Here is a 42,589-nt window from a genome sequence, read left to right on the forward strand (position 1 = left end):
GCCGCCGGCCTGGCCGCCGCCGCCCTGGCCGCCCCCGGACTCGCCACCCTCGGATCCTCCGGCCCATTTCTGATTGCTCTTGTAGACCGCGTCGACCCGCTTGTACACCTGTTCCAAGGCGTCGGCGATCTGCATCATGAGCTTGGTTTCCTGCGGGGCTTTCAGCTTGCCCTTGCCGACCGCCTTCAGTTTCGTTTGGAGCTCGGCGACGATCTGCTTGATCGCGCGCAGCGTCTCGTCCTTCTCGGCCGCCACCTCGACGGCGGTCTTCGCGACCTGGTTGTCGAATTCCAGCAGCGATGTCTGGCGCGTCTGCACCGCGGCGAGGGCTTCCCGGTAGTTCTCGGTGGCTTTGCCCTTGCCGAGCGTCTTGACCACCACGGGCTTCAGCAGATCATCGACCGGTGGGGGCGGTACGGGCACACCGCGGCCCAGCAGATCCACGGCCGTCTGTATTGCCGTGTCGGCCATGTTGACGAAGGATCGCAGCGCGGGCGAGGCGCCCGGCGGCGGTTCCAGCGGCACGTCCCAGTAGTGCTTGGGTTTCGTGGGAGCGGGCTCACCGGGCGCTATCTTTATCTTTCGCCTGGGGCCCGATTGCTCTTCCGCGGAGGGATAGGTGTCGTCGCGTCGGCCCGGTTCGGGGCGGCCACCGCCGTTCCGTTCCCCGCTGCCCGGCTGGGGCTGACCCGCACCACCGGCGGGGTCCGCCGGTCGCAGTGGCCCGATCCCCCCGGCGCCGCCGTCCGGGCCGTGCTGTCCGCCAGCGGGTCCGCCGTCCGGGCCGCGCTGGCCATCGGCGGGCCGCTGGTCCTGGCCGGGCGGCTGCTCTCCGGGATGCTCGGGCCGCTTCTCGTCGCGCGGGCGTTCCGGCCCCTCGCCGCCGGCTTCGGCGGAATGCTGTTCGGCCGCACGGTTCTCGCCGTTGGGTGCGCTGGAAAAAGGCAGCACCGCAAGGCTCGCGCGAGTATTCTCCGCTGCGTCCTCCGCCATTCTCCGGCACCGCCTCCCTCGAGTTCTTCCTCATTGTCGAGCCTTCCCGGGATTGGGAAGCGGAACCGTTTCGCCCCGCGGAGTTGTTGCCGCATAGTCGTCTTCACTCCCGAATCCCAGGAACTCGGGACAGGCGCGCCGGCGTGCGAATGTCCGGGCCGATCGAGAGGCAGTCGATGAACAGCGATGGCGGGCCCCATGTCACCGCAACTGACTGCTGACCTCGACGGGGTCCTGAACTCGTTGCTCGGGCTCTATGGCAACGGGCAACCGGCCCCGGGCGCCGCGGCCTCGGTGGCGTCGTCGATCTCGGCCGACATCAGTAAGCACGTCGGCGCCAAGACAGACGCCTATTCGAATGCCCGCGGTATGCAGGTCGCTACGGCCGAAGCCCACGCGGGCAGGGATTCCGTTGTGCACCAGGCTGTTTCGGCCGCGGGCGACGGGACCGTGAACGGTCGTGGCCGGGTGAGTAACCAGATTGCCGATCTGCAGACCCGGATGCAGGCGATCGCGTCGGTCGGCGACACCCGCTTCAGTGGACCGGCGCTGCTCGATTCCGCGCAGAGCACGCTCTCGAACGTCACCAAACAGGTGAATTCCGATGTCGCGGCGGCACATCAGCAGGCGGCACGGATCATGCCGCCGAGAACACCACAGCGCACCCGCGGCCGGGTCACGCCGGTATCGCGGCGCAAACGCAAGGCCCGCTCGGCATCGGTTCGCTCGCGTAGCGGTCGGCCGCGTCGCCCGGTGCCGTCGGACGGGACCGCCGGTGGCAAGGCGGTCAGCGCGGCCAGCGCCCACCTCGGCGCGCCCTACATCTGGGGCGGAGGCGGGGCCGGCGGGCCGACCGGCGGTGGCTTCGACTGCTCCGGGCTGACCCAGTACGCGGTGGCCCAGGCGACCGACGGGCAGGTGGTGCTGCCCCGCACCACCTACGACCAGATCTACAGCGGTGAGCGGGTGCATCCGAGCGACGTGCGTCCGGGCGATCTGGTGTTCCCCGCCAGTTCGTTCAGTTCCCGTGGGCCGGAACATGTCCAGCTCGCGGCGGGTAACGGCATGGTGATCGAGGCGCCCTACTCCGGCTCGCACGTGAAATGGTCCAGCATGCCCCCCGACGCCGTCGTGGTGCGAGTGATGTGAGCGCCGAGCGCGCTGGAATCCGATGTGCTGGACGGCGACGTCCGCGTCGGAAGATCTGATCCAGGCAGCGACCGATGGGGCTGCCGGGCCACCGCCGGTCGCCGCCTGGGGAGTCGCCGGGGTGAGGTTACCGGTGAGGGGGCCGGTGCATCCCGCACGACTCGGGGGGTTCGGAAAGGAACCGTCCTCTCGCGGCGGCCGACGGCCGGATCACGGTCGCCGACCGCCGCTCCAAGGTGTTGGTTCGGCGGGATGAGGAACCGCCGAACCGATACCAACTATACCGCTAAACGACGGCACATTCAATAGTGGGCCGATAATTTTTGGTTTGAAGTCGATCGGCCCAGGTGGGTGGTGGATTCCGGCTTGGAGTGCGCTGAAAATGACGGGGGTGGGGGCTGGAAATGGGAGGAGAGTGCGTGATGGCCGGTGATGGGCCTCGGGGAAGGCGGCCGGTCGGCGAGGGGGGCTGCCGACCGGCCGCCGCAACGGGCGCCTGCAGGTGTGGGATAGGGAAGCGCCCGGAAGCGAAGAGTATCGCCAGAAACCGGCGCGATCAATATCGGACACTTGGACAGCGTCGTATGCTGCGGCGTCATCGCGTCCACCTTCCCAATGGTGGGAATCGACCCGATTCACCGCTTCTCCCGACTGTCTATGGTTCGGGCAGGCGAGAGCGGCGGAAGGGAAGTCGGTGTCAGCGGCCGAGGACGCGTTCTATACAGGTGTTCAATCTTTGGGGTTGGTCGCGGGCGGTGTGCGCAATGCGGAGCATGCGCTCGCTGCCTTCCGGGCCGCCACCGATCTCGATCCGGATATGTGCGATGCCTGGCTGGGCCGCGCCATGGCGGGCGAGATCACCTCAGAAGTGATCTACGGGGCCTATCGGTCCGTGCACAATCTCTACCGCGACCAGCAGCGGGCCGGTCTGTCCGACCGCGCGCTGTGGTGTCAGGTCGAGATCGGGATGTACGGGTTGCGGGTGGCGATGGCCGATCGCGATCAGATCGCGATCGCGCAGGCGTGCTCGTATGCCGAGGGCGGCGAGTGGCAGGAGGCCGCCGCGATTCTCGCGCAGGTCTCCGCCGACGATGTGGCGGACTTCGTCCGAATGTCGTTGTACTACAGGACGAAACGGTGGGTCGACGTGATCGACTCCCGGACCGCCAAGCCGACGCTGGAGGACGGGCTGCTCGATATCGCGGCCGAACTGATGACCGCCCAGTCGCTGGCCCACCTGGGCCGGCTCGGCGAGGCTTTGCCGCGCGCCCAGCGCATCGTCGAGGACAGTTCCTCGGGCAACACCTCTTACATCTGGGCCGACGCGCACTTCCTGCTGGGAATGCTGCTGCGGCACAACGGCGATCACGACAATGCCGACCGAATCCTCAAGGGGCTGCAGGGTTCGGGCCTGTGGCCGGAACGCGAGGAGTGGCAGCGCGCGGTCAAGGACAAGACCTATCGGCTCGAGATCACCACGCCGGATCTGCTCGCCTCTCGCACCGATCTGTGGGATCCGAAGACCGGCGACGATCCGGCCGAGGCGGCGGCCTCGGCCGCCCGCGAGGAGCGGGAGACCCTGCTCACCGAGGCGTCGGAGCTGCTGCAGGCCCAGATCGGCATGGATTCGGTCAAGGAGCAGGTCGACCGCCTCAAGTCCGGGGTGCTGATGGACCAGGTGCGCGCCAAGCGCGGACTGGCCGTGGAGTCCAAGTCGCAGCATCTGATCTTCTCGGGTCCGCCCGGCACCGGCAAGACGACCATCGCGCGGGTGATCGCCAAGATCTTCGCCGGTCTCGGCGTCGTCGAGAACTCCGAAGTCATCGAGGTCTCGCGAAATGACATGGTGGGCACGCACCTTGGGCATACCGCGCCGAAAACCAATGCGCTGATCGACTCCGCGCTCGGCGGTGTGCTGTTCATCGACGAGGCGTACACGCTGATCCAGGAGGGGCTGTCCGGCGGTGACGCCTTCGGCAAGGAGGCCGTCGACACGCTGCTGGCACGAATGGAGAACGACCGCGACAAACTGGTCGTGATCATCGCCGGTTACGAGGACCAGATCGACCGCTTCCTCGCCTCCAACGACGGCCTGGCCTCCCGCTTCACCAAGCGGATCCGGTTCTCCAGCTACGGCGCCGAGGAACTGGTGCGAATCGCGGATCACATTGCGCACAAGAAGGATTCGGTGCTGTCCGAGCAGGCTCGCGAGGTTCTGCACGACCGGTGTGAGCAGCTGGCCGAGCAGACGCGCAACGGACGCAGGCTGATCGATCTGGCCGGTAACGGCCGCTTCGTCCGCAATGTCGTCGAGGCCGCGGAGGCCGAACGCGACTACCGCTTCACCCGGGAGAACGTCGATGTCGCAGCGATGACCAACGAGGAACTGATGACCGTCGACGCCTTCGACATCTCCGCCGCACTGGCGGGGCTGGCGCCCGCCTCGACGAGCTGACGCCTGTGGCCCGTTTCCGGGTGGTGACCAAACACCAGATTTCGGGGTGGCGGTTCCTCCTACGCCGGATCGAGCATGCGCTGGTGCGGCGCGATGCCTCGATGATCGACGACCCGCAGCGCGGACGCTCCACGGCGTTGTCGATCGGTATCGCGCTGGCGTGCGTGATCATCGCGGGCGCCGCGATCCTGTCGTTCTTCAAGCCCGCCAAGAAGGTCGGCAATTCGAATATCGTCGCCGAGAAGGACACCGGCGCGCTGTTCGTGCGTCTGGAGAACCGGATGTACCCGGCGCTGAATCTGACTTCGGCGCGACTGATCGCGGGCAGTCCCGGCAATCCGGTGCCGGTCTCGCGTGATGAGCTCGCGAAGTTCCCACGCGGGCCGTGGGTCGGCATTCCGGGAGCGCCGGGCAGCATCACCGACAGCGGCGGCCGCGACTCGTCCTGGGCGGTGTGCGATACGACGAGAACCGGCGCCGCAGCGCCGGTGAACCAGGCGACGGGACTGCCGACGACCGCCGGATCCGCGGTGCGCACCACCGCCATCGGTGGTCCGCTGACCGTCGACGGGGACGCCATCGCGCCGCTCGGCGAGAATGCGGCACGACTGCTGCGCGCCGACTCCACCACGTGGCTTGTCTACCGCGACAAGGACAAGGGCATCGTGCGCGCCAGAATCAACCTCTCCGACTCGGCGGTGACCCTGGCGCTGGGTATCGATGCGACCGCGCCGGTGACGACCGCTTCCAAGGGCCTGATCGATGCGCTTCCGGAAACCCCGCCGCTGCGGGTGCCCGAGATACCCGGTGCGGGCAACACCGCGACACTGAGTTCGGGGATGTCGGTGACGGTCGGTTCCGTACTGACGGTGTCCGCACCGGATCGGGCGGTGTCGTACTACCTCGTTGCGGAATCGGGGCTGGTACAGATCAGCCCCGTGCTGGCGGCCATGGTCCGTAATGCCGACACCCGCGGCAGCGTGGGGACGACGACGGTCGGTCCGAACGTGGTCGCGGCCAATCTGCAACCCGGCGCGTGGCCGGGAACGGCGGACTATCCGACCCAGCGAGTGGAACTCGTGGATCCGGAGCGCTCCGGCGTGACCTGCTACCACTGGTCCCGGGGCGGCGGCGATCCGAATGCGGCCACCGAACTGCTGGTCGGGCGCCAGCTGCCGCTGCCTCCCGATCAGCAGAACCGGGCCGTCGGTCTGGTGACGGCCGCGACGTCCCGCGGCGCCACCGCCGACGCGGCCCAACTGTCCGCCGGCCGCTTCGTGCAGGTGACCGGGGAAGATCCGGGGTCGCCGCGTCGGGAGGCGCTGTTCTGGATCTCCGACAGCGGGGTGCGCTACGGCATCGATGTCGCATCCGGTGATACCTCGGACCGGACGTTGGCGGCCCTGGGATTGCGCGCCCCGATTCCGGCGCCGTGGAGTGTGGTGTCGCTGTTCGCGACCGGGCCGACGCTCTCGCAGCGCGATGCCCGCCTCCAGCACGACGGCATTCCGACCAACAAGGGTTCCATCGGATTGCCGACGAAGGACGGGGCGCCGTGACCACGACTCGTCGATTCGTCCGTCCGGCGCGCACGGTGCGCGGACCGAAGGCGCCCGCGGTCACCGAACTGCGCCTGCAACCGCCGACGGAATTGCCCAACCCCGTACCGGTTTCGCGGCTGAAGATGATCCTGCCCGTGGTCATGGTGGCCGGCATGGGCGGGATGATGGTGATGATGTTCCGCAACGGCGGCGGAGCAGTGAACCCGATGATGCTGATGTTCCCGGCGATGATGCTGTTCTCGATGTTCGGCATGATGGGCGGGGCGATGAGCGGCAACAACTCCGGCGGCGCCGCGAGCCTGAACGAGGAGCGCAAGGACTATCTGCGCTCGATCGCCGACAACCGCAAGACCGTACACACGGCCGAGACGGAACTGCACGCCTTCCTGCGGTACACCCACCCCGGCCCGGCCGAGATCGCACGGCTGGTCGGCGGCAAGCGGATGTGGGAGGTGCAGGTCGCCAGCCCGCAGTTCCTGCGGGTGCGGATCGGGCGCGGCCGCATCGCCAACCAGGTGCGTGTGATCGTGCCCGAGGCGGCGCCGACGTCGGATCTGGATCCGGTCGGCGTGGTCGAGGTGACGCGATTCGCGAAGGCCTATTCGACGGTCGGCGGCATGCCGGTCGCCATCAACCTGCTCTCCGCGCCGCAGGTCGGCCTCGACGGCGACCCGGCCGCCGTCGCCGGACTGGTGCGGGCGATGATCGCCGAGATCGTGGTGTTGCACGGGCCGGATCAGGTCGCGGTCGCCGCGGTGCTGTCGGATCCCGATGCGCCGCAGTGGTCCTGGCTGAAATGGCTGCCACACACCCAGCACCCCAATGACACCGATGCCATTGGTTCGGGCCGGATGGTCTACCGCACCGTAGCCGAGTTGCGGGCGAAGGTGCTGGCCGGGCTCAACCGCGGGCCGTTCTCGGCCAACAGCCAGCCCACCCTGGACCGCACCCACTACCTGCTGATCGTCGATGTCCCCGGTCAGGCCAGCGAGCGCGATATCTCGGGCATCGACGGCTGCACCTGGCTGCGCCTGGGCACCGCCGAGCAGAACCTTCCACGCGCGCTGACCTTCACGGTGTCCGAGGACCGGCACCTGCACGAGGTGGCCTCGCGCGGTCCGCGGCTGGTCGGCACGGCCGACTCCATGTCGGTGCCGGCGATGACGTCGCTGGCGCGCAGTGTTTCGCCGTATCGCCTGTCGACGGTGGTGGAGGCGGTCGCGGCCGAACAGGCCAGCGGCGGCACGTCCTGGGAGGACATGGTCTCGATCCCGGACCCCGGCAATATCCGGGTCGAGCAGTACTGGCCTCGTCGCAGCGACAGCGACCGGGCCCGGCTGAACATCCCGTTCGGGCACGACCCGACCGGTCAATTCGTCTACCTGGATATCAAGGAGTCCGCCGAGGAGGGTATGGGCCCGCACGGCATGTGCATCGGCGCGACGGGTTCGGGTAAGTCGGAATTCCTCCGGACCCTGGTGCTTTCGGCCGTCGCGACGCACTCGCCGGACACCTTGAACCTGCTGCTGGTGGACTTCAAGGGTGGTGCGACGTTTCTCGGGTTCGACCGGTTGCATCACGTCACCGCCGTGGTCACCAACATGGAGGAGGAGGCCGATCTCGTCACCCGTATGGAAGACGTGATCAACGGCGAAATGGCCCGGCGGCAACGCATCCTGCGCGATGCGGGCAACTTCGCCAGCGTCGCCGACTACGAGCGGGCACGCGAACAAGGCGCCCGGTTGGCTCCACTGCCCACGCTGCTGATCATCCTCGACGAGTTCGCCGAACTACTCGAACAGCACCCGAGCTTCTCGAAACTGTTCGTGGCCATCGGCCGACTGGGTCGCTCGCTGCGCATCCACCTGCTGCTGGCGTCGCAGAAGGTGCCCGCCAACCGCATGGGTGAGCTCGAGGCCCACCTGTCGTATCGAATCGCGTTGCGCACCAACCAGACCAGTGACTCCCGCGACGCCATCGGCACCGCCGACGCCTACCACCTGCCGAAGAAGCCGGGCTCCGGATACCTGCGCGTCGGCGCCGGAGACCTGCAGCGATTCCAGGCGGCCTATGTCGGTGCTCCGTACCTGCCGCCGGTGCAGACCTCCGCCGCCTCGGCGCAACGCGCCCGGCGGGCGGGCGGCGGTTATCGTCCGCCACAGCAGTTCACCGTCGGGTACATCGCCGACGTGCGGCCGCAACCCATCATCGAGCCCGAACACGTTGCGCCCGAACCGGATACCCCGGACGGTGAGCCGGTGACGGTCATGGAAACGGTCCTGCAGCAGCTGGGCGGCAACGGCCGCCGTGCACACAGGATGTGGCTGCCACCGCTGAATGTGCCCGCCACACTGGATCGGTTGATCTCCGCGGTGCAGCCGGGCAGTCTGCAGGTACCGGTAGCTCTCATCGACAAGCCGCGGCAGCAGCGGCAGGACGTGTGGGCGCTGGACATGTCCGGCGCCGGCGGGCATATGGCCGTGGTCGGCGGGCCGCAGTCCGGGAAATCGACTGCCCTGCAGACATTGGTCCTGTCCGCCGCACTGACCCATACTCCGGAGCAGGTGCAGTTCTACGGCCTGGACTTCTCCGGCGGTCTGTCCGGGCTGCGGGGTGTGCCGCATGTCGGCTCGATCGCCTCCTCCCGGGAGGGCGATCGGATCCGACGCACCTTCGCCCTGATCACGAGCCTGATGGCGAATCGGCAAGCGCTCTTCACCGAGCTGGGGATCGACGGCATGCGCGAGTTCCGTCGGCGTCGCAACTCGCCTGCGGAATCGGCCGAGCTCATGGCGCGTGGCGACCTGCACGGCGATGTGTTTCTCGTGATCGATGGCTGGGATATCGGTTTCAGCGTCACCGGGCCGTACTACGACGAGTACATGCCGGTGATGGAGTCGATCGCCGTGCAGGGCCTCAACTACGGCATCCACCTGGTGGCCAGCAGCTCCCGGTGGGCCGCGATCCGCGGCGCCGTCAAGGACATGCTGCAGACCCGGGTGGAAATGCGCCTGGGTGATCTCACCGATACCGCGTTCGGCAACAACCGCCATGTGGTCGCGGCGATCCCACCGAACCGCCCTGGCCGATGCATCTCGAACGACGGCCTGCACATGTTGACCGCCCTGCCGCGGGCGGACGGTGTGGGTGATCCCGAGACGGTGGGCGCGGGACTGGCGGCCGCGGCGGAGCAGTTGCAGCAGACCTATGCCGGGCGCCGGGCGCCGGAGGTGAAGCTTCTGCCCGCGCAGATCGGCCTGGATCAGGTTCACGAGCGTTGGCCGGAGCCGAGCAGTCCGGCCCAGCGCATGGTGGTGCCGTTCGGTATCCGCGAATCCGATCTCAGCGTTGCCACAGTCGATTTCAACGTCTCCACTCACCTGGTGGTGTTGGGCTCGCCCGGTTGCGGCAAGTCCACGGTCCTGGAGGCGCTGCTGAAGTCGATCAATCGGCAGTTCACCCGGGACCAGGCGCGCGTGCTGCTGATCGACTACCGGCGCCGGCACATGGATACGATTCCGGACGATCAGATGATCGGATACCTCACCAGCGAACGGGACCTCGACGAGGGGCTGCCCGGATTCGCCGAGAAGATCCGCGCTCGCCGCCCACCGGACAGCGTCACCTCGCAGCAGCTCAAGGAGCGTTCATGGTGGAGCGGCCCGGAGATCTTCGTGGTGATCGACGACTATCACATGGTCGCTCAGCGCGGCATGTTGAATCCGCTGGATCCCTTGAAGGGCCTCATCGTCGACGGTCGCGACACCGGTATGCACGTGATCATCGCGCGCAATATCGCGCAGGCCGATTCCGCCATGTACGACAACGTCCTCGGTCAGATCAAGAACCTCAATTCGTCCGGGATCATCATGGACGGCACGAAGATGGACGGCATGCTCATCGGCGACGTGAAGGCGATGAAACAGCCTGTGGGCCGCGGGATTTTCGTCGAGCCGCTGCACTCCCGCAGGGATCTCGTGCAGGCGGCGTGGACCCCACCGCAGGACTGATCGGACCCGTATCCCCAGAGTTGGGGATGCCTTAGCGTTCTTCCTGTACGGCTCCAAGGAGCTGACATCCGGTCGTTAGGAGACTGCCATGACAGGGCCTCTCGAAGCCATAACCGAGAACTTTGCGGGTATCGGTGCCCGAATCGGTACCACCGCGGAAGACGTGATGGGGACGCTGGTGGCGGGCGCTCTGCCCGCGGTTCCGTTTCCACCGGGGCTGGATCCTGTGAGTGCGATGCTCCCGGCGGTGCTCGGGCCCTACTACGCATCGGTGGCCGGCTGTACGGCCGATGGCGTGGTGAAGGGCATGGAAGGAGCAACGACCGTGCCTTCCTGCGGGGTCTCATATTCCGGCCGCGATATTCTGAACGGTGAGCATGTGACCACCGTCGGGACCGTGGCCCAGATTTAGCCGAAAGATATTCCGCGCGAGGGTGAGATCATGCCGCTGCCTTTCGTTTTCGCTGCATTGCCGCCGGAGATCACCATCCGTATGTTGCTCGGCGGTCCCGGTGCCAGTTCCACACGGTTGACATCGGAAACCTACTCGGTCTTGGCCGACCGATTCGCTATTGCTGCGGCGAATATCGACGGCGCGGTGTCGGATATCTCCGCATCATGGGTCGGGTCGTCTTCGAACAATGCGCAAGGGGCGTTCCGAAATTACGCCATGTGGCTGCGTAAACAGGCCGACGTGGCGAAAATGGCTGCGGAGCGGGTAGATCGGGCATCCGATGCCTTCGACGCGGCAGCTCAGCAGATGAGGGTGGTGGAGGCAGCGCTCATCGCGCACCGCGCGAAGGTGGCCGCGGCCGCCGTCGCCGCGTCCTCGACCGGGGTCGGGGTGCTGACGCTGGCGGCGCTGCAGGCCGAGTATGCGGCCATCGCAGTGGCGGCGGGCACCGTGATGACGTCGTACGGCGCCGGGATGGAAGCCGCATTGGCGGGACTGCCGGCGCCGCTGACCGCACCTCCCATCGTGGGCGGGGGCGGGGGGCCCGATCTCCCGGGCACTTCCGGCTATTCGGCACCCGATGGTGGGCCTCCGGGTGGTCCGCCCTCGGGAGGAGGAGGGTCGGGGCCGCCGTCTCCACCGTCCGGTGGCTCCGATGGGCCTTCCCATGGGTCGCAAGGGCCTTCCGACGGATCCTCCAACGGATCCTCCGACGGTCCCGGCCAGGGTGGTGATCGGATGCCCACCGATCCGGCCCAGCCAGCCGACCCGAGCACACCGGCGGGAGAGGCCGACCGCCTGCTGCCCGATATGGATCCCGGCGCTTCGAACCTCGATCCGACGGGCATGCCGGACGGTGCTTCGGACCAGCAGGGCTTCTATGGAACCTCGCCTTATTCGACGACTCTGGCGGGCCTGAACGGAGGCGTCGGCAGTCTCGTCGCGCTCGGGATGACCGGTGGCGGAGTCGGGTCGATGTCGGGGTCGGCGACCGGATTCCGGATGCCGTCCACCTGGTCTCGCATGCCCGGAGGGACATTCGGGGCCGTGCCCAATACCGGACCGACCACGGCGCCGGTCCGCAATGCTCCGCCGCGCGGGGCGACGGCACCCAAGGCGCGGATGCGGCGGCGTCGTGACGACGAGGAGGAGCGCAAGAACGCGAGGGTGTTCGTACCGGGCGAGCCGGAAGAGGTGCCGGTGCTCGAGAAGCCCCCCGTGATCGGAGTCATCGAATCCAGCGATGGTGACCGCGGCGAAGAACTCGACTTCGGTGTGCCGGTGTTGGCCGGTGTTATCGAGCACGTCGATGGCGATTTGCCGGAAGCAATCGAAGAGCGTCCCCGGTGAAGTGCACCGAGGCGAGTGTAGTTCAAACCGGAAAGGAACGTGTAAATGGCCAGCCCAATGGAAGCTGATCCGCAGGTCTTGATCCCCACGACCAAGAAGGGGATCGGTCTGCAGGGTAATCACGAGGGCTATCTGAAGGCCCTGATGGGTGTCAAGGATGAATTGGAGGCGGCGGTCAAGAGCCCGGGCGCGGGCCAGGCCATCCAATCGACCATGCAGAATGCCTGGACCAAGGGCAACGCCCTCGCGGTGTCGCTGCAGGGGCTCCTGGACATCATGATGGACACCGCCAACAAGATCGATTCCAAGGATATGGACAACTTCCTCCAGCTGATGCGGACGGAGGGGGCCGAGACGGGAGCCGCGGCTCTCGGTGCGGACGGCCGGGCAATGGACAATCCGGGAAAGATCAGCCCCGACTGGTCCTAGCAGTGACGTCAGGGCGCGACATCAACTTCGGAAAGGTAATTGAACAATGGCTATGAAGTACGATTTCCATGGTGTGGAAACGGCCGGATTGAGTTTCGGAACGATCTGCAAGAATATCGAGGAGAACAACCTCGCGCTGGAAAATCTGAAGAAGTCGCTCGAGGGCTGCTTCACCGGTCAGGCGGCCGAGCAGGGCTGGCAGCCGAAGATCAACGAGTTCTTGACGAAGATCAATGAGTACCAGGGGTCGCTCGCGACTCTGAAGACCACCGTCGAACGAGTTGTCGGCGACATGAAAATAACGGACGGCGACCAAGGGAGCAAGTTCCTGGCGTTCAACATCTAGGGTGTCCGACGATCCGGTCGCAGTCGACCTGAATGTCGATGCCGCCCTGCTCCTGAAGGATCTGGTCGGCATCGACTCCTACCCCGCGGTGTTGGGCTTGATGCCCAACATCTATCGCCTCGAGGATCGCGATCGAGTGCACGCTGTCGTCGCCGAGGAGCTCGCCGAGGCGGGAATTCTCGGCGATGACGGTGTACATCCGGCTGTCGCGCAGTGGTTGCAGTGCCTGTACCGGCCGGATATGGAACTGGTAGCGCACATTCTCGACGTCGGTGAGGACGGGGTGCCGGGGACGATGTTGCTGATGTCGTTCGTACGGTCCGGTGACGTCCACGTGCTCGCGGTGCGCTGTGGCGACCACGTCGTGATTCAACCGGTCTTCCAGGAGGGAGAACAGCTCGACACCGTCGCCGCCGCCGTGACCGCGGCGCTGGGACCGGCGCCCGCCCTGCGATTCGATCCGGTGGCCGCACCGCTCGAGCAGATCCACGAGCTGGCGTCCGAATCGGACGAGCGGCGGCGAGACCTGCTGGAACTGGGAGCCCAGCCGCACACCGCAGGCATGCTGACCCGCGTGCTGAACGAGGTGGTGCGGCGGGCTGAGGTGGTCCTCGTGGAACACCGCGACGGCGGGTCGGCGCAGACCGAGGTGTGCCTGAACGTGCTCGACACCCCGTCGGGCCGGATCGTGGTCACTCCCAGCATGGCGATGGACGGTCAGGTGTGGTCGACCTATGCGCCCGGCGACGAGGCGGCCATTCGCGGCGGCATCGCCGCGCTGCTGGAGCTGTTACCCGGTCGCAGCTGGTTCGAAACCAGCCGCACGGGCTGAGTTTTCGCTGGGTTCGTCGAGAGGATGAGGGAAATGAACCGAGCACCGAGTACGAACGGTCATACCGCCGAGTCTGTCCGGGCTCGGGGTGGATACGACGCGTTCTTCTCACCCGCCGCCGAGCAGACGGAGTCGGCCGGGGCCGGCGGGCAGGCCGCGTCCGCGGGATCGGCTGCCGCACAACCCGGCCCGCGCTACGACCACAGCGAGCCCGTGATCGGCGCGCCGTCGCAGCCGCCCGAGGCGGGCGGGTCCGACAGACCCGCCACGACGGCGAGCAGTGTGAGTCCGCCGTCGGCGGCTCCGCAGGCGCCGCGTCCGGCACAGACCACCTCGGACACCGGGTCCACCACGGCGGCACGACAAGACCAGGCGCAGACCTACGCTCAGTCTCAGGCGTCCCGATCCCAGTCGGCCGCGCAATCTCAACAGTCCGCCTACGCGCAGTCGTCCGGCCAGCCTCACACCTCGCAAACGCAGTCCGGCCAGTCTCAGGCTGCCCAGCCCCAGGCCGCGCAGCCCCAAGCCGCCCAGCCTCAGACTGCCCAACCTCAGGCCCAGCAGAGCGCGTCGAACGAAACCTCCGGCGCAACATGGCAATCCGCCGAGGGGCAGTCCGAAACCACCTCGGCGACATGGCGTTCCGCCGACGGCGGTTCCGAAACGTCCAGAACCGCGGCACAACCCAGCACCTCCTGGGTTCCCGACCGCATCGAGCGCACCTCTTACGAGCACGCCCGCGTGGAAGTCCTGCCCGCCGCGCTCACGTCCTCGGACCTGCTGGCCGATATCGCGGCCGCCCGTCGCGCGCAGCTGAAGTCGCAGAGCGGTATGCGCGGCGCCCTCAACAAGGTCGGCTTCAATCTGGGGCTGTCGCCTGCCGAGCAGCGCGTCGAGAATCGGCGCGGCCGCATCCGCCGCCAGCTCACCTCGACATATCAGATCGCGGTCGTCAGCGTGAAGGGCGGCGTCGGCCGCACCACCGTCACGGCCGCCCTCGGCTCGACGTTCGCGAGCCTGCGACCCGACCGCGTGGTCGCCATCGACGGCAATCCGGACTTCGGCGACCTGCCCTCCCGCACCAGCCCCCACCCGTACGGCCTGACCCTGCGCGATCTGGCGCAGTCGCAGAATCTCGACGCGTTCTCGGCGGTGCATTCGTTCACCTCGATCAACGATTCCGACCTCGCCGTGCTCGCCTCCCCGTGGAATACCGAAGCCACCGCGGCGATGTCGGGCCACGAGTACGCCGCGGCGGTGGAAATCCTGCGGCGCCACTACAACCTCGTGATGGTCGACTGCGGCACCGGTGTCCTGGATTCGGTGACGGGTGCCGTGCTGCACACCAGCGACGCGGTCGTGGTGGTCACCCCGGCCACCGTCGGCGGCGTGAAAGGTGCTGTCGCGACGCTGAATTGGCTGAACTCGCACGGCCTGCAGCATCTGATCGCCAAGTCGATCGTCGCCATCGTGCACCATCAGCCGGCCAAGCCCACCGTGGAGGTCGACCAGATCGAGAAGCTGTTCGCGAGCGCGCAGCGACCCACCATCGAGCTGCCCTACGACCCCCACCTGGCCGAGGGCGGCGAGATCGATCTGCGGCTGCTCGACAAGGACACGCTGCTGGCATTCGAGGAACTCGCCGCCTCACTGGCCGACGGGATACCGAGTCATCCGGGCGGTGGCGTGCCCGGGGATCGCGGAGGGTGGCGATGAGCACTGCGTTCGCCCCGGCCCCACCGCCCGCGGCTCCGACGCAGCAGCCGTCCGCCGAGGTGGCGCGGGCGCGGATCGCCGTCATGGTCGGCAACTACCAGGTGGACGTCGTGGTGCCCACCAAGTTCACGATCGAGACCTTCATCGACGATCTGCTCGGCGTGCTGTCGCGCGCGATCGACGACGAGACGGTGGATTTCGTACCGCCGGCCGGGCAGTGGAGCCTGGCCCGGCCGGGGGAGCCGCCGATCCCGCGCTGGCGCAGCCTGGCCGATCACGACGTCGTCGACGGCACCGTGCTGATGCTGTCGGTGATCGAATCGGCCGAGGTGTTCACGCCGGTGGTGGAGGACATCACCGATGCGCTGGCGGGGATCAACGAGCGCGAGTTCGCCGAATTCGACAGCGGCACAGCCGTTATCGTCGGACTCGCGGTCCTGGGTTTCGGTGCGACCGCGACGGCCGCGCTGCTGTCGCTGTCGTGGACGGAGACCGGCTCGCTGCTGTGGTGCGGGCTGCCGGCGCTGCTGCTGGGCGCGATCGGCTGGGCCGCCGCACTGTCCGCGGGACGCAAGCGGGCCGCGCCGCGCATCTGCCTCGGTTTGGCCCTGACCGCCCTGCCGCTGCTGTTCGCGGGCGGTGCGATGCTGGTGCCTCCGGCCTACGGTGAGCCCGGCCCGTTCGCCGCGGCGAATGTGGCGGCCGGTTCGGTCGTGGCCGCCGTCGCCGCGGCAACCATGTTGCGGCTCACCAGGCTCGGCATCGCCACTCTGATGGCGGTGACCGTGCTCGGCGTGGTCGTCTGCGCCGTGGTGCTGCCGCTGACCTATCTCGACATCTCGTTGGAGCAGGTGGCGGGTGGCGCCGTATTCGTCGGCATCATCCTGCTGACCGCCGCGCCGCGGCTGGCTGTGATCTCGGCCCGGATTCGCCCGCCCGACCTGCCGGATCCGGGCACCGAGGTCGCTCCGGCCACCCTGGCCGATATCTTCGATGCCGAATCCGCCCGGGAGGCGGATCCGGAGCAGGCCGAGACCCAGGAGTCCGAGAAGCGGCGCGCACAGGCCGAATCCAGTATCGAGCACCGGGCCCGGCTGGCGGTGACCAGCCTGCGCGGGTTGATCGCCGCGGTGTCGGTGCTGCTGTCGGTATCGGTGATCATCTCGGCGGCGACCGCTCCCGGCGGCATTCGCGAAATCGTGATGGGCGCGGCCGTGGCGGGCATCCTGGCGATGCGGTCGCGCTGGTATCCCGATCTGGTGCAGGCGATCTCGCTGATCTCCGCGGCGGCGGTCACGGTCGCAGGCATCGGGTTCGTTCTGGTGGGCGCGTACGGCACCGGATATGCGCGGCTCGTGGTCGCGCTGGTCGTCGCCCTGGCGGCGGGCGCGGGATGTGTTGCGGCGCTGCGGTTGCCGGGCAAGCGGCTGTCGCCGGTGACGCGCCGGGTCATCGACCTCATCGAGTTCGCGCTCATCCTCATCGTGCCGATCATCGCGTGCTGGGTCATGGGCATCTACACGGCGATGCGAGCGCTGTGATGGGTTTCGGCAGGGGCGTGGCCGTCGCGTTGACCACGCTGGTGCTGGCAACCGGCGCGGCACCGGCCATGGCGCTGGAGCCCCCGCAGGTCGCCGTCGGTGCGGCGCCGCCGGACGGTGCGCCCGGCCCGGAGGTTCCGACCAAACAGGACAAGGGCTGCCTGGCGGTGGGCGTGCTCCCCGACAGTGATCTGTCGCAGGCGCCGCCGCCGGAGCGGGCATTGGGCCTGGCGCGGGCGCGGGCGCTGAGCCGCGGCGCCGGGGTGACCGTTGCGGTGATCGATACCGGAGTCTCGCCCAGCGCCCGGCTGCCCAACCTCACCGGCGGCGGAGACTACGTGTCCACCGGCGGCGACGGCCTGTCCGACTGCGACGCGCACGGCACGCTGGTGGCGGGAATCATCGGCGCGGCCCCGGACCAGGGCGACGGATTCTCCGGTGTCGCACCGGATTCCCAGATTCTGTCCATCCGGTACCGTTCGGGCGCGTTCGGTCCCGAGCGACCGAGCAGCGATCAGACACAGCAGATGGCGATCGAGATCCGGACCCTGGCCCGGGCGATCACCCACGCGGCCAACCTCGGTGCCCAGGTGATCACGGTGGCGCTGCCGGTCTGCGTGCCGGCGGGTGCCGGTCTGGATCAGTCGATACTGTCGGCGGCCATCGGACACGCCGTGCATGTCCGCGGTGCATTGATCGTGGCGGGGGCGGGGAACACCGGCAGCACGGGCTGCGAGCAGAATCCGCCCATCGATCCGAGTCAGTCGCGCGATTCGCGCAATTGGAGTGAGGTCAAGACGATTTCGGCACCGGGGTGGTTCGCGCCCGAGGTGCTGACCGTCGGATTCACCACGCCCAACGGTGCGCCGATGCCGGATTCGCTGTCGGGGCCGTGGGTTTCGGTGGCAGCGCCCGGCACCGGCATCGAATCGGTGGGTCCGGGCGGCGGCGGCCTGATCAACGGCATCGGCGAACCCGGAAAGCTGGTGCCGGTCGGCGGTGCGTCGTTCGCCGCGGCCTATGTCAGCGGTGTGGCCGCGCTGCTGCGTTCGCGGTTTCCGAACGAAACCCCGACCGAGATCGGCGCGCGCCTGCAGGCGGCCGCCCACGCCCCGGCCCGGGGGATCGATAATGCCGTCGGGGCGGGCGTGATCGATCCGGCGGCCGCCTTGAGTTATCGGACTCCGCCGCAGCCTCCGGTCGGGCTGTTCCGGGCGTCGGAGCTGATCATGCCGGTTCCCGATCGCCCTCGGGACCAGCGCCCGGCGATCATTGCGACCGCCGTGATCCTGGCGGCTGTGGTACTGGGTGTAGGTGCCAGTCGTGCGAAATCTGTTACCGGGAGACGTGGGTGAGCTTTCCCAGCATTCGAGTCGGCAGTCTCGAGCGCGGTCCGGTCGCCGCCGTGGTGATCGGCAGCAGCTTCGTGGTGGCCGGGGTGTGGGCACGCGCCCCGATCTGGGTCGGCCCGGCGATCGTCGGCCTGCTGCTGATCACCGTGACCGTCCGGTTCGGCGGCCGCACCACGGTCCGCTGGTTGCTGGACTGGGGCGAGTTCCGGTTCGGTCGCGAGGCACGGGCGCAGGCGCGCGCGGTGGTCCCGGAGGTTCGGGATGTGGCGGTCGCCGCCGGGGTCTGCGGTATCCACGAGGCCGGATCGACGCTGGTGGCGATGATCCAGCTCGCTCCGGATCTGGGGCTACCCACCGTTATCGCCGAGCAGACGGTCTACACCGAGGACATCGTTCCGGTCGACGACCTGCTGCCGATGCTCGACCAATACGGACTCGCGGTCGATATCGACATCGTCACCACCGGCCAGCGGGTCCGGCCGAGCACCGGGTACAGCATGCTCTACGACCAGCTGATCGGGTCGCATCCCGTGGTCGGTGACCGGTCGACCTGGCTGGTACTTCGGCTGGACCAGGAGCGCAATCTGTCGGCGCTGGCGCGACGGGGCCCGGCCGAGGTGTCGGGACCCAAAGCGCTCGCGACGGCGGCACATCGGATCGCCGGAAGGTTGCGCGAACGCGGTATCGCCGCACAGGCGTTGCCCGCCGAGGCTTTTCACGGTGCGGTCAGGCTCCTGCACGCCGGTGTGGAACTGCCGGACCTGCGGGAGAAGTGGGGCCACCTGGAGCCCTCGGTGCCCGGCCGCTTCGTGACCAGCTTCGCGATCGACTGGACCCGCCTGGACGGCGCCGGGCTCGACGACTGCTGGACCTGGAACCGCGGCCGCACCACGGTGGTCGTGAGTCTGGCTGGTGGTGCACTCGGCCCCCGGGGCCTGGTGCGCTACGTCGGTCCGGCACTGATGACCGAACCGCCCGGCTATCTGCGCCGACTGGGTGGCAAACAATCGACCGCGCTGCTCGCGACGCTGCCGACGGGGACGTCGGTGCAGGCCGTACCCCCCGACGACACCGGCAACGATGTCGCCCCGGCGGATCTGCTCGCCGACCTGCCCATCGCCATCGGTCCCAACGGGCAGATTCTCGGCACCATCAGCGGGCAGCCGCGACATACGCTGGCGCTGCCGCTGTTCGATCCGGCGCGCTACAACCCGCGCCGTCGCACGATCGACGTGCACGCGGAGTTGCCTGTGGCGCAGCAGATCGTGCTGCGGGCCATGGTCGTGGGCGCCGATGTCGAGGTGCACTCGGCACGGCCGCACCGGTGGTCGCAGCTGGTGTCGGCGGTGGGCGACACCGAGTCGCTGCGACTGGCCACCGACCCGGACGGCGCGCCTCCGGCCGGTCCGCCGTTGGGCCACGCGACGATCGCCGTCTTCGACCAGGTGCCGCCGCAGGGATCGACCGCGCATACGACGGTCACCATCAGCGATCCCGGGTCGCCGCGGCGCCGATCCGCCGACCTCGCCATCAATCAGGTCAGCGCGACATCCGTCGACGTCAACATCCCGATGCGCACGGTCCGGGTGGATCTGATCGAGCCGCGCGGCGAGACCCGCTACTACGATTCGCCCGCCCAGCCTCCGGTAGTCGCGTCGGCGCCGTACGAGTCCGTGGGGACGACCGTGCCCCTACCACCTGGTGACCGTCGAGTCGGTTAGGAGATCGGAGACGGTAATGTTGGTCAACGTGGTAGCGGATTCCCAGTCGGAGGGCGGCGACTTCCAGCATCAGGACGGTGAGGATGCGCTGACTCCTCGGCAGTCCGCGGCGGCGATCTTCTCGAGTCGCCTGTCCGGCTTGATCGCGGAGTCGGTCGTATCCACCGAGGACGGATCCACGCGGGGCCTGACGCTGTATTCGCTTGCGCAGCACCTGGAATTGGCCTACCCGGACGTCCCGGTATCGCAGTCGGGGCTCTACCGGCTCATCCACGGCGAGGCCATTCCCCGGCTGGATCTGATCATCGCCCTCGCCCGGGTCTTCGATGTGCCGCCCGAGTATTTCGTCACCGCCGAGAGCAGCCGCTGATCGCACCGTCCTGCGGTTTTCTCAACACCGGGAATAGCGGCGCCGCGCCGCCCGGACCTGGACGGATACCATCCCGGTCATGCCGGACGAGGATCCCGGAGACGTATTTCTCCGCCACCGCGGCGCTGTTCTCGACGCTCTGCTGTCCGATCCCGCGTTCGGGCAATCGACCCCGGCACCTGCCGCCCCGGCACCGGACGTCGAGCCGGATATCGGTGTCGGTGCCGAGACCGGCGCGGCCCTGACCGGCTCACAGCCGAGTGAGCCCGGGACCGGCGGTACGTACTCCGAGCCGGTGTCGGCCCCGCGCCGTCCCAGCGGCGGACCGAAGGCCAGCGACCGCATCATGGCGCTGCTGAACGGGCAGTCGCCCGACAGCCAGTCCAGCGGAATCGAATTCACCTCGGACTACGCCGAGACGGCCGGTAACCGGCTGGCCGCCCCGCCGAAGGAAGCGGAGAAGTCCGCCGAACCGGAGCGGGCGAAACCCTCCGAGCCGCAGCGCCCGGCCGGAGCGGCGGGTGTCGCCAATGACGTCCTGATCCAACTGCGTAAGCCGAAGGTGGCGCTGATCGCGGGCGGCGTGCTGGCCGTGCTGCTGGTGCTGGTTCTGATGACCACCGGGGGCAAGGAGAAGGGGTCCGACCAGGTGGTGGTCGTGACTCCGGTGGCGGCCGCCCCGGCGTCACCGCAGCCCTCGGCGAGCGGTAAGGCCGCTGCGCCCGGCCAGGCGATCCAGGTGAGATCCGCCAAGGCACACTGCCCGTCGGGCAGCACCGACCCGATGGATGCCTTCGGCGGGCAGACCGGAAAGGCATGGTCGTGCGTGCGGGCCTACAAGCTCGACGGCCAGGTGCTGACCATCGACCTCGGCAAGAACTACAAGGTGGATTCGATCGGCATCGTGCCCGGCTGGGACAGCGTCGGCTCCGACGGCTCCGATCAGTGGAACAAGTACCGGACGGTCAGTCGGGTGTCCTACCAGTTCAACGATTCCAATGCGAGCACCTACACCCAGCAGACCCTGGATCAGCGCAGCCTGGTGGTCACCAACCTCGAACCGGCGGTGAGCGCCTCCAAGATCACTCTGACCGTGCTCGAGTCGAAGGGTGACCCGTCCACCAACACCACCGCCATCTCCTCGATTGTGATCACCGGACAGTGACTCTCACCCATCTGATCTGCCAGTACTGCTCGCACCGCAACAGCGGCGCGGATTCGCAGTGCGCACACTGCGGTGCCCCGCTTCCTGCGGCGAGCCCGCATCCGGCGAGCAGCCCACACTCGGAACATCCGGCCCATACGACGCTCGAGGCGATGGAGCAGTCGGCCGGGCGGGCCGCGAAGAGGACGGAGAAGGCGGCCGGGCGGGCCGCCAAGAAGACGCTGACCGGCGCCGAGCACGCGGTGAAGGATGTGGGTCATGTCGCGAAGGACGTGGAGCGCACGGCTTTCGGCGCCGAACATCTCGCCGAGCGACTCGACTCGATGTCCTGGAAGACGGCGTCGATCATCCTGGGCGTGCTGCTGGTGCTGGCGATCTTCATATTCCGATCGTGCGACTTCTCTCCGCCCTCCTTCGACGGCTTCGCCGATGCCGGGACCGGCATGTCCGGCGGCGACCCGAAGTCGCTCCCGGAGTCGCTGCGGACCGCCTCGACCTGTCGTTCCGGCGGCGCCCCGCAGGCCGCGGATACCTGTGTCATCGAGGCGAATTCGCCACTGCTGACGGGCGGGATCACCGGCGGCCGCGCATTGTCGCTGACGGTGCAGTCCGAACCGGCCGTGCGGATCGCGGACACGATCACCCGCTGGCGTTCGGCGGGAACCACATCCCTGGCCGATACGCCCGTATTCGTAGGGGTGGGGCCATCGTCGACGATGCTCTACGCCGACCGCCGCAGCGGACTGCGCATCGAAACCGGTGCCTTCACCGATCGAACCGCCGTGCGCACCTTCGCCCAACGCGCGGGCCTCGTCCACTGAACCGCCAGCGCCCCTCGTACTTCCGGCACGCTCTCGGCCGCAAGCCCCCACTACTGGGGAGAGTGGCCTTTACCACGCGAATTACCATCAGATTGTACCGCTGAACAACGGCACGGTAATCGGGTCTCTCCGGGTCGGGCGGCAGGGAGTGCATGCACGAGACACGGAGGAACGGTGGCGGCAACCCAGCAGACGATTTCATGGAAGCGATTCCGTGACGATCCGACCGACCTGGAAGCGATCTACTTCCGTTGGATTCAGCCGGGTGCCGCGGCGCCCGCGATCACCGGCCGCGCCGAGTTGATCTATCGGCAGCACCTCGAGCTGGCCGCGGTCCGGCGGCCGGGTAAGGCGTTGACGCGCGTCTACCGGGCCGGGGACGGCTTCGGCCCCGCGATCCAGATCGTCAATGACGATATGCCCCTGCTGGTCGATTCGGTGACGGCCGCGCTGCGGCGGCTGGGGGCAGTGGTCACCGAGGTGGTGCATCCCGTCTTCGACGTGCTGCGCGACAATCACGGCCGGTTGCGCGCCATCGCCCCCGCGGAGGGCGAGGGCCGATCGGGCCCGAAGACCCGGCCGGGCGCGGGCACCGCGGTCCGCGAGTCCTGGATGCACGTGCAACTCGCGCTCGACACCGACGACGAACTGATCCAGAACATCGAGCAGGCGCTGCGGCCGGTGCTCGGGGTGATCCGGCAGGTCGCCGACGACACCACACCCATGACCCGCGCGATCCGGGCGCTGGCGAACCGGCTCGACCACACCGCGGAATGGGTGCGCGACGCCGAGGTCCCCGAATGCGCGCGGCTGCTGCGCTGGTTGGCCGACGGACACTTCACGCTGCTGGGCTACGGCTACTACGACAGCCCGAATCTCGTTGCGGCGGAACATGGTCCGGTCGCGCCCATCCCGGTGTCCGGCACCGGCCTCGGTGTGCTCCGCGGCGAATCCGGCAGCGAGATCGCGGTCCCCGCCTTCGACGGCGACGACTCGGTGCTGCGGATGGCCAACGGCTCGGCCGATGCCATGATGCCGGGCTCGCCGGACGTCTACTTCATCAGCGTGGCCGACTACGGCGACGCGGATCCCAAGCAGTTCCTGCCCGCCGGAGGCCCGATCGAACCGCGCGGCGTGCACGTGTTCGTCGGCATGTTCACCGTGGCGGGCGCGCACGAGAACATTCTCGATATCCCGGTGATCTCGCGGCGGGTGCTGCAGGTGATCGACTGGGCGGGCTTCGCGCTGAACTCGTTCTCCGGCCAGGGCCTGCTCGAGATGCTGCAGACCTTCCCGCGGGTGGAGCTGTTCTCCACCGACGCGCGCCGGTTGTTCGAAACCGTCTCGGCCGTCATGAATTTGGGTTTGCGGCGACAGGTGCGGCTGTTCATCCGCCGCGACGCCGGCAGCGGCGCCGTCTACTGCCTGGTCTACATTCCGCGCGACCGCTACTCGACCGAGGTGCGGCTGCGGATGCAGGACGTGCTGCAGGCGGAGTTCGACGGTGAGCAGGTCGCGTACTCGGCCCGCGCCACCGAATCCGAGCTCGCCGTCGTCTATTTCACGGTGCACCGCCGCCAGGATGCGCCGCTGGCCGACATCACCGAGTCCAACCGCGAACGCATCCAGGAGCTGCTGTTCGCCACCACCCGGACGTGGTCGGATCGGCTGCTGGCCGAGGCGGGGGGAAATCCCGAACTGTCCACCGCGGCACAGGATTACGCCGCCGCCTTCCCGGCCGGATATCAGGAGGAGTACTCCCCGGCGCAGGCGCTGGAGGATCTGCGCCGGCTGCGGCGGCTGTCCGACGGCGCGATCGAGACGAATCTGTACCGCAGCGACGAATCCGCCTCGGGGGAGTGGCGATTCACGCTGTATGTGGCCGGTACCGAGGTGTCGCTGAGCCGGGTGCTGCCGGTCCTGCACAGCTTCGGCGTCGAGGTGGTTTACGAGCGGCCGTATCGGCTGGATCTGGCCGACGGTTCGCGCCAGTGGATCTACGACTTCGGCCTGCGCGTGCCCGCGGCCCTGCTGCGCGGCACGACCGATCCCGACATCGAGGCGGACCTGTCCCGCTCGGTGGATCCGGAGTCGTTGCCCGACAGCAGCATTCGGCGCCGCCTGCCGGAGGCCGTCGCGGCCATGTGGCACGGCCGCACCGAGGTCGACGGGATGAACGAGCTGGTGCTGCGCACCGGGCTGCACTGGCGTCAGGTCGCCATGCTGCGGGCCTATGCGAAATACCTGCAGCAGGCCGGATTCGCCTACACCTTCGGCAATATCACCCGCGCGCTCGTCACCCATCCGACGACGGCGCGCGCGTTCGCCGAATTGTTCGACGCCTACTTCGATCCCGACGGTGTCGGCTCGGTCGCCTCGGTGCGCGCCGCCGCCATCGCGGAGCGGCTGCAGGCCGAGATCGAGGCGGTCGTCAGCCTGGATACCGACCGGATCCTGCGGGCCATGCTGGGCCTGATCACGGCGACGTTGCGCACCAACTACTTCCGCCGCGGCGCCGACGGGCAGCCCACGGAGTACCTGTCCTTCAAGTTCGATCCGCACTCGATCAACGAATTGCCCCGGCCGCGGCCGCAATTCGAGATCTTCGTGTACTCGCCTCGGGTGGAGGGCGTCCATCTGCGGTTCGGTGCGGTGGCGCGCGGCGGGTTGCGGTGGTCGGACCGTCTCGAGGACTTCCGCACCGAAGTGCTGGGTCTGGTGAAGGCGCAGGCCGTCAAGAACGCCGTGATCGTGCCCGTGGGAGCCAAGGGCGGGTTCGTGGTCAAGCGGCCACCGGAGAGCACGGACGACCCTACGGTGGACCGTCAGGCGCTGCAGGCGGAGGGAGTGGCGTGCTACCGCACCTTCATCTCCGGCCTGCTGGATGTCACCGACAACGTGGACCACGCGACCGGGCAGGTAGTGCCGCCCGCGCGGGTGGTGCGCCGCGACAGCGACGACACCTATCTCGTCGTCGCCGCCGACAAGGGCACCGCGACGTTCTCCGATATCGCCAATGATGTCGCCCAGTCCTACGGTTTCTGGCTCGGTGATGCGTTCGCCTCCGGTGGATCGGTCGGCTACGACCACAAGGCCATGGGGATCACCGCCAAGGGCGCGTGGGAGTCGGTGAAGCGGCACTTCGCCGAGATGGACATCGACACGCAGTCACAGGAATTCACCGTGGTGGGTGTCGGTGACATGTCCGGTGATGTGTTCGGCAACGGCATGCTGCTGTCGGAGCACATCCGCCTGGTTGCCGCGTTCGATCACCGGCACATCTTCCTGGACCCGAATCCCGATGCGGCACAGTCGTTCCAGGAACGCAAGCGCATGTTCGCCCTGCCCCGCTCGTCCTGGCGTGACTATGACACGTCGCTGATCAGCGCGGGCGGCGGCGTCTACGACCGCACCGCCAAGGCGATTCCGATCACCCCGCAGATCCGCGAGGCCCTGGATTTGGACCCGAGCGTGATCACCCTGTCGCCGCCGGAACTGATCCGCGCCATTCTGCTCGCCCCCGTCGACCTGCTGTGGAACGGCGGCATCGGCACCTACGTGAAGGCGTCGTCCGAGACCCACCCCGATGTCGGCGACAAGTCCAACGACGCGGTGCGGGTCGACGCGAACAGCCTGCGGGTCAAGGTGATCGGCGAGGGCGGCAACCTCGGCCTCACGGCCCTGGGGCGAATCGAGTTCTGCCGGGGCGGCGGCCGGATGAACACCGACGCCCTGGACAACTCGGCGGGTGTGGACTGCTCCGACCACGAGGTCAATATCAAGGTGCTGCTGGACGGCGTGGTCTCCGGCGGAGATCTCGTCGTCGACGAACGCAACGCGCTGCTCGCCGCGATGACCGACGAGGTGTCCGAACTCGTGTTGCGCGACAACATCTCGCAGAACGTTCAGATGGGGTTGTCGCGCGCGGAGGCGGAGCCGCTGGCGGTGGTCCATCGCCGCCTGATCTCCGAACTGGAGAACCGCCGCGGCCTCAACCGTCGACTCGAGGCACTGCCGTCGGATGCGGAGCTGGAGCGACGCATCGCCGACGGCCAGGGGCTCACCTCTCCGGAGTTGGCGAATCTCCTTGCGCACGTGAAGCTTTCGCTGAAGGCGGATCTGCTGGCCGGGGACCTGCTGGACAGCACCGCCTTCGAATCCGTGCTGCCCACCTACTTCCCGGTGCCGCTGCGCGAACGGTTCGGCGCCGCCATCGGCCGTCACCCGCTGCGCCGCGAGATCCTGGCGACCATGGTGGTCAACGACGTCGTCGACTACGGCGGCATCACCTACGCCTTCCGGCTGAGCGAGGAGACCGGCGCCACCGCCGAGGACGCCGTGCGGGCCTTCACCGCCACGGTGGAGATCTTCGACCTGCGCGACCTGTGGCAGCGCATCCGGACCACCCCGATGCCGACCGCGGTGCGCAACGAATTGGAGCTGGAGACCAAGCGCACCCTCGACCGCGCGTCCCGGTGGCTGCTGGCCAACCGCCCCCAGCCGCTGGCGATCGGGGCCGGAATCACCCGCTACCGCAAGGGAGTTCAGGCTCTCGCCGACAAGGTGCCGTCCTGGCGCCCCGGCCCGCTCGCCGACGACGTGCTGCAGCGCTCCGGCGGACCGATCGAGCGCGGCGCGCCGCGGGAACTGGCGGAGGAGGTGGCGCTGCTCGTGCACCGCTTCCCGCTGCTGGACGTGCTCGATATCGCCGACATCTGCGAACGGGACGCCGACGAGGTGGCCGCGCTCTACTACGCGCTGGACCTGCACTTCGAGATCCAGCGCCTGCTCACGGCCGTTGCCGGGCTCGACCGCGGCGACCGCTGGCGCACCCTGGCCCGCCTCGCCGTCCGCGACGACCTGTACGACTCGCTGCGGTCGCTGACGGTGGACGTGCTCGCCGCGACCGATCCGGCCGAGAGCCCGGACGAGAAGATCGCCTACTGGGAGTCCACCAACCGCTCCCGCCTGGCCCGCGCCCGCGCGGCACTCGGCGAGATCTACGCGGTCGGCTCCTACGATCTGGCGACCCTCTCGGTCGCCGCCCGCCAGGTCCGCAGCATGGTCTCCAGCGGCGAGACCACCGCCACGGTGGCGACGGGCGCGGTCGGCTGACCGGAACGGAAATCGTGCGTGGCACCGCGGGCGAACCGAAGCGTGTTGACCTCGAGTAAGGTTTAGATCTTAGGCTCCACGACCGAACCTGAAAACGGAATCGGAACGAGGAGACATGAACACACCGGCCGACCCCTCCTACCGTTGGGGCAGTGAAGATCTGGACCTGGACGCCTACCTGGAGCGCATCGGCTTCACGGGCGACCGCACGCCGACCGTCGCGACGCTGCGCCGCCTGGTGTACCTGCACACCACGACGATTCCGTTCGAGAACCTGGAAATCCTGCTCGGCCGGCCGATCCTGCTGGACGTGAAGTCCTTGCAGGACAAGATGGTCCGGCACCGCCGGGGCGGCTACTGCTTCGAGAACGCGACGCTGTTCGCGGCCGTGCTGGAACGGCTCGGCTTCGGTGTCACCGGGCTGTCCGGCCGCATATTCCTGGGCGAGGACGACCGCCTGCTACCGGCCACCCACGCCGGGCTGCGCGTGACCGCCGCCGACGACGACCGGGCCTGGCTGTGCGATGTCGGCTTCGGCTCCGGCCCGCTCGAGCCGATCGCGCTGACCCCGAGCGCCGACGAATTCACCATCGGCGCTTGGCGATTCCTGCTGGAACGCGATACGGACGAGCTCGGCGGCGCACTGTGGACCCTGCACAGCTTCTCCCACAACGGCTGGACCCGGCGCACATTCTCGATGAACCCGCAGTACCGAATCGACTACGTGGTCGGTAACCACTACACCTCGACCTCGTCGCATTCCCCGTTCCTCACCCGCCCCGTCCTGCAGCGGATCCACCCGGAGGTCCACCACATGCTCGACGGCACCACACTGATCACCGACTACCCGGACGGCACCGGCGAATCCCGCGACCTGGAGCGCAGCGAAGTATCGAAGGTCCTCACCGAAATCTTCGACATCGAACTCGACGAGGCGGACAACGACCGGCTGGATCGGGTGACGGTCGGTTCGTGAGCTTCGCGGTACGTCCCGCCACTTCGTTCGCCGATGTGTCGACGGTGCTCGGTCTCGAGAATCCGCAATCCTCGGTGTGCTGGTGCCCCGAGTGGCTTGAGCCCGTCAGGGGATGTGCGAACCGTCCGGCGAGAAGGCCGGACGGACCGTCCGCTCAGATGCGTGCGACCGGGGTGCCGCAGGAGTTGCAGAATTTGGCGCCCGGGGCGAGTTCGGCGCCGCAGTCGGTGCAGTGGGCCGGGGACGAATTCGCCAGTCGGGTACCGCAGTTCATGCAGAACTTCGCGCCCGCCGGGTTGGCGGTGCCGCAGCCGGTGCAGGTCGGCCCACCGGTGGGCAGGGCGGGCTGGTGGGGTGGGGGAGGGCTGCCGACGTGCTGCTGGATCGCGTTGACTCCCAATGCCGCGCCCAGGAATCCGCCCTCGACGCGCCCGCCGCCCTCGGCGAGGCCTTGGCCCGCGCCGAGCGCCATTTCGCCTGCGGCGTAGCGCTGGAAGTCACCGGTCAGCCGAATGTAGGTGACGTCCTTGGCAAGTCGCTTGAGTCGTTGCGAATCCTCGGGGGCCAGTGAGATGTCGAAGTTGCCCAGGCGGGGGATGCGCAGGCCGTATTCGTAGAGCGCGAGATTGGTCTGGTGCAGCACCGCGGTCTCGACCGGCTGCAGCTGGGCGGACAACCCCAGGACCGGCCATTCCCCGGCCGAGATCCCCTGGGCGACGGTGACCTTCATGGATTTCAGCAGCAGGTCGGCGCACCAGCCGGGGACCGCGCCCGGATCGGCCGGATCGACGGTGCCCGCCAGCGTGGTGATCAGATCCGCAGGATCGCGCACCGAGAGCGAGAATTCGCCGAACACCCGCAGCGTCACCACCTGCTCGGTGGCCGGATCGACGATATCGGTCAGCCGCCCGCCGAACTTCAGGCCGGAGAACTCCCGGGTGGAGACGAAATACAGCTCGGCGCGATAGTAGTTGCCGCCGCTGAGGGTGTCGACGAGGGCGCCGAGCACGGGCAACTCGTCCGCGTCGACCCGATGCCGCCCGGGCCCCATCGCGCCGACGACCTTGCCGGACTTGACGAACAGGGCGATCTCGTCGGCGTTGACGTGGGCGCGGGTGTAGCGCCGGATGTTGAGGTCCGGCCACTTGTAGAGGAGCTGGTTCTTGCGTTCCTCGGGGACCGCGATGAATTCCCGTTCCAGCCAGGCCATATGTGCTCCATCGTCAGCATGCGTGCGGGTGGCGAAGGGTCGCCGCCACCCCAACATCAGACGAACCACTATTGAACGCGCCGTTAAACAACGGTACATTAAGTAGATGTTCGTCCATTTCATTCTGTGGCTCGCGGGGTATGGGAAGTATTCCCATACCGGGGAAGCGGGCATAAGCATTGCGACGATCGGCCAACCACAATGAGAGCCCGATTCATCCGCGGGCTCGAGAGGTTTCTCATGGCGGAGCCATCCGGCGCATCCGAACAGCCGCTGCCGCACCCCTGGGCGAATCGGCGGATGCGCGGAACCGAGGTGCCGAGCCGGGCACCGCGTCCCTGGGCCACCCGGCGTGCCGCCAAATCGGAGCTCTCGCAGCGATTCCGGCATCCGTGGTCGCAACCCAGCGCGCCGGAAGGCGAACCCGCCCAGTCGTTCTCACCGGATCCGAGCCCCTCCGGCGGCGAGCCGGAGGTATCCGACCACACCCTCCGTGAGGCGCCGGAACTCTCCGAGCTGTCGGAGGCCTCCGAGCTGGAGATGCTGGGCCTGTCCGGCTCGGATGCCGGATCGGGCCGCAGTTCCCGAACCCGGCCCAGCCCACGGCGATTGGGCGGCGGCCTGGTCGAGATGCCGCAGGTCGCGCCGGTGGACCCGCGCGCGGCCATGCTGGCGAATCCCGAAGTGGCGGAACACAAACGGTTCTGCTGGCAGTGCAACGCGCCGGTCGGCCGCGCCACCGATACCGAGCCCGCCGTGGTGAGCGGCACCTGCGCGAAATGCAACTCGCCCTTCAATTTCCGCCCCGCCCTGCAACCCGGCGAACTGGTGGCCGAGCAGTACGAGGTGCAGGGCTGCCTGGCACACGGCGGGCTGGGCTGGATCTATCTGGCCGTGGACCGCAATGTCAGCGATCGCTGGGTGGTGCTGAAAGGACTGCAGAATCCGCAGGACTTCGAGGCGCATGTGGTCGCCCTGGCCGAGCGACAATTCTTGTCAGAAGTAGCGCACCCGGGAATCGTCAAGATTTACAACTTCGTCAAGCACCGGTCGGCGCGCGATATACCCGACGGCTATATCGTCATGGAATATGTCGGCGGCCGGTCGCTGAAGAAGGTCCTGGATCAGCGGGCACCGAATCGCATTCCGGTCGCGGAAACCATTGCCTACATGATGGAAATCCTGCCGTCGCTGGACTATTTGCATTCCTTCGGGCTGTGCTACAACGACCTCAAACCGGACAACATCATGGTCAGCGAGGACGAGGTCAAGCTCATCGACCTGGGTGCGGTCGCCGCCATGGAGTCCTACGGCAGCATCTACGGCACCCCCGGATACCAGGCTCCCGAAATCACCGAGACCGGGCCGACGGTGATGTCGGATATCTATACCGTCGGCCGGACGCTGGCCGCGCTGGCACTCGAAATGCCCTGCGACGATGCCGGTCACTATCTGCACGGGATACCCTCGCCCGAACAGCAGCCGCTGCTGCGGCGCTACCCGGCCCTGCACCGCCTGCTGTGCCGCGCCACGGACCGGGACCCACAGCGCCGCTTCCCGTCCACCTACGCCATGTATCTGCAGCTCGCCGGCGTGCTGCGGACGGTGCTCGCGACCGATACCGGACGCGAATATCCCCAGGCATCGGTCGAATTCAGTTCGATGCGGGGCGATTTCGGCATCGATACGCTGATCGGCCAGACCGACGGAATCGTCGACGGCCGCACGCGCATGCCCATCCTCGATGCGCGCAGCGTGGCCTCCGCGCTGCCGGTGCCGCTGATCGACAGCGAGGACCCCAGCGCGGAACTGTTGTCGACGATGCTGCACGCCGATCCGCGGCACGCCCTGGATGCGTTGCGCCGCACCAGCGATCGCATCGCCGCGGGCACCATCGCCGAACCGGAGTCGTTCGAACTCGAGGGCTCGCTCACCGCGATCCGGGCCCATCTCGATCTGGAGGAGATCGAGATGGCCACACGGTTGCTGGCCGAGTTGCAGCCGAGCTACGGCGCGGACTGGCGGCTGGAGTGGTACCACGGCATCGCGGCGCTGCTCGGCGGTCGGCACGAAAGCGCCTACCGGCATTTCGATCTGGTGCACTCGATGGTGCCCGGCGAGATCGCACCGATGACGGCGCTGGCGGCGACGGCGGAGCTGGTGCTGCAGTCGCTGGACGATCCCGCCGATCCCGAGTACTGGCATCGCGCCGCCGTGGACTTCTACGGGGCGGTGTGGCGCACCAATCACGGCGTCGTGAGCGCGGCCTTCGGCTTGGCGCGCCGGCTGGCCGCCGACGGTGAGCTGCTCGACGCGGTCGCCGTTCTCGATCAGGTGCCCGCCGCGTCCCGGCACTACGCGGTGGCGCACATGACCGGCTGCCTGCTGCTGGTCTCGCGGCCGGTCTCCGAGGTCACCGACGGCGATATCGTGACGGCGGCGGCGCGGTTGCAGGCGCTGCCCGACGAGCCCCGGGCGCTGCAGTTGCGGGTCGTGGTGGTCGGCGCGGCGCTGGAATGGTTGCGGGCGGGTGGCTGGGCCCGGGATCCGGGCGCGACCCTGCTGGATTTCCCGCTGGACGAGCCGGGTCTGTCGCGCGGCCTGGAATCGTGCCTGCGCGACCTGGCGCGCGCCGCCCCCGACCGGCTGCACCGCTACCGGCTGGTCGATCTGGCCAATCAGGTGCGCCCGCGCACGCGGTGGTGATCAGCCCAGATACTTGCGGGCGACGACCACGGCCGGTGCGGCCGCGAGCACCGACAGCCACAGCCAGTTGCCCGTGACCAGCACGGCCGCCGCCGCGAAAACCACACTCGCCGTGGCGAGCACGGCGAGCCGGAGGAGTGGATTCGGGGCGATCGGGGCGGGCTCGGGGGCCTCGGCGCCCGGCAGATCGGTGAACAGCTCCGCCAGTTGCGCCTTGGTGGTGGCGGCGTGCGCCCGCGCGCTGCGCTCCTCGAACTCGGTCAGCGTCAGCCTCCCGGAGGCCAGGTGCTGTGACAGATCCCGCAGCGCGCGTTCTCGCTCGTCCGTCCCCGTTCGAGCTTCCGGGATTTCGTTCATGCCGAGCAGAATATGGACAGCCACGGCCTGCGGATTTCCACCGGCGGGAAGATGGTCGTCCGACCATGGTTAGTACACATCACTGCGTCACTCATCGTGCAAACTTGTTTCAGTGTGGTTTCCTTTATGTATGTCAGTCGGTACTGAGTACACGATCGATGAACTGGCCCGTGCGGCCGGTACGACCGTGCGTAGCTTGCGCGTTTACCACGAGCGGGGTGTACTGCCCCCGCCTCAGGTGAAGGGGAGGACAGGTTTCTACGGTGCGGACCATCTCAATCGGGTCCACACGATCAGCCGGCTGCTGGACCGGGGGATCAAGCTCAACGGGATAAAAGAGCTGCTCGCGGCCTGGGACCGGGGCGACGATCTCGGCGTCATCCTCGGCGTCGGCGGGCCGGACGTACCGTCGGAGAGCGATGCGTCGCCGGGCGAGACGATCTCGGCGACCGAACTGGAGCAGCGGTATCGCGGGGTACCGCAGGGCCTGGCCCGGGTGGTCGGGCTCGGGCTGTACGAACCGGTCGACGCCACCACGTACCGCATCGCCGACCCCCAGCTGGCTCGCACCGCCGAGCAATTGGCCGCGACGGGTGTCTCCGAGGACACGCTGCTGACGGAGCTCGAGCGGCTGTACGGCGACTGCGACCGCATCGCCCGCCGGTTCGCCGACCTCTTCCAGCGGACCGCCTGGAATGAATTCCAGCAGTCCGAACGGGGCCCGGACGATCTGGGCAGGCTGTCCGAGCGGGCCGACGCGACCCGGACCGTGCCCGCGCGCGTGACGGCGGAGCTGATCTCCCGGCTCGTCGCACGCTATCTCGATCAGGATTCCGAGCTCGCCGAGGTGCTCTCCGGCGCCTGACCGGACCGCCCCGATCGCCGCGTCTCCACCCTGCCCCGCACAGCTCGACCCGCCCGGCCGCTCCGTGCTTGAACCGGAATGCCGGGTACCCGCGGCGGAACGCCCGGCCCCGAGCCGAACGTCCCCTTCCGTGCACTGACCGCGCGACACTCGTTCCGCGCCTGATGCCGGGTCGCACTGCTCCCGACTCGAGTTGAACGCTCGCCTCCGAGCAGGATCATTCCCTTCGCGACCGAGTCCGCTCACCGTCACTTCGGTTGATGGTCCCGCCATTCGTTCCCACCGGTGGAGACTTCGACCTGAATACGCCGTTAGATAACGGTACATTGATTCATGAGTCGATCACTGTCGGGTCGCCATACAAAGTTCGATAGGAAGCGGAGACGTCGATGATCACCACCAGCGATGCACGGAATCAGGGCTGTAGTGACGGCCGGGTGTCGAGAGCGGGCAGGTATGCCGCGGCCGCGGTGGCCGCGCTGGCGGTCGGCGGGCTCGGGCTCGGGACGGTGGCCGCACCGGCGTCGGCGGACCTGCCCGGAGCGCCCTGCCTCTGGGCGGGAAACCCCTACCCCGATGGTGAGACCGTCTACGCGGGGGGCTGGGCCTTCACCTGCCATTCGGACTTCATGGCCGGTGCGCGCTGGAACCGCGACGGCGTGGCGAACCGGCGTACCACCGTTCCCAATCCGGGTGCGAACGGCAACCCCGCGGGCCGGTTCAGCCCGGGCGCCCGCCAGCCGGGTACCGCCTACACCGACTACTGCGTCGGTGACCAGCTGATCGAGGGCGCCGAGGACATCTACGAGGCGTTCCCGGCGGGTGGCGGCCTGTACTGGAAGGCGGCGGGCCCGATCTCGAACTGGACCTTCGACGGCGCTCGGCCGGAGCCGACCTGGCGGACCTCGAGCTCGTGCCGGGAAGGCTCGCTGAGCTGACCGATCCCGCACCTCCCGTTCATCTGTCGGCTACTTAAGTAGACTCGCGCTGACCTACCGATTGCGCACCTCGTTAGTTCTGTCCAAAATCACAGTCACATCAAGGCGGCAGATGGGTATGTGATGGGACGTGTGACTCTGTGGATGCAGATGTCGCTGGACGGCTTCGCGGAGGGGCCCGACCAGGAGGTGCACTGGCCGGTAGTCGACGAGGAGCTGTGCGCGTCGTTTCTGGACGAGCTACAGGGCGCCAGCTACTTCGTGTACGGGCGCAAGACATTCGAGCTCATGGCCTCGTTCTGGCCGACGGCCGACGCCGACCCGGCGATCTCCCCGTTCTACGTGGACTTCGCGCGATGTTGGAAGGCGACCCCGAAGCTCGTGCTGTCGCGGACGCTGGGCAGCGCCGACTGGAACACCAAGGTGATGGGTGACTCCATCGTCGACCAGATCTCGACGCTGCGCGCGCAACCGGGTTGCGACATGGTGCTGTTCGGCGGTACCCAAACGGCATCGTTCTTCATGGAGCACGAGCTGATCGACGAGTACCGGGTATTCGTTCACCCGCTACTACTGGGCGGGGGCATCCCGCTGTTCCCGACGACGGTGGAGCAGGCCGGATTGCAGCTGGTCGACGTCATGACCTTCGACAGCGCCGTGGTGCAGATGCACTACCAGCAAACCGCCGCGGCGGCGTAGAACCCGCGATCACATAGCGCCCGGAACTCGGCTCCGGGATGCCCGTGCAAGCTGTGACCTGCAGCTCTCACGGCGAAACATGCAGCGAGCCAATGCCGTTTAGGCTAGGTTTCTCTGATTATGTCCGTTGTACCGACGCCCGGCGCGGTCCCCGCCGTAGCTACCAGTGAGTACATCGGTCGGCAAGCAGATGTGGAGAGTCTGGAGGCCCGGCTCTTCAGCGGTGCGAGGCTGATCACCCTCATCGGTCCCGGCGGCATCGGCAAGACCAGGCTCGCCGCCGAGGCGTTGCGCCGGGCGCACCGAAGCCTGCATCTGGCCGTCTACTGGGTCGGTCTCGCCGAACTCGGGCCGGAATCGGTGACCGAGGACATGGTGCGATCGGCGATCCAGGTCGATGCGGGATCCCGGCCGCCACCCATCGCGCGCGACGGCCTGCCGTACCGAAAAGTGCTGGTGCTGGACAACTGCGAGCATGTACTCGCGGAGGTCGGCCGCATCGTCGGAAACCTGCTGGCCGATCCCGAACTGACGATCCTGGCCACCAGCCGCGAGCCGATCCGATGGGTCGACGAGCACATCGTGCCGGTGCCGCCGCTGTCCGCGGCGCATTCGCTCGCCCTGCTGCGCCGGCGCGCGGAACTCACCGGGCGGCCGATCCCGGAGGATCCCGAACCGCTGCGCATCGCCGAATTGATCTGCCGCCACGTCGATTACAACCCGCTGTTCATCCGGCTGGCCGCGGCCCGGCTGCGCTATCAGCCGCCGGCGGTGGTGCTGCGCGAGCTGACCGGCGACGCCGACGACAAGCGGCTGCAGTGGTCGCACGGCGCCCGCGCGGGCGCCGATGCGCGCCACCGCGGCGTGTACGACGTCATCGCCTGGTCGTTCGCGCTGTGCGGCGCCGAGGAACAGCTGCTGCTGGAGCGGCTGTCGGTATTCGCCGCGGGCTGCGAGACCGACGACGAGCAGGCGCTGCGCAACGGCATCGATCTGGACACGGTCGTGGCCGTGTGTGCCGACGACGAGTTGCCGCCGGAGCGGATCGAACCCCTGCTGGAGCGGCTGGCCGAGCGGTCACTGGTATCGGAGCATCTGACCGCCACTGCTGTGCGCTGGTACGTCGTCGAGAGCGTCCGGGTGTTCGCCAGGGCCCGGCTGCAGCGCCGCGAGCGGGACGCGGCCCGGACCACGGCGCGGCACCGCCGCTACTTCCGGGACGAAGTCGCTGCGGGGCAGTCGATCTGGCACGGCGAGCAGGCGCAGGACTGGCACGATCGGATGCGGGCGGGCTGGGACAACATCCTGCTCGCCGTCGAGACCGGCCTGGCCGATCCGGGGGAGGCGGTCGTCGCCCTGGAGACGGCGACCGGGCTGCTGTCGATGTGGATCCCGTACGCCACCGGGGGCGGGCCCGCCCTCACCCGGCTCACCGAGAGCGCGGTCGACGCCACCCGCGACGCCGACCCGCTGCCGACCGAGCTGCAGGTGCGGGCCATGGCCCTGCTGGCCTGGGTGGCCCTGTGGCAGGGCCGCAGCGCCGACGCGGCCCGGCTGCTCGACGCCTGCGCCACCGCCTGGCTGCCGGCGTCCGAGGCGGTCCGGTGGCGCGACTCCGCCGAGGAGGACCTCGGCCTGCCCGCACCGGTCGAATGGATCTGGGGACTGGAACTGTTCCTGGTGTACGCCGATCCCCGGGCGATCGGGGTGCTGGAGCGGTCCTGGCGCAAGTCGGTCGCCGCCGGCGATGTGGCCGGTTCGGAACTCAGCAGTGTCTTCGTCGCCCTGGCCGCCGCATTCGTCGGCGATCGTGAAGCGGCCCTGGACATTACGGAACGCATTCTCGCGCGCTCGATGGACTCCGGTTCGGTGCTCTCGCAGGGATGGGCCCGGCTGGCCCGGGCGGTTGCCCTGGTCAAGCACGGCGCGGCCGATGCGGCCGCGGCGCTCACGCACGGCGTGCTCGCACAGCATCTGATCGAGGGGGATATCTGGACGGTGAGCTGGGCGGTCGGCGCGCGGATCATGGTCGCCGCCCGAATTCTGCTGGAGGCCTCGGCAATCGGTGACGAGACCGCCCGCGCCGCGGCGGCCACCGAGATCGCGCGTCTGGTGGAGGTCTTCCGCACCTGCCACCGTACGATGGGCACAGTGATCGATCGGGTCGCGTTGATGACCGCACAACTCCAGGGTGCCGCAGACCTTGCCGCCGCCGTCCTCGACGACCAGGCTTACGCGAGCGCCGCGGCCGAGGGGGCGCGAGTGCGGCCGGAGTTCGATGCGCTGCGGCAGTTCGTCCTCGACGGCCAGACACCCGACCTGCCGACCCCGGTCCCGTCCGCGGCCGGTGCGACGCGCGCCGACCGGAAACCGGAAGGGCCGCAGTCGGTTCCGTCGTCGGCGCGGTGGAATACGCTGTCACGCGCGGAACGCGATGTCGCCGTCTTCGCGGCGGCGGGCTGGTCCAACCGGGCCATCGCCGACCACCGTCAGAGTTCCGTGCGGACCGTCGACGCCCAGGTCGCCACGATCCGGCAGAAGCTGATGACACCCACCCGGGCCGAGATCGCCCACCACATCCCCGAGGAATTGGCCGAACGAGTGCGACGCGAATCCGAATGCCGGCCGGCGCGAGCGCCGAGGCGGCGGCGGGGCTGATCACCGACCATGTCCGAGCAACCTCGCCATGGCAATGAGATCCCCGCCGCGGCAAGCGAATTCATCGGCCGTCACACCGAGCTGCGGCATCTCGGCGCGCTCCTGGTCGGCGGTGATGCCCGGCTGATCACGCTCGTCGGCACGGGCGGCATCGGGAAGACGGCGCTGGCCGCCGAGGGACTCCGGCGCTATCGCGACCCCGAACTCGATGCGGTGCACTGGATCCGATTGGCCAGGCTGGCGCCGGGGACCGACTCCGATACCGTCGCCGAGGAGGTGGTCGGCACGGTGCTGCGATCCGATATCGCGGGACGCAGCGCCTGGGAGTGCCTGGTCGAGACGTTCACCGCGACGGACGCGTACCGGACGTTCCTGGTGCTCGACAACTGCGAGCACGTGCTGGACGGTGTCCGCCCCCTGATCACCGCCCTGCTCGCCACGGTGCCGGGGCTGGTCGTCGTGGCCACCAGCCGGGAGCCGGTGGGCTGGGTCGACGAACAGGTCGTCGCCGTGCCCTCGCTGTCCGCCGCGCACGCCCTCGAATTGTTCCGATACCGCGCCGAACTCACCGGCCGGCCGCTGCCCGACGATCCCGACACCCACCGGCTCGCCGCGCGGATCTGCCAGCACACCGATCACAACCCGCTGTTCATCCGGCTGGCCGCGGCCCGGCTGCTGCACCGGCCGCTGTCCGCGGTGCTGCGCGAGCTCACCGGGGATACCGACGACAAGCGGCTGGAATGGTCGCACGGGGTCCGCGCGGGCGCCGAGGAGCGGCATCACAGCGTGCACGACGTCATCGCCTGGTCGTACGGATTATGTACGGGCAGTGAGCAATTGCTGCTGGAGCGGATGTCGATCTTCGCGGCCGGGTTCGACCCGGTCTGCGACGACAACCGCGCCTGCAGCGGGGCGGAAACGGACGCGATCGTGGCCGTCTGCGGGGACGACCCGCTGTCGCCGGAGCGGGTGCTGCAGCTGCTGGAGCGGGTGGTGGAACGCTCCCTGGTATCCACGCACATGACCGCGACATCGGTGTACTACTACCTGCCGGAGAGTGTGCGGGTCTTCGCGCGAGAGCAGCTGCGCCGGCGCGACCCCGACGCGGCGGCGCGGCTGCTGGCCCGCCATCGCCGGTACTACCGCGACGGCGTGGTCGCGGGCCATACCGCCTGGTACGGCCCGAACGAGGAGCAGTGGCTGGAATGGGCCCGGTCGGCCTGGGACAACATCCTGCTCAGCATCGAGTCCAGCCTCACCGATCCGGCGGAGGCGGTGATCGGCCTGACGAGCGCCAGTACCCTGATGGCCCTGCGGGTTCCGTTCGTCGCCGGTGCCAATCGCGCCGTCACCCACCTCACCGAGCAGGCGCTCGAGGTCACCCGCGGGGCCGACACCGCACCGGCCGAACTGCGGATCACCGCGGCGGCGCGGGTCGGCATCGCGGCCCTGTGGCAGGGGCGCAGCGCCTACACCGCGCAACTGCTCGACGAATGCGTCGCCGCCTACATGTCGGATCCCCAGCTGCGAATGACCTGGCGCCAGGACCCGGGAGTCGATATCGGCCTGCCCGCCGTGGTCGAGTTCACCTGGGGGCAGGAACTGCTGCTGATGGACGAGGATCCGCGCGCGATAGACGTATTGGCCCGGGCCAGAACGAAATTCGCCGCCGCGGGCGATCACGCCGGGGTGCGGCGCGCCGAGCTCAGTGCGTCGCTGGCGCGGGCGTTCCTCGGCGGTTCGGACTCCGGTCATCGGCAGCAGCTCGATCGATCGCTGGATGCCGTTGCCGGATGGGCGATCTCGGAGCCCGATCTGCGCACGCTGATCGATGATGCCACCGTCGACGGGCGACGGGATTCCGTGGCGCTGGCCCGCGCGATACTCAAACGCCATGTCGCCACGGGCAATACGTGGACGTCCGGTTGGATTGTCCACTGCTGCATAGGATCTCTGGCGCACGCACTGGCCGAGCGGATCGCGACCGGATACGCCGACCCGGCGGAACTCACGGCCGCCGCCACGGAGATCGCCGTCCTGCAGGGCGGTGTCGAGACGCTGCACCGGTCGATCGGTGTCGACCCGCACCGGGTCCCGCTGGTGGCGCGGGGGATCCAGCGCGCCGTCGAGGTGGCCACCTCGGTACTGGGGCGGCCCGGCTACGCCGCTGCGGCTCGGCGGGGCGCCCGCCTGCGCCCCGAACTCGAGGAACTGCAGCGGTACTTCCTGGGCACCCTGACGCTCGACGAGGAGCCCGATGAGCACTCCACCCCGCCCGTCGCCGGATCGTTGCACTGGGACGACCTGTCGGTCGCGGAGCAGGACGTCGCCGTGCTGGTGGCGGCCGGATGGCCCAACAGCGCCATCGCCGGTCGCCGGGGCACCTCAGTCCGCACGGTCGACGCCCAGGTGGTGTCCATTCGCCGAAAGCTGTTCGCGCGCAACAGGTCCGTGGTCATCGAGCACATTCCCGCAGAACTTTCCGAGCGGGTGCGAGCGGAGTCCCAGCAGCGGCCCGCACGGTCTCGTCAGTGAACGCGGGACCAGCGTATGCGCGCTGTCGGGCCCTGGCCTGCGTCCCGTCCTGAGCTCGGCACACGCCCCGATCTCGTTGTCCCCGGCACCCGCCTCGATCGTTGTCCCGGCACCCCGATCGTTGTCCCGGCACCCCGATCGTTGTCCCGGCACCCCGATCGTTGTCCCGGCACGCGCCTTCATCGTTGTCCCGGCACGCTTTTCGCCGGGATCGGTTCCCAGAACTGGGGAGATCCTAAGCTGACTGCATGTTTGCGGCATCGAGGAGTTGCTGATGCCCGCGGTTGCTCGTCTTCGCAGTCTCGCCGCCGAATCCTGGGAATGGCAGCTGCAGGGATCGTGCCGTGGCGTGGATTCGGCGGTGTTCTTCCATCCTGACGGTGAGCGCGGTCGCGCGCGGGCGGACCGGGAGCGCAACGCGAAGCGCATCTGCCGAGACTGCCCTGTCCTAGCCGCCTGCCGCGACTACGCGTTGTCGGCGGCGGAGCCGTACGGCATCTGGGGCGGCATGTCGGAGGACGAGCGGCGTAGGCACTCGAGAACCCGGCAAATGCCACCCATCCCACCGGGCGGTGTCCAGGAAGCCCCCGCACCGCATCGGGGCGCCCAGGACCCTCGCGATACGCGGGAAGTCGCCGCCCATCGCGGCGTGCGCCGGGAACCGGCCCTCGCCCACACCGGCCAAACTCCCCATCACTGGGAACCAAACTCATTGTGCGGCAGGTAATCTCGAACTCACTCCCGGGCCGCGACCCTCATACCCTCATCGCGGTCCGGGAGTAACTCATTGAGGTCGGCCGCGCGCACTGCTCGACGGCGAGGCGGCGGGCGTCGAATGTCTACTCCTCGCCGCCCTGGAGCACGAAATTGTAGGTGGAGTAGCGCGGGAAATCCGTACCCGCATCCTCCCAGCTGTAGTCGCGTCCGCCGATGTGATTGAGACGGATGCTGGAGTCGGCCATGATCCGAAATCCGCTGCGGTGCGCGCGTTCACAGAACGCGTAGTCCTCACCCAGGTACCAGTGGTTCTCGCCGTCGGGCTCGATCATCGGCAGGAAGTACGGCACGGTGGGGCGGTCGAATTGCGTGTTGCAGATCGGCAGGTTCTCGTGCTCGAAGATCGTCTCGTACACACTCCGGTGCGTGAAGAGGAAACCCGCTGCGGCGTATTTGATTTCCATCAGGCCGCCACCCTCGCCGAACAGGACCTGCTTGGTGTCCGGAAGCAGGTGGCAGGCAAGCTGGCGTGCACCCTTCTTCGGGTAGATCCCACAGACCATGGGCAGCCCGTGTTTGCGTAGCCTGTCGACCGAATCCGCCTCGAAGCCGATGTCCGCATCGATCCACATCAGGCCGTCGAAGTCGTCCTGCAGCGCATCGGTGGCCATCTGGCTGCGCCCCTGATCTATGGCGGAATGACCGGCCACGCAGCGCACCGTGTATCCGCGCCTTTCGAGTTCGGCGAGTTCGCGGGCGCAGGCGAGTTCGATGTGTCCGCCGATCGGAACAAGAACGACGCAACGAGACGGATCCATCGTGCGACCGTACGACCTGCGAGAGCAGGCTATTCACCAGCGTTGGGGATAGTTGACAATCGGAGTTGCCTCAGTGCGGGGATTTACATCGAACGTAGGGTGACACTGGCGATTATGTGTGTGAGGGCGACCGGACGGCTGGTCCGGCCATCGCGGTCGACGCCTCCCGCCGACAGCAGGGCGTGAGAGCTGGTGGCCAGGAATCTACTCGGGGAACTCTTCGATGCAGCGGTCAGGGCGCTGAGGAGGCAAGGCGACTACCTCCACTGGGCTACCGGCAGGCACATGACCGACCCCGCCCGTGCATCAGCCGACGCCTACAGTCACCAAGAGGAGGTCGGGCGTCACCTTTTGGAAGCTCTGGACCGCAACCGCCTTAACATCGGTCGCGGTAGCGACGGATCCTTCGATCCTAGCGAATTCAGGACTGCACTCGGTCGCCTTCAGGACCGAGTCGACCGGGACCCCGACTCAGCCGAAGCTGTGGCGATCGAGAACGCCATGCAAAGGCTGATGATGGATCACCCTGACGAATACAGGGAATGGGAGGCCGCAAGAGCGGCATCCCGATCTCGCGAACCCGGCAGTCCCAATGGCGATAACCCCGCCATCAATGGTCCCGGCAACGACGGGCCCGGTGTCGCTGGTCGTGGTGGTGACCGTTCCGGTGATGGTGGTCGCAATGAGACTGCGCCGCCGAATCCGGGGGGCCGGAATGAGACTGAGCCG

General features: G+C 68.2%; 30 protein-coding genes and 2 pseudogenes. 26 read left to right on the forward strand and 6 right to left on the reverse strand.

Features of this window, described 5'->3' with window-relative positions; all coding sequences use genetic code 11:
- A pseudogene (locus NM1_RS36545) lies at positions 1-993 on the reverse strand (hypothetical protein); the annotation flags it as partial.
- A gap of 198 nt (positions 994-1,191) precedes the next feature.
- On the opposite strand from NM1_RS36545, the gene NM1_RS36550 reads away from it, so the two are divergent.
- The 9 genes from NM1_RS36550 to NM1_RS36595 all read left to right on the forward strand — a co-directional run bounded on the left by NM1_RS36550 (position 1,192) and on the right by NM1_RS36595 (position 13,580).
- The gene (locus NM1_RS36550; protein WP_068031180.1) at positions 1,192-2,142 is read left to right on the forward strand and encodes a C40 family peptidase; all 951 of its coding nucleotides are present in this window, start codon (positions 1,192-1,194) and stop codon (positions 2,140-2,142) included.
- A gap of 736 nt (positions 2,143-2,878) precedes the next feature.
- Complete coding sequence (eccA, locus tag NM1_RS36555; RefSeq protein WP_246010823.1) at positions 2,879-4,597, forward strand: type VII secretion AAA-ATPase EccA; 1,719 nt, start codon at positions 2,879-2,881, stop codon at positions 4,595-4,597.
- A gap of 5 nt (positions 4,598-4,602) precedes the next feature.
- Positions 4,603-6,156, forward strand: a complete 1,554-nt coding sequence (gene eccB, locus NM1_RS36560) for a type VII secretion protein EccB (protein WP_068031186.1) — start codon at positions 4,603-4,605, stop codon at positions 6,154-6,156.
- Positions 6,153-10,169: a type VII secretion protein EccCa gene (gene eccCa / locus NM1_RS36565; RefSeq protein WP_084520386.1), complete on the forward strand. Its 4,017-nt coding sequence runs from the start codon at positions 6,153-6,155 to the stop codon at positions 10,167-10,169. Before eccB ends, eccCa begins: the two co-directional genes overlap by 4 nt.
- A gap of 88 nt (positions 10,170-10,257) precedes the next feature.
- Positions 10,258-10,581, forward strand: coding sequence for an LLM class oxidoreductase (locus tag NM1_RS36570; protein ID WP_147288882.1), 324 nt, complete (start codon positions 10,258-10,260; stop codon positions 10,579-10,581).
- 30 nt (positions 10,582-10,611) lie between these two features.
- The gene (locus NM1_RS41680; protein ID WP_084520387.1) at positions 10,612-11,973 is read left to right on the forward strand and encodes a PPE domain-containing protein; all 1,362 of its coding nucleotides are present in this window, start codon (positions 10,612-10,614) and stop codon (positions 11,971-11,973) included.
- Between the two features lie 45 nt (positions 11,974-12,018).
- Positions 12,019-12,402, forward strand: coding sequence for a hypothetical protein (locus NM1_RS36585; protein WP_147288881.1), 384 nt, complete (start codon positions 12,019-12,021; stop codon positions 12,400-12,402).
- Positions 12,403-12,448: 46 nt separating this feature from the next.
- Entirely contained in the window at positions 12,449-12,748 is a 300-nt protein-coding gene (locus NM1_RS36590; RefSeq protein WP_147288880.1) for a WXG100 family type VII secretion target, read from the forward strand.
- Between the two features lies 1 nt (position 12,749).
- Entirely contained in the window at positions 12,750-13,580 is an 831-nt protein-coding gene (locus tag NM1_RS36595; RefSeq protein WP_068031203.1) for an ESX secretion-associated protein EspG, read from the forward strand.
- A gap of 194 nt (positions 13,581-13,774) precedes the next feature.
- On the opposite strand, the gene NM1_RS44335 is transcribed toward NM1_RS36595, so the two are convergent.
- Positions 13,775-13,933 (reverse strand): hypothetical protein, encoded by a 159-nt coding sequence (locus tag NM1_RS44335; protein ID WP_246010822.1) that lies wholly within the window; start codon positions 13,931-13,933, stop codon positions 13,775-13,777.
- A 198-nt stretch (positions 13,934-14,131) separates the two neighbouring features.
- Positions 14,132-14,293 carry a hypothetical protein gene (locus tag NM1_RS44340; RefSeq protein ID WP_246010821.1) on the reverse strand — a complete coding sequence of 54 codons (162 nt, stop codon included), beginning with the start codon at positions 14,291-14,293 and terminating at the stop codon, positions 14,132-14,134.
- A 28-nt stretch (positions 14,294-14,321) separates the two neighbouring features.
- Here NM1_RS44340 and NM1_RS44345 point away from each other — a divergent pair, with 28 nt between their 5' ends.
- The 9 genes from NM1_RS44345 (at position 14,322) to NM1_RS36640 (ending at position 28,357) form a co-directional block, all read left to right on the forward strand.
- On the forward strand, positions 14,322-15,296 hold the full coding sequence (locus NM1_RS44345) for a MinD/ParA family ATP-binding protein (protein WP_246010820.1): 975 nt from the start codon (positions 14,322-14,324) through the stop codon (positions 15,294-15,296).
- Positions 15,293-16,837, forward strand: coding sequence for a type VII secretion integral membrane protein EccD (gene eccD / locus NM1_RS36605; RefSeq protein ID WP_068031247.1), 1,545 nt, complete (start codon positions 15,293-15,295; stop codon positions 16,835-16,837). Before NM1_RS44345 ends, eccD begins: the two co-directional genes overlap by 4 nt.
- Positions 16,837-18,192: a type VII secretion-associated serine protease mycosin gene (gene mycP / locus NM1_RS36610; RefSeq protein WP_068031206.1), complete on the forward strand. Its 1,356-nt coding sequence runs from the start codon at positions 16,837-16,839 to the stop codon at positions 18,190-18,192. Before eccD ends, mycP begins: the two co-directional genes overlap by 1 nt.
- The gene (gene eccE / locus NM1_RS36615; protein WP_246010819.1) at positions 18,189-19,910 is read left to right on the forward strand and encodes a type VII secretion protein EccE; all 1,722 of its coding nucleotides are present in this window, start codon (positions 18,189-18,191) and stop codon (positions 19,908-19,910) included. The genes mycP and eccE overlap by 4 nt, the downstream gene beginning before the upstream one ends.
- Before the next feature lie 16 nt (positions 19,911-19,926).
- Positions 19,927-20,280, forward strand: a complete 354-nt coding sequence (locus NM1_RS36620; protein ID WP_068031209.1) for a helix-turn-helix domain-containing protein — start codon at positions 19,927-19,929, stop codon at positions 20,278-20,280.
- A gap of 79 nt (positions 20,281-20,359) precedes the next feature.
- On the forward strand, positions 20,360-21,445 hold the full coding sequence (locus tag NM1_RS36625; protein WP_068031212.1) for a discoidin/SUN/FTP domain-containing protein: 1,086 nt from the start codon (positions 20,360-20,362) through the stop codon (positions 21,443-21,445).
- Positions 21,446-21,597: 152 nt separating this feature from the next.
- Positions 21,598-22,266 carry a hypothetical protein gene (locus NM1_RS36630; RefSeq protein WP_147288879.1) on the forward strand — a complete coding sequence of 223 codons (669 nt, stop codon included), beginning with the start codon at positions 21,598-21,600 and terminating at the stop codon, positions 22,264-22,266.
- Between the two features lie 174 nt (positions 22,267-22,440).
- Positions 22,441-27,381 (forward strand): NAD-glutamate dehydrogenase, encoded by a 4,941-nt coding sequence (locus tag NM1_RS36635; RefSeq protein ID WP_246010818.1) that lies wholly within the window; start codon positions 22,441-22,443, stop codon positions 27,379-27,381.
- Positions 27,382-27,496: 115 nt separating this feature from the next.
- Positions 27,497-28,357, forward strand: coding sequence for an arylamine N-acetyltransferase family protein (locus tag NM1_RS36640; RefSeq protein WP_068031217.1), 861 nt, complete (start codon positions 27,497-27,499; stop codon positions 28,355-28,357).
- Between the two features lie 154 nt (positions 28,358-28,511).
- On the opposite strand, the gene NM1_RS36645 is transcribed toward NM1_RS36640, so the two are convergent.
- Complete coding sequence (locus NM1_RS36645; protein ID WP_068031220.1) at positions 28,512-29,567, reverse strand: SPFH domain-containing protein; 1,056 nt, start codon at positions 29,565-29,567, stop codon at positions 28,512-28,514.
- Between the two features lie 240 nt (positions 29,568-29,807).
- On the opposite strand from NM1_RS36645, the gene NM1_RS36650 reads away from it, so the two are divergent.
- Positions 29,808-32,273, forward strand: coding sequence for a serine/threonine-protein kinase (locus NM1_RS36650; RefSeq protein ID WP_068031224.1), 2,466 nt, complete (start codon positions 29,808-29,810; stop codon positions 32,271-32,273).
- Here the strand turns inward: NM1_RS36650 and NM1_RS36655 are convergent, their stop codons facing one another.
- Positions 32,274-32,630 carry a DUF1707 SHOCT-like domain-containing protein gene (locus NM1_RS36655; RefSeq protein ID WP_114699457.1) on the reverse strand — a complete coding sequence of 119 codons (357 nt, stop codon included), beginning with the start codon at positions 32,628-32,630 and terminating at the stop codon, positions 32,274-32,276.
- Positions 32,631-32,760: 130 nt separating this feature from the next.
- Between NM1_RS36655 and NM1_RS36660 the strand changes: the two genes are divergently transcribed.
- The 6 genes and pseudogenes from NM1_RS36660 to NM1_RS44350 all read left to right on the forward strand — a co-directional run.
- Positions 32,761-33,495 (forward strand): MerR family transcriptional regulator, encoded by a 735-nt coding sequence (locus NM1_RS36660; protein WP_068031229.1) that lies wholly within the window; start codon positions 32,761-32,763, stop codon positions 33,493-33,495.
- Between the two features lie 389 nt (positions 33,496-33,884).
- A complete protein-coding gene (locus tag NM1_RS36665) occupies positions 33,885-34,433 on the forward strand; it encodes a hypothetical protein (protein ID WP_068031232.1) in 549 nt (182 codons plus the stop codon).
- 132 nt (positions 34,434-34,565) lie between these two features.
- The gene (locus NM1_RS36670; protein WP_246010817.1) at positions 34,566-35,132 is read left to right on the forward strand and encodes a dihydrofolate reductase family protein; all 567 of its coding nucleotides are present in this window, start codon (positions 34,566-34,568) and stop codon (positions 35,130-35,132) included.
- A 120-nt stretch (positions 35,133-35,252) separates the two neighbouring features.
- On the forward strand, positions 35,253-37,790 hold the full coding sequence (locus tag NM1_RS36675; RefSeq protein ID WP_114699443.1) for an ATP-binding protein: 2,538 nt from the start codon (positions 35,253-35,255) through the stop codon (positions 37,788-37,790).
- A 9-nt stretch (positions 37,791-37,799) separates the two neighbouring features.
- The gene (locus NM1_RS36680) at positions 37,800-40,325 is read left to right on the forward strand and encodes an ATP-binding protein (RefSeq protein WP_068031239.1); all 2,526 of its coding nucleotides are present in this window, start codon (positions 37,800-37,802) and stop codon (positions 40,323-40,325) included.
- A 274-nt stretch (positions 40,326-40,599) separates the two neighbouring features.
- Positions 40,600-40,875 (forward strand): annotated as a pseudogene (locus tag NM1_RS44350) (WhiB family transcriptional regulator); the annotation flags it as partial.
- Positions 40,876-41,164: 289 nt separating this feature from the next.
- On the opposite strand, the gene NM1_RS36685 reads toward NM1_RS44350, so the two are convergent.
- Entirely contained in the window at positions 41,165-41,860 is a 696-nt protein-coding gene (locus NM1_RS36685; protein ID WP_068031242.1) for a hypothetical protein, read from the reverse strand.
- A 285-nt stretch (positions 41,861-42,145) separates the two neighbouring features.
- Between NM1_RS36685 and NM1_RS43650 the strand changes: the two genes are divergently transcribed.
- Positions 42,146-42,589: hypothetical protein (locus NM1_RS43650; RefSeq protein ID WP_218022188.1), on the forward strand; the 444-nt coding region annotated here is incomplete at its 3' end.

Origin of the sequence: Nocardia mexicana NBRC 108244 (genome assembly GCF_001613165.1) — a bacterium.
GTDB classification, from domain to species: domain Bacteria; phylum Actinomycetota; class Actinomycetes; order Mycobacteriales; family Mycobacteriaceae; genus Nocardia; species Nocardia mexicana.

Coding starts and splice junctions, on each gene's coding strand:
- NM1_RS36550 (WP_068031180.1), top strand. CDS start 1,192: ATGTCACCGCAACTGACTGCTGACCTCGACGGGGTCCTGAACTCGTTG.
- NM1_RS36570 (WP_147288882.1), top strand. CDS start 10,258: ATGACAGGGCCTCTCGAAGCCATAACCGAGAACTTTGCGGGTATCGGT.
- NM1_RS41680 (WP_084520387.1), top strand. CDS start 10,612: ATGCCGCTGCCTTTCGTTTTCGCTGCATTGCCGCCGGAGATCACCATC.
- NM1_RS36585 (WP_147288881.1), top strand. CDS start 12,019: ATGGCCAGCCCAATGGAAGCTGATCCGCAGGTCTTGATCCCCACGACC.
- NM1_RS36590 (WP_147288880.1), top strand. CDS start 12,449: ATGGCTATGAAGTACGATTTCCATGGTGTGGAAACGGCCGGATTGAGT.
- NM1_RS44340 (WP_246010821.1), bottom strand. CDS start 14,293: ATGCGGTCGGGAACCCAGGAGGTGCTGGGTTGTGCCGCGGTTCTGGAC.
- eccD (WP_068031247.1), top strand. CDS start 15,293: ATGAGCACTGCGTTCGCCCCGGCCCCACCGCCCGCGGCTCCGACGCAG.
- mycP (WP_068031206.1), top strand. CDS start 16,837: ATGGGTTTCGGCAGGGGCGTGGCCGTCGCGTTGACCACGCTGGTGCTG.
- NM1_RS36620 (WP_068031209.1), top strand. CDS start 19,927: ATGTTGGTCAACGTGGTAGCGGATTCCCAGTCGGAGGGCGGCGACTTC.
- NM1_RS36625 (WP_068031212.1), top strand. CDS start 20,360: ATGCCGGACGAGGATCCCGGAGACGTATTTCTCCGCCACCGCGGCGCT.
- NM1_RS36630 (WP_147288879.1), top strand. CDS start 21,598: ATGGAGCAGTCGGCCGGGCGGGCCGCGAAGAGGACGGAGAAGGCGGCC.
- NM1_RS36640 (WP_068031217.1), top strand. CDS start 27,497: ATGAACACACCGGCCGACCCCTCCTACCGTTGGGGCAGTGAAGATCTG.
- NM1_RS36645 (WP_068031220.1), bottom strand. CDS start 29,567: ATGGCCTGGCTGGAACGGGAATTCATCGCGGTCCCCGAGGAACGCAAG.
- NM1_RS36650 (WP_068031224.1), top strand. CDS start 29,808: ATGGCGGAGCCATCCGGCGCATCCGAACAGCCGCTGCCGCACCCCTGG.
- NM1_RS36655 (WP_114699457.1), bottom strand. CDS start 32,630: ATGAACGAAATCCCGGAAGCTCGAACGGGGACGGACGAGCGAGAACGC.
- NM1_RS36660 (WP_068031229.1), top strand. CDS start 32,761: ATGTCAGTCGGTACTGAGTACACGATCGATGAACTGGCCCGTGCGGCC.
- NM1_RS36665 (WP_068031232.1), top strand. CDS start 33,885: ATGATCACCACCAGCGATGCACGGAATCAGGGCTGTAGTGACGGCCGG.
- NM1_RS36675 (WP_114699443.1), top strand. CDS start 35,253: ATGTCCGTTGTACCGACGCCCGGCGCGGTCCCCGCCGTAGCTACCAGT.
- NM1_RS36680 (WP_068031239.1), top strand. CDS start 37,800: ATGTCCGAGCAACCTCGCCATGGCAATGAGATCCCCGCCGCGGCAAGC.
- NM1_RS36685 (WP_068031242.1), bottom strand. CDS start 41,860: ATGGATCCGTCTCGTTGCGTCGTTCTTGTTCCGATCGGCGGACACATC.